Source organism: Streptomyces sp. NPDC031670 (assembly GCF_055580545.1).
This window is the reverse complement of sequence record NZ_JBVILC010000001.1, coordinates 56,113-112,887: the sequence shown is the minus strand read 5'-3', so window position 1 is coordinate 112,887 and position 56,775 is coordinate 56,113. Positions and strand designations below refer to the sequence as shown.

The window sequence follows — 56,775 nt, the reverse complement described above, 5'->3', positions numbered from 1 at the left end:
GGCACGCCCAACTGCTCCAGGCCGTCGCCCTGCTGGGTGCGAGCATCGAGCAGATCGCGCTGGAGCTGAGGCTGCTCCAGCGCACCGAGGTCCGGGAGGTGGAGGAGCAGCGCACCTCCGCGTACCAGGGCTCCAGCGCCATGCCGCACAAGCGGAACCCGACCACCAGCGAGCGGCTGAACGGTCTGGCCCGGCTGCTGCGCGGATACGCGGCCACCGCCCTGGAGAACGTGGCGCTGTGGCACGAGCGCGATCTGGCGCACCAGTCGGTGGAACGGGTGATCCTCCCCGACGCGCTGGCGGTCGGCCACTTCCAGGCCACCATGGCGACCCGGCTCGTCCATGACCTCAAGGTCTTCCCGGACCGGATGCGGGCGGGCATCGACCGCACCGACGGGCTGGTGTACAGCTCCGCCGTCCTCGCCGACCTGCTGGCCGACGGGGTCGAGCGGGAGAAGGCCTACCGCGCCGTCCAGGCCGCCGCGAACCGTACGATCGCCACCGGCGAGCACTTCGGGGACACGCTGCGCCAGGAGGGCATGGACATCGGCCAGCTGCGTCCTGAGCGTTTCCTCGTCAACCACGGCGTGATTCTCGATCGATTGGAGCAACTTCGTGACCTGGAAGATTGAGCGTGTGGAGGGTGCGGACCTGGACCTGGAGGAGGTCCTTGAGGTCTACCGCTCCTCCGGGCTCGGTGAGCGCCGTCCGATCGAGGACGTGGAGCGGTTCGCCGCCATGGTGCGCAACGCCAATCTCGTGGTCGTGGCGCGCGCGGAGGGCAGGCTCATCGGCATCGCGCGCAGCATCTCCGACTTCAGCTACGCCACCTACCTCTCGGACATCGCGGTGAGCGGCGACTACCAGCGCTCGGGCATCGGCCGGGCGCTGATCGACGCCACCCGGCAGGAAGCCCCGCGGGCGAAGGTGATCCTGCTGTCGGCGCCGGCGGCCGTGGAGTACTACCCGCACATCGGGTTCACGCAGCACAACTCCGCCTGGGTCCTCAACCCGTAGGAAACAGGCGGCAGTACAGACGAAAGGCCCCCGCACCGGCCGAGCCGGACCGCGGGGGCCTTTCGTGTGTGCCGGGTGTACTCAGGTGTGCGAGGGCGGTGTTGCACACCCTGGATATTCCGGCGGATCACTGGTAAAGAAACGGGGCCTCCGGGGCAATCACATCGCCCCGGAGGCCCCGGCCGTAAACCCGTCTCACCCGCGGTGGCCTTTCACGGACACCGCCCGGAAACAATTCCCCGGATATATGACGGTTGTTCAACTTGTTTTTCCTGAGGTGCGGGCGGAGCGAAAGGCGGAAATTACCCGTTGCCCAGCTTGAAACCGACCCCGCGCACGGTAATGATCCAACCGCTGTCGCCGAGCTTCCCGCGTAGACTGCTGACATGGGTGTCGACAGTGCGACGCGACCATGAATCACCCCATACCTGCTGAAGCAGGCGCTTGCGCGGAATGACCGTGTCCGGATGCGAGGCGAGCAGGCAGAGCAGATCGAATTCCTTGCGGGTCAGACCCACCTCACGGCCGTCCAGGCTCACCTCGCGGGAGCTCACGTCAATGCGCAACCGCCCGTGCAAGATCTCTCTGGCAACGGGCGGCTGGAACCTCGCTCGACGCATGACGGCTTCGATCCGTGCCATTAATTCCCGGAAGCCGTAGGGCTTGACCACATAGTCGTCCGCGCCGGCCTGGAGGCCGAGGACGCAGTCGAGCTCGGAGCCGCGGGCCGTCACGATGATGACCGGGATGCCGCTGACCGAGCGGATGGCCCGGCAGACCTCCAGGCCGTCGAGGTCCGGGAGCTCCAGGTCCAGCAGGACGAGGTCGACGTCCTCGTACGCCTGCAGGGCGGTGCTCCCGCTCTTCACGCCGATGGCTTCATGGCCGTGCCTGCGCAGCCTGCACACCAGGGACTCCGCGCCGTCGACGTCGCTGTCGACCACGAGGATCCGCCGGCCCCGGGAGAGGCCCGCCACCCTGCGTACCGCTTCCGACACGCCCTCTTCGATCAGGTGTGGTCCCCCTGGACCACGCTGGACAGGTATATGAGGCTCCAGCACTGCCTCTGCCGAACTCTGAGTCATGCCTCCCCCGCGAGTCATGTCCCTCCCCCATCTGAGTGAGTCCACTATGAGATCCGATCCGGATCTCACCGACGAACAACGACGAACCTACAGACCGCTGCTACGGAATTCAAAGAGGTTCGAGCAAATAACAAATAAACTGTGTCGGTTATTGAGCGAGACCGGACAGGGCGCCCTCTTCGTTTCTCTACGTGATCACGACGGGGAGCCCTCGTCAACCAGTCCTCGCCATGCGGGAGCGGAACACTGGTAGGTCCGTTGATTCAACCAAGGGTAACGCGCCGCGACTCGCATAATCCGGCCATCTTGGCGCACCTCTATCGTTGACGCAGCCATGACATGATGTTTGCCACAACGGCCTGGAGGTTTACGGAATTGGGGTGGGTCTGCTGACAAGAAGTTAACTAACAGGTGTCCAAGTGGCGTCACGGCTGCCGGTGGCTTGAATAGGCCGGTACTGCGCCTCAGCCGGGCGCGTCCCGCGCCTCCCAGCGCTCCCTGTGATCGGGCTGTAGCTTGCAGTACGCCAACACCTGCATGACGAAGACCCCCATTCACCGCACAGAATGGTCGCCGGGGAGAGTGTGTGTCAAGTAAAGTCCGACGCCCTGAACAGCGGCGCGCCCCGGGTGGGGCCGCCCTCGTCCGGACGGCCCCACCCGGGGCGCTGGGTACCGCTCGCTACGCGGAATGCGCTTCTACGGACCATATTTGACGGTCCGTCAGGCATGTGTTCAGGCGAGCACCGGGCCGCCGGCCCGCCAGGTGCGCGGGCCGTCGAAGCCCGTCGCCCGGTCGGTGCGGCGCCAGCTCGCCGAGCGGCGCTGCCTCGGGATCATCACCCGGGCCGCCTCGGCCCGCGCCTCCATCGCGGAGAAGTGCGCGAAGAACAGCGCGGCCAGCGCCGCCAGTTCCTCCGGATCCGGATTACCGCGCTCCACTCTCAGCAGCTCACGGCAGTGCTCCAGGGTCATCCCGGCGGTCTCGGCGGTGCTCCCGGCGGCCTCGGCACTCTCGGCGGGCTCGGTGATCTGGGTCATCTCGCTCATGTCGGTCCCTTTGTCTACGGAAGTCGGGCCTACTGGGGCGGGTTGCCGTGCTTGCGGCGCGGCAGTTCGGCGTCCTTGGCGATCAGCATCGCGACCGAACGGCACAGCACCGAGCGGGTCTCGCGCGGGTCGATGACGTCGTCGACCAGACCGCGCTCCGCCGCGAAGTAGGGGTGCACCAGCTCGTTCTTGTACTCCTCGATCTTCTGCGCGCGCATCGCGTCGGGGTCCTCGGCCGCGGCGATCTCCCGGCGGAAGACCACGTTCGCCGCGCCCTCGGCGCCCATCACCGCGATCTCGTTGGTCGGCCAGGCGAACGCCAGGTCCGCGCCGATCGAGCGCGAGTCCATCACGATGTAGGCACCGCCGTACGCCTTGCGCAGCACCACCGAGATCCGGGGCACGGTCGCGTTGCAGTACGCGTAGAGCAGCTTCGCGCCGCGCCGGATGATGCCGTCGTGCTCCTGGTCCACGCCCGGCAGGAAGCCGGGGACGTCGACCAGGGTGATCAGCGGGATGCTGAAGGAGTCGCAGAACTGGACGAAACGCGCGCCCTTCTCGCTCGCCTTGATGTCCAGGACGCCCGCCATCGCGGAGGGCTGGTTGGCGACGATACCGACGACATGGCCGTCGAGCCGGGCCAGCGCGACGACCAGGTTCGGCGCCCAGTTGGCGTGGATCTCCATGTACTCGCCCTCGTCGACGAGCTCCTCGATCACCGAGCGCACGTCGTAGGAGCGGTTGCCGTCGGCCGGCACCAGGTCGAGCAGGGCCGTGCCCTCGCGGTCCACCGGGTCCGAGGTCTGGGCCAGCGGCGGCATCTCCCGGTTGTTGGACGGCAGCAGCGACAGCAGATAGCGGACCTCGGCGAGGCAGGTCTCCTCGTCGTCGTAGGCGAAGTGCGCCACGCCCGAGACCCCGGCGTGCACGTCGGCGCCGCCGAGCCCGTTCTGGCTGATCTCCTCGCCGGTCACCGCCTGCACCACGTCCGGGCCGGTGATGAACATCTGCGAGGTCTCCCGGACCATGAAGACGAAGTCCGTCAGGGCCGGCGAGTACGCGGCGCCGCCCGCGCACGGGCCCAGCATCACGGAGATCTGCGGGATCACCCCGCTGGCCCTGGTGTTGCGCTGGAAGATGCCGCCGTACCCGGCCAGCGCCGAGACGCCCTCCTGGATACGGGCGCCGGCACCGTCGTTCAGGGACACCAGCGGCGCCCCGGCCGCGATGGCCATGTCCATCAGTTTGTGGATCTTGGAGGCGTGGGCCTCGCCCAGCGCGCCGCCGAAGATACGGAAGTCGTGCGCGTAGACGAAGACGGTACGGCCCTCGACCGTGCCCCAGCCGGTGATGACACCGTCCGTGTACGGCTTCTTGGCCTCCAGGCCGAAGCCGGTCGCCCGGTGCCTGCGCAACTGCTCGACCTCGGTGAAGCTGCCCTTGTCCAGGAGGAGTTCGATCCGCTCGCGCGCGGTCAGCTTGCCCTTGGCGTGCTGCGCCTCGGTCGCCCTGTCGCTGGGGCCGCGGACGGCCTGCTCCTTGCGCTCGCTGAGCTCGTCCAGCCGGTCGGTGACCTCGGCAGAGGACGGTGTGGTCGGCGTGGTCGACATAATGTGGTGTTCCCCCTGTAGGTTGCGGATCCTTGGTGCGGAATCGACTGCCTTCACGGTCACGTCGGGTGGTGGCGCAGTGCCGCCGCGGCGGCGTATCCGGGCTGCACGGGCACGTTGCGCACCGTCCAGCCGTGCGGGCGGTCCGGGGCGTTGCGGTCGCCCAGGTAGTCCGCCGCGGGTGAGCGGGTGAGTCCGGTGCCCAGGCCCTTGAGATAGGCCTCCTTACGGGTCCACAGCCGGGCGAACGCCACGGTTCGCTCGGCCGCGGGGAGCGCGCGCAGCTCCTCGCGCTCCTGCGGGTGCAGCCGGGGCAGCACCATCTCGACGGCCTCGGGCGACGGGACGCGCTGGACGTCCACGCCCACCGGGGCCGCGGCGACCCCGATGGCGATCAGGCCGTGGCTGTGCGAGAGGTTGAAGTGGAGCGGCAGCGGCGGGTCGATCAGCCGCGGCTTGCCGTACGGGTCCTCGCCCCGGCCCAGCACGATCCGGCCGGGCTCCAGACCGGTGTACGCGGCGAGCAGGCCGCGCAGGGTGGCGTGCGCGGTGACGTACTGGATCCGGTCGCGCGCCGACACATAGGACGCGGCGCGTGCCTCCTCCATCGCGTCCAGCGCCTTCATCAGCGGGCACAGCGACGCCACCTCCTCGGCGGGCGGACGGAAGACCAGCAGGTGCAGCCGTCCCGCCGAAGGGGCCGCCCGCAGCGGCGTACGGGTCGCGTTCACCGGCCCACCGCCTCGTGGACGGGGCCGCCGTGTCCGTCGCCCCCGGACGTCTCCAGGGGGGCGACGGGCTCGACGCGGCCGGCGCGGCGGTCGTACACCAGCGCGGTGAGCGCCGCCGCCAGCGAGACCAGGCCGCCCACGTAGAAACCGGAGCGGGCTCCCAGGTGCTCGGCGAGCCAGCCGATCAGCAGCGAGCCGAGGGGGGTGGAGCCCTGGAGGATCAGGGTGTACAGCGCCATCACCCGGCCCCGGTAGCGCGGGTCGCTGCCGAGCTGGACGCGGTGGTTGACGGCCTGGACGAAGAAGATGGTGGCGCCCCCGGTGAGCGAGAGCAGCACGATCGCCGCGGCGAAGTCCGGCGCCCAGCCCGCCACCGTCTCCAGGACCGCGAAGACCAGTGCCGCGCCCACCACCAGACGGCTGGAGGGGCGGCTGCGGCGCGCGGTGGTGGCGAAGGCGGCGATCAGCGAGCCCGCCGCGAACCCGGTGGTGAGCAGCCCGAAGGAGGCCGCGTCGGCGTGGAAGACGGTCTTGGCGTACAGCGGCAGGGTGAGCTGGAAGTTGAGCCCGAAGAGGGAGATCACCCCGACGAGGAGGAGCGGCAGCTTCAGGTCCGGGCGCCCGGCGACGTAACGGAGCCCGTCGACCACCCGGGGCCGGGTGTCCGGCCGGGTGCCGAGCAGGAGCTCGCCGGGCCGCATCATCCGCAGCCCGACGACCGTCGCCAGATAGCTGACGGAGTTGAACAGCATCACCCAGCCCGTGCCGAAGCCGGTGATGAGCAGCCCCGCGAGGGCGGGTCCGACCACCCGGGCGGTGTTGAAGTACGCGGCGCTCAACGCCGAGGCGTTGGGCAGCAGTTCGGGACCGACCAGTTCGCTGACGAACGCCATCCGGGTCGGCACCTCGACGGCGTTGACGACGCCCAGGCCCAGCGCGCAGAGCCAGATGTGCCACAGCTGGACGGCGTCCGCGAACGCCAGCACCGCCAGGACCAGCGCGAGCACGCCGGAGGCCAGGTTGGCGCAAGTCAGCAGGAGCCGCTTGTCGTAGCGGTCGGCGAGGCGCCCGCCGTACAGGGTGAGCAGCAGCAGCGGGGTGAACTGGAGCGCGGTGACGACGCCGAGGGCGGTGCCGGAGTTGTCGGCCAGGCCCAGGACGATCCAGTCCTGGGCCACGACCATCATCCAGGTGCCGGCGACGGAGACGACCTGCCCGGCCGCGAAGAGCCGGAAGTTCCGTACCGCCAGGGAGCGGAAGGGATGGGCGAAGGTGCTGGTCATAGGCTCGGATGCTCAGGCATCGCGTCCCGCCCTGGTGATGCAGTCCTCCAGGAACGCGAGCGTGCGCAGGTGGTAGGAGCGGGCCGCCCAGCCGAGGCTGATGTTGTGGCCGGCGTCCGGCTGGCGGTCGACGACGATGCGGGGTGCGGAGGTGAGCTGGGCGGCGAGGTCGGCGAGGTCCTGTTCGCCGTGGAGCCACCAGCCCTCGTGCTCGGCGAAGGTGAGCCGGACGGGGATGCGGACGCGTGGCGCCAGGGCCGCGAACAGCTCGGGCCAGCGCGGCAGTTCGCCCGCCTCGCGCTCCGGCATCGGCGCCACCAGGGCGCCGCTGCTGCGGAAGGTGTCCGGCGGGTACAGCCGCAGCGGCCCCCAGTGCCGGGCGATGTGCTTGAGGCCCTTGCGGATCACGCCCGGGGTGACGGCGTAGCGGTGGCCGCAGCCGGAGATGTCGAGGCCGAGGAGGCCGTCGCCGGTGCAGTGGGCGGCGGCCGAGAGCGCCAGCTTGCCGCCGAAGGAGTGGGCGACGAGCAGGATGCCCGCGCCGGTCGGGTACTCGGCGGTGAAGTGGTCGATCCCGGCGCGCAGCACGTCGGTCTGCTCGGCGACGGTGAGGCCGTCGGGCAGTTGGGCGGCGGAGTGCCCGTAGCCGGGCCGGTCGACGGCCAGGACCGTGTAGCCGAGCCGGGCGCCGAGGGTGAGCAGCGACAGCTCGGGGTGGGCCTGGCCGTCGAAGTACCCGGCGTTCATGCCGCCGCCGTGGACGGCGACGACGGTGGCGCGGGGAGGGCCTTCCGGCTCGCACAGCAACGCGGACAGGGTGACACCGCCCGCGTCCAGGGTGATCCTGCGAACGCCCTGGGAGACGGCGCCCGGTGCGAGCGTGCTTTCCATCAATGCCCCCGTTTGCGTTGACTGTTGACCGGTCCCGGCTCAGGGACCGGGTGGCTGGGCGTCAGGCCGCGGCCGGGCCGAACCACCGGTTCAGCGCGTCCCCGAGCTCCTCGGCCGAGTTCCCGGCCCAGGCGACGTATCCATCGGGCCGTACGAGCACGGCGCCCGCGCCCGCCAGCGGATCGGTTCCGCCGTCCACCGGCTTGGCCGAGGCGGTGACGACGTCGACCCGGCCCGGCCGGTGCGCCGCCGCCTCGCGGAGCGACGCGTCGTCCGCGAGGTCGAGCAGCACCCCGTGCGCCCGGTGCAGCAGCGCCGTGGTGCTGGTCTCGCCGTCCGCCAGGACCAGCGTGCGCGGCGGGATGCGCCGCCCCACCAGCGGGTGCCCGTCGCCCAGTTCGTACCGGATGTCCAGACCGCTGACGATGCCCGCCAGGTGCCGCTTGACGTCGTCGTACTGGATCAGCTCGCCGAACAGCTGCCGCAGCGGGTCCGCCTCGGGGCCGCCGAGGAAGACCATCCCCTGCGCGCGGGTGTTCATCAGCAGCCGCGCCCCCACGGGGTGGCGCTCGCCGTGGTAGGTGTCGAGCAGCCCCCCCGGCGCGGTCCCGGCGATCTCCGCCGCGAGCTTCCAGCCGAGGTTGGCCGCGTCCTGGACGCCGGTGCTCAGACCCTGGCCGCCGGCCGGGAGGTGGATGTGGGCGGCGTCGCCGACCAGCAGGACCCGGCCGCGCCGGTACTCGGAGGCCTGGCGGGTGGCGTCGCTGAAGAAGCTGACCCACTCGGCGCCGCCGTGCGAGATGTCCTCACCGGTGATCGACTGCCAGGCCGCGGCGACCTCCTCGAAGGAGACCGACTCGCCGCTGGCCCGCGCGGGCGCGTTGTCGGGGCAGACGATGATCCGGTCCACGCCCGGGGCGAGCGGGGCCGCCATCACCATGCCGTTGTTCAGCCGCTCCCCGAGGAAGCGCGGACGCAGCTCGCAGCCGGTGACATCGGCGAGGAACATCGCCCGGGTCGCGGAGGTGCCCGGGAAGTCGAACCCGGCGGCCTCGCGGACCACGCTACGCCCGCCGTCGGCGCCCACCAGGTAGGAGGCGCGCAGCTTGCGTACGGCGTTGGGCGTCTGGACGGTGATCTCGACGTCGTCGCCGTCCAGGAAGCCGTCGGTCAGCTCCAGGAACTCCCACCCGCGCCGGATGTCGACGCCCAGCTCCCGCGCCCACTCCTCCAGGACCGCCTCGGTCCTGTACTGCGGGATGCCACGCGCCCCGAAGTGCCCGCCCTCCAGGACGGTGTAGTCGAACTGCACACCGCCGAAGTGCCCCATGGGGCTGATCTCCAGCGTCTCGCCCTGGCCGAACCGGGGCAGCAGCCCGCGCTGGTCGAAGATCTCCATGGCGCGGGCCGTGAAGCCGAGGCCCCGGGACTGCCCGGTCGGCTTCGCCAGCCGTTCGACGACGACGACCCGGGCCCCGCCCAGGCGCAGCTCGCCGGCGAGCATGAGACCGGTCGGACCCGCGCCGACGATGATGACATCGGTGTCCACGGCTGTCCCCTCCATAGTGTTCCCTTTCCTGGACGTGCCCGGTGGTTCCCTGTCCTGCGGTGGAGTCGTGCGGTCGTACACGGGGGCGGGGGTGGTACGGGGAGCGTCAGCGCGAGGGGCCGAACCAGCGCTCCAGGGCCTCCCGCAGCCCGGTGCCACCGGTCTCCGGCCCGCCCGCCCAGGCCACGTGGCCGTCGGGGCGCACCAGGACGGCGCCCACGCCCTGGAGGGCGCCGTCCTTCTCCGGCGCGGCCGGCAGCACGGTGACCCGGTCGGCCCAGCCGGAGGTGTCCGGCAGCGCCGCACCGCCGCCGGACAGATCGAGGAGCACACCGCGTGCGGTGCGCAGCGACTGGGCCGTGTTCACCGGGCCCTCGCCGGTGGTCAGGGCCGTGTCCGGCAGCCGGGCGCCGAGCAGCGGGTGCCCGGGGCCGCCGACGTCGTAGCGGATGTCGAGGCCGCTGATCATCCCGGCGAGGTGCGCCCGGACGTCGTCGTGGGTGAGGAGTTCGGTGAGGACCGAGCGCAGCGGCTCGACCTCGGGGCCGCCGAGCAGCAGCATCGCCTGCGCCCTGATGTTGGACAGGACGCGCCGGCCGACCTCGTGGCGTTCGGTGTGGTACGTGTCGAGCAGATCCTCGGGGGCGCTGCCACTGAGGTGCAGCGCCAGCTTCCAGCCCAGGTTGAAGGCGTCCTGGAGGCCCAGGTTGAGGGCCTGGCCGCCGATGGGCATCTGGCGGTGGGCCGCGTCCCCGGCGAACAGGATCCTGCCGTGACGGTAACGGGTGAGCTGGCGGTTGGCGTCGCCGAACGAGTTCGCCCACAGCGGGGTTCCGCCGCTGATGTCCTCGCCGGTGACACGCTTCCAGACCGCCGCGATCTCGCCGAACTCCGGGTCCGAGGTGCGCGGTTCGGCGTGGGAGCCGAACTCGTGCACCATCACCCGGGTCACCCCGTCCCGGGTCGCCGCGATGGCGAGTCCGGCCGGGAGCCGCTCGAAGCGGCGGTTGGGGATGGCGACGCCGGCGACGTCCGCGCGCAGCAGCTCGCGGCCGGCGTCGTTGCCGGGGAACTCGGCCCCGGTGAGGCGGCGCACGGTGGAGTCCTCGCCGTCGCACCCGACGAGGAAGCCACCGCGCACCACGACCGTGCCCTCGGGGCCGGCCGCGGTCGCCTCCACGAACCCGCCCCGGTCGTGGACCTCGCGCAGCTCGTGGCCGCGCCGCAGGTCCACGCCCAGCGAGAGCGCCCACTCCTGGAGCAGGACCTCGGTCCGGGTCTGGGGCATCTTCCACTGCCCGGGGAAGGGGCTGGGCAGGGTGAGGTCCATCGGGATGCCGCCGAAGTGGCCGCGCGGCTCGTTCGGCGGCGTCCCGAAGACGTCGAGCAGGCCGCGGCTGTCGAGGAGCTCCATGGTGCGGGCGTGCAGCGTGGAGGCCCTCGACTCCGTGGTGGGAGCGGCCCGCTGTTCCAGGACGACCACCTCGGCGCCGCCGAGGCGCAGCTCGCCGGCGAGCAGCAGCCCGACGGGGCCGGCGCCGACGACGATGACCTGGGTGTCGAGGCGGTCCGTGGTGGTCATCTCCGGTTCAGCCCTTCGACTCGGCGTACGTCTTGGCGTGGTTGAGCGTGGCCGTGCTGTTGGTGGACAGCGCGGTGTGCACGTACTCACGGGCGTCCGCGACGGTGGCCTCGGGGCCGAGGATCTTCGCGATGTTGTCCGTATTGAGCGTGACGGTGTGCTGCGAGGAGGCGGCCGTGCCCTCGGGGGTCTCCTCGAACGTCCAGATCCCGGTGTGCAGGGTCATCAGCGCGGGCAGCGTGACCTGCTTGTACGCGATCTTGTAGTTCGGGAAGGTCACCCGGTACGACTTGGTGGTGTGCACCGAGCCGTCCTTGGCGCGGGTGTCCATCTCCAGGGTCTGGAGCCCGGGGGTGTCCTCGGTCAGCCGGACCACGGCCACGTGCGGCAGCCGCTCGGACCACCGGTCGGCCTCGTTGATGAAGTCGAACAGGTCCTTGGGCGAGCCCTGGACGATGACGGTGTCGGTGAACGAGAACGTCACCTCCTCGGTCGCGTGGGCCAGTTCGACGTTCTGCTTGAGCGCGGCCAGCTCCGAGCGGCTGTTCTTGTCGACGGCCTCGTCGATCCAGGCCAGGCCCTCGGGGTCGTCGTCGATGGCCCGGTAGTCGTGGAGCAGCCGGACCCGCGAGGAGTTCTCCCCCAGGGTCTCGATGATCCAGGTGCCGCCCATCGCCGCGACCGGAGGCGTGGTGACCTCCTGGCGGAAGGTGATCCGCAGGGCCTCGGGGTCCAGCTCGCGGTGCGAGGTCCAGTTCTTGGCCTCGCCGTTGGCGGTGGCCCAGATCCGGATGCGCTCGTGGTTGCCGTTCTCGCCGACCTGGTCCACGTAGATGGTGGGCGGGAAGATCCGCGGCCAGTTCGTCACCTCCGCCAGCAGCCGGTACACCGCGGCGGCGGGGGCGTCGATGGTGATCTCGTGCTCGACCTCACGGGTCGTCATAACCGCTCCTCGTTCGGGTGCTTGGCCGGGTCAGAAGTTGCCGAGACCGCCGCAGACGTTGAGCGCCTGCGCGGTGATGGAGGCGGCGGTGTCGGAGGCGAGGTAGCCGACCAGGCCCGCGACCTCGTCCGGGGTGGAGTAGCGGCCGAGCGGGATCTTGGCCTGGAACTTCTCCAGGATCGCGTCCTCGGAGGTGGAGTAGGCGGCGGCGTAGCCCTGGCGCACGCGCTGGGCCATGGGCGTCTCGACGTAGCCCGGGCAGACGGCGTTGACCGTGATGCCGGTGGGCGCGAGCTCGTTGCCGAGCGCCTTGGTGAAGCCGACCACGCCGTGCTTGGAGGCGGAGTACGGGGCGCCGAGCACGACGCCCTGCTTGCCGGCGGTGGAGGCGATGTTGATGATCCGGCCGCGGTCCTTGTGGCGCATGCCGCCGGTGTTCAGGACCTCCCGGGTCATCCGGAAGACGCTGTTCAGGTTGGTGTCGATGACGGCGTCCCACAGCTCGTCCTCGATGTCGGCGGTCACCCCGCCACCCGAGCGGCCGGCGTTGTTGACCAGCACGTCGACGGTGCCGAAGCGGTCGACGGCCGACTGCACGAAGGCCTTGACGCTCTCGGCGTCGGTGACGTCCAGCGCCGAGCCGTCGGCCTCGAAGCCCTCGCCCTGGAGCTGCTTGACGGTCTCGGCGACGTTGTCGGCGTTGCGCGCGCCGATGAAGACGCGGTGCCCCTGGGAGGCGAGCAGCCGGGCCACGGAGAGCCCGATGCCGCTCGTGGCACCCGACACCAGTGCGACCCGTGCGGTGTTCTCGGTCATGTCGTTCTTCCTTGTCAGTGGCTCAGACGGCGGACGCGGAGGAGAGCTGGGCGTTGACGACCTCGATGAGGGCGCGCGGGGTGGTGGCGTCGGTCAGCGCGTCGTCGTCCAGCGATATGCCGTACTCACGCTCGATCCGGCCGCCCGTCTCCAGCAGGGCGAGCGACTCGTATCCCAGGACCTCGAACTCGGTGTCCAGGATGTCGCCGTCCAGGTCGACGCCCTCGTCGGCGCCCGCTGCCTCAAGGAGGATGCGCTTGAGGTCGTCGAGGGTGAACGTGGTGGCCATGGGTTTTCCCTTTCCTAGGTGTACGGCGTTGCCAGGTGTCTGTGGCGGTACCGCGCCCCCCTGGGGCGCGGGACACTGCGCGACCAGCCACAGACGGTCCGCAGTCGGATGACCACGCTTCCCGGGGGCGCTACGCCCGGACGACCACGGCGGAGTTGAAGCCCCCGTAACCACGGGCCAGGACCAGCGCGGTGCGCACCTCGGCGGTGCGCGGCTCCCCCAGCACCAGGTCCAGGTCGTACTCGGCGGCGGGGTCGATGTGCACGGTCGGCGGGATCAGACCGTCCTGGATGGCGAGGAACGCGGCGGCCAGGTCCAGCGGTGCCGCGCCCGAGTAGAGCCGTCCGGTCATCGTCTTGGGCGCGGTGACCGCGACCCCCCGGCTGCCGAAGACCGCGTTGATCGCCTCGGCCTCCTGGCGGTCGAGCTCGGGGACGGCGGCGGCGTCGGCGAAGACCACGTCCACGTCCCCCGGGGCGACCCCCGCGTCGGCCAGGGCGAGTTCGATGGCCTTGCGCAGCCCCGGCGGACGGCCGGAGCCGGCCTTGGGGTCGATGGTCGAGCCGTAGCCCGCGACCTCGCCGTAGATCCGGGCACCGCGGGCGCGGGCCGCCTCGGCGTCCTCCATGATGAGGATCGCGCCGCCCTCACCGGCCACGAACCCGGCGGCCTCGCGGTCGAAGGGCAGATAGGCGCGGTTCGGCTCCTCGCTGGTGGAGAGCCGGTCGCTGGCCAGCTGCGCCACCCAGCCCCACGGGCAGACCGAGGCGTCGACGGCGCCGGAGACGATCAGCGCGGTGCCCTTGCGGATCTGGCGGCGGGCCTGCGCCACGGCGTCGAGACCGCCGGCCTGGTCGCTGACGACCACACCGCTGGGGCCCTTCATCCCGTTGCGGATGGAGATCTGGCCGCTGTTGACGGCGTAGAACCAGGCGAAGGACTGGTACGCCGAGACGTACTGGCTGCCCTTGGACCACAGGGCCTGGAGCTCGCCCTGACCGAACTCGAAGCCGCCGGCCGCGCTCGCGGTCACCACACCCATGTCGAACTCGGGCAGTTCGGCGGGGGTGATGCCCGCGTCGGCGAGCGCCCAGTCGGTCGCGACCAGCGCGAGCCGGGTGACCCGGTCGGTCTGCGGCAGCAGCCGGCTCGGCAGCAGGTCCTCGGCGACGAAGCCGGGGACCTCGCCGGCCAGCTTGGCCGGGTAGGACGACGGGTCGAAGCGGGTGATGCGGCCGATGCCGCTCTTGCCACCGACGGTCGCCGCCCAGTAGTCCTGGATGCCGAGCCCGTTGGGGGACGCCACCCCCAGGCCGGTGACCACCACGGACGACGTCATGCGAGGTTCCTCTCGGGACGGGCGAGCACCACGGCGCTCTGGAATCCACCGAAGCCGCTGCCGACCGAGAGCACCGCGTCGGTGCGCTGGTCGCGGGCCGTGAGCGGGACGTAGTCCAGGTCGCACTCCGGGTCGGGCGTGTGCAGGTTCGCCGTGGGAGGTACGACGTTGTACTCCATGGCGAGCGCCGAGGCGGCGATCTCGATCGAGCCGATCGCGCCCAGCGAGTGGCCCACCATCGACTTGATGGAGCTCATCGGGATCCGGTAGGCGTGGTCCCCGAGGCTGCGCTTGACGGCCGCCGTCTCGTGGCGGTCGTTCTGCTTGGTGCCGGAGCCGTGGGCGTTGACGTAGTCGATCTGGTCGCCGTTCATCCGCGCCTCGTCGAGCGCCACGCGGATCGCCTCGGCCATTTCCGCGCCGTCGGGGCGCAGTCCGGTCATGTGGTACGCGTTGGAGCGCGTGGCGTAGCCCGCGATCTCCGCGTAGATGTGGGCGCCGCGCCGCTGGGCGCTCTCCAGCTCCTCCAGGACGAAGAAGGCGGTGCCCTCGCCCAGGACGAAGCCGTTGCGCGAGTTGTCGAAGGGGCGCGAGGCCGTCTCCGGCTCGTCGTGGCGGTTGGTCGTCGCCTTGATCGCGTCGAAGCACGCCATGGTGATCGGCGAGATCGGCGCGTCCGAGGAACCGGCGATCATGACGTCGGCGGAGCCCTCGCGGATCAGCTCGACGGCGTAGCCGACCGAGTCGATGCCCGAGGTGCAGCCGGTGGAGACCACGGTGCTGGGGCCCTCGGCGCCGACCGCCCAGGCCACCTCGGCCGCGAAGGAGCTCGGCACCAGGTGGTTGTAGAGGTGCGGTACGGCGTACTCGTGGTCCACCAGGTCGAGCCGGCCGCCGTCGCTGACGACCCGGTACTCCTCGTCGAGGCCCATGGTCGCGCCGACCGCGCTGCCGACGGTGACACCGACCCGGTAGGGGTCGAGGCCGGCCAGCTCCAGACCGCTGTCGGCGACCGCGCCGCGCGAGGCGACGACGGCGAACTGCCCGGCGCGGTCCATGCGCCGGACCTCCTGCGGGCTCAGACCGTGCTCGTACGGATCGAAGTCGATCTCGGCCGCCACCCGGGAGCGGAACGGCGTGGGGTCGAAGAAGGTGATCCCACGCGTCGCCGTGCGGCCCTCGCTGAGGAGGCTCCAGAAGTTCTTGGTGCCGATTCCACCCGGGGCGAGCACCTCCATCCCCGTGATGACGACCCTGCGAGGCGTTGTCACGCGCCCGCCTCCCAGTTGTAGAAGCGCGCGGCCATGGCGTCGGCGGGCGAGCGCCAGGTGGCCGGGTCGTACGCCTGGATGAACGGCTTGAGGTCCTCGCTGATCCCGATGAACCGCGGGTCGTTCTTCGCGGCCTCGATCAGCTGACCGCCGTTGTCCGCGTCGAAGTCCTGGAGGTGGAAGTAGAGGCCCCGGTAGGAGAACAGCTGGCGGCGCCGCGTTCCCATCCGGTGCGGCATGTCCGTCGCGTCGAACTCGGCGAACAGCTTGGCGACGTCGGTGCTCGAACCGGGTTCCATGCGGGCGACGATCAGCGTGCTGTGCATACGTTTTCGCTCCTCAGCGGTTGCGGTTGATCCGGCACTGGCCCGGCTCCCTGCGCGTACGACGTCGGACGCGCCCGGATCGGAGGGCCATGAACGGGAGTTGAGCGAGAGGATCAGCGGTGGCGAACCACGCCCCGGATCATGTATTCAAGGGTCTTCTGATCCCGCTCGCCGTTCAAGGCGCCCCGGTTCAGGTCTACGTCCGGTTCGGTCAGGTTCCGCAAATACACCGCAGCCATGTCAGAGAACACGCAACGAAGAGCAGCGATGCGGTGCGTAATTGTCACGTCGGCGTCAGGTGCCGTCAGGTCGCGGACCGGAGCGTCTTGCCTGGAAAACGGGGCCGGAAATGCCGGAACGCCCGGCTCCAGAAAGGGAGCCGGGCGTTTCGTGAGGTGCGGTGGCGCTTTTTCGTGCCGGGTGTTACTGGCCGGCGGCGCGGGTGTGGACGACCCGGTAGGTGTTGGAGTCCACCGACGTCAGGAGCGAACCGGTGCGGCGCTCGGCGTCCTGGCGGGCGGCGGGCTTGTCGTCCTGCGCGACGGCCTGGTAGGCGTCGAACGCCTCCTTGCTCTCCCACTGCGAGTAGGAGACCACGAAGGAGCCCTCGAGACCGCGGGCGGCGATGCCCTTGAGGACCGTGTGGGAGACGTAGCCGGGAACGTCGGCGAGGAACTTCATCGACGGGCCGAGCGCGTCCACCAGGGCGTCCTGGTTCTTCTCCTCGACGCCGAAGACCGCGATCACGGTGTAGTCGGTGCGCTCCGGGGAGATCTCGACGTCCCCGCCCGACTTGGTCTGGGAGTAGGCGATCTCGTTCTGGAGCAGCCGGATCGAGGTGGTCAGCTCGCCGAAGAGCGGGAGGGTGCGGTGCTTGAACTCCTCGCCGTCGTAGCGGTCCTCCAGGTCGGCACGGCTGCGCCACTGGATGAAGTTGGCCGTGCCCGGCTTGTCCACACCGGCGTGCACGGTGGAGGACATCCAGCCCGGGTAGGCCGCCGAGTCGACGATCTCGCGCATCGCGCCGAGCAGACCCTCCTGCTTCTCCGGGGCGTCCGTGGAGAAGAGGTTGAGGACGGTGAGGTTCTTGTCATCGCTGGAGATCTTGGGCATGTTCTTCGCTTCCTTCGAGGTACGGGTATGAGAGAACGGGGCTTCGGACCCTGCTCAGTTGGGCCGGCCGAACCATCGGTTGAGGGCTTCGACGAGCCCCTCCGTGCGCGAAGCGGAGGGGGAGACCCAGGCGACGTAGCCGTCGGGGCGCACCAGGAAGGCGTCCAGACCGGCGTCGCAGTCGTGCTGCTCGGCGGTGACCGTGGTGACACGGTCGGCCCAGCCCGCGGCGAGCGACCGCAGGTGGGAGTCGTCGGTGAGGTCGAACAGGACGGCCCGGCCGGCCGCCAGCAGTTCGAAGTTGGTGGTCTTCTCGCCGTTGACCACCAGTTCCTCGTCCTTGAGACGGCGGCCGAGGAGCGGATGGTCGCCCTCGCCCACGTCGTGGCGGATGTCGAGTCCGGTGACCATCCCGATCAGCGTCTTCTGGACGTCCTCGAACTCGGTGAGCTCGGTGAAGACGTCGAGCAGCGGGGTGATCTCGTCGCCGCCCAGGTAGAGGATCCGCTGGGCGAGGGTGTTGGTGAGCACCCGGGCGCCGACCGGGTGGCGCTCGGAGTGGTACGTGTCGAGCAGGCCCTCGGGGGCCTGGCCCTTGATCTCCAGGGCGAGCTTCCAACCGAGGTTCACCGCGTCCTGCACGCCGGCGCTCATTCCCTGGGCGCCGATCGGCAGATGGATGTGCGCGGCGTCGCCGGCCAGGAAGACCCGGCCCTTGCGGTACTCGGCGGCCTGGCGGCTCACATCGGTGGTGGTGGAGACCCAGTGCACCGTGGCGCCGCTGATGTCCTCGCCGGACAGGCGCTTGAACGCCTCGGCCACCTCGTCGAAGGTGATCGGGTCCGGGCTCTTGCGGAGCGGCTCGCTCCGGTCGAAGTAGACGATCCGGCAGCGCTCCGGGCCGAGCGGCAGCACCATGACCATGCCGCCGGGCACCCGCTCACCGCTGAAGCGCGGGCGCAGCGGCACCCCGCTGATGTCGGCGAACCGGAGCTCGATGGCCGGGTCGGTGCCGGGGAAGTCGATGCCCGCGAGCTTGCGCACCGCGCTGCGGGCGCCGTCCGCGCCCACCAGGTAACGGCCGCGCAGCGTGGCCGGGCCCCCGGGGGTGGTGACCTCCACGGTGACCCCGTCGGCGCCGTCCTTCAGGCCGGTGACCTCGACCCCGCGGCGGACCTCGGCGCCCAGCTGCCCGGCCCAGCCGGCCAGCACGCCCTCGGTACGCGACTGGGGGATGCCCCGGGCCCCGTAGGAGCCGCCCTCGACAAGCCGGTAATCGATGGACACTCCGCCGAAATGACCGACCGGAATGACGTCCACACCACCGAATCGCTCCAGCAGTCCGCGCTGGCCGAATTCCTCGATGGTCCGGGCGGAGAATCCCAGCGCACGCGACTGCTGTATCGGCTCGGCAAGGCGATCGACGACAATCACGGACACGCCGTTCAGGCGCAGTTCGCCTGCGAGCATGAGTCCTGTGGGGCCGGCTCCCGCGATAATTACGTCCGCGTCAAAGTTATCCATCTACCCTCTTCCGACTGGCGTTTCTCCAGTATCCCGAGGGCCCCGGTGAGCGTAAATAGCTGCTAGTACAGGCCTTTGACAAGTACGTCAACTCCGCTACAAGGAGTCTTGGTCAGAGGCCTGTTCCGGCGTCATCCTCAACCATGACCTCAAGCCAATCCACCGCCGATGTCGCGGGACTGCTCGACCGCTACCTGATCAATCTGGACGACGACAAGCTCGACGACGCCTGGGCCCGGGGGCTGTTCACCGAGGACGCCGTCGTCGAGTTCCCGATGAGCCGGCACGAGGGGATCGCCGGCCTCGCCGAGTACCACAGCACCGCTCTGGCGGCCTTCGCCCGCACCCAGCACATCAACTCGCCCGCCCTGGTCGAGATCCACGGCGACCGGGCCTCCCTGCGCGCCAACATCGTCTCCACCCATGTGCACCACCCCTCCGACCATCCGGAGGACGCCGAGCGCGACCCGATATTCGCCAACGGAAGCCTGGTGAGCGCCGAGGCCCGGCGCACTCCGGACGGCTGGCGCCTGAGCCTGCTGTCGCTGCGCATGATCTGGGTGACCGGCACCCCGCCCCGCAAGGGCTGAGCCCCGCCGAACGAGAGCGCGGCGGACGGGGAGGACACTCCCCGTACCGCCGCGCTCTCCCGCGTTCTCTAGACGTTCAGGCTCATCACCCGGTCGACGCGGATCTCGACCACCACCCGGCCCGGCGGGTTGGGCGGGCCCGAGCGGTAGCGCCGGGTGTAGCGGCGCGCGCCCTCGGTGACCCGCGCGGGCTCGTCGCGGACCTCGGCCGTGCCCTCCAGCGTGACCCAACTGAACCCGGCGACCTGGCAGATGGCGACCCGGGAGCCCGGCGCCGCGATCAGGTTGCGGGCCTTGCGGGAGGTGGACACCGTCATCACCCGGGCGAGCCCCGCCTCCGCGTCCCAGGTGAACCGCACGGGTGCCACGTGCGGGGACCCGTCGGGCCGGATGGTGGTCAGTACGCCGATGTGCGGCTCCGTCAGGAATGCCTCCACCGACGCCGACACCTCCGGCGCACTCGTACGCCCCAGGGGCAACGACATCGTGTTCGTCCTTCCGTCTCACGGCAGCTACCAGGCCATTGTCAACACCCGGGGGCGCCCTGTGGAACCGACTGGGCAACTGCGAACCGCATACCCCAACTGGCGTGAAGTCGGGGCTGGTTCAGTGGGTGGAGGCAGTGCATAGTAGAGTCAAACGGAGGGAGGTTCCGTATGCCAACGTCAACGCCGGTCAGTGAGAGCGGTGGCCGCCGGCTCCGGGCTGACGCGGAGCGCAACCGGGCCCGGGTCCTGAACGCGGCGCGCGAGCTCTTCGCGGAACGCGGCGCCAACGTGTCCATGGACGAGGTGGCCCGGCACGCCGAGGTCGGCGTGGGCACGCTCTACCGCCACTTCCCCACCAAGGAAGCCATGGTGGTAGCGGCCTCCCAGCAGCGCTTCGGCGAGATCCTCACGTACTACCGCACGGTGTGCCGCGAGTCGGCCGAGCCTCTTGAGGCGCTCCAGATGCTGCTCACCCGGGTCGGCGAGGTGGAGGCGCGCGACCGGGGTTTCGCCAGCGTCATCGGCGGCACGCTCGGCTCCGAGGGCCCGCCCAGCACCATGCGCGCCGATCTGGAGGCCGAGCTCGTGGACCTGGTCGGCAAGGGGCAGGCGGCCGGCTCCATCCGCACCGACATCGCGGGCGCCGACATCCTCGCCCTGACCTGCGGCCTCACCTCGATCGTGCACCGCCGCAGCGGCGACTGGCGGCGCTACATCGACATCGTGCTCGACGGGCTGCGCTCGGACCACACCACGCCGTAGCGGCCTCCTCCCGGGGCGCGGCGCGAGCCCGTGCGCGCCCCGGGGCGGGCCGGATGTCAGAGGTGTCCTGTTGTATGGGGGCATGAACGACACGAGCACCACGGATCTGCGCACCCGGGCCGACGCCGTCCTGGCCCGCCTCGTCGGCGACCCCACGGGAGCGGCCCGGCTGCGCGAGGACCAGTGGCGTGCCATCGAGGCGCTCGTCGCCGAGGGGCGCCGGGCGCTGGTCGTCCAGCGCACCGGATGGGGAAAGTCCGCGGTGTACTTCGTGGCGACCTCGCTGCTGCGCGAGCGCGGCAGCGGCCCCACCGTGATCGTCTCCCCGCTGCTGGCGCTGATGCGCAACCAGGTGGAGGCCGCCGCGCGCGCGGGCATCCGCGCCCGCACGATCAACTCCTCGAACACCGAGGAGTGGGAGACCGTCCAGGCCGAGGTGGCCGCCGGCGAGGTCGACGTCCTGCTGGTGAGCCCGGAGCGCCTCAACAACCCGGACTTCCGCGACGAGGTGCTGCCCAAGCTCTCGGCCGCGACCGGACTGCTCGTGGTCGACGAGGCGCACTGCATCTCGGACTGGGGCCACGACTTCCGCCCGGACTACCGCAGGCTGCGCACCATGCTCGCCGAGCTCCCCCCGGGCGTCCCGGTCCTGGCGACGACGGCGACGGCCAACGCGCGCGTGACGGCCGACGTGGCGGAGCAGCTGGGGACGGGCGCGGACACCGACGCGCTGGTGCTGCGCGGCCCCCTGGACCGCGAGAGCCTGAGTCTGAACGTGCTGGCGCTGCCGGACGCGGCGCACCGGCTGGCCTGGCTCGCCGACCACCTGGACGAGCTGCCGGGCTCCGGGATCATCTACACGCTGACGGTGGCCGCCGCCGAGGAGGTCACCGCGTATCTGCACCAGTGCGGCCACCCGGTCACCTCCTACACGGGCCGCACGGAGAACGCGGACCGCCAGCAGGCCGAGGACGATCTGCTGGCCAACCGGGTCAAGGCGCTGGTCGCCACCTCCGCGCTCGGTATGGGCTTCGACAAGCCGGACCTCGGCTTCGTGGTCCATCTGGGCTCGCCCTCCTCCCCCATCGCCTACTACCAGCAGGTGGGCCGCGCGGGCCGCGGGGTGGAGCACGCGGAGGTGCTGCTGCTGCCGGGCAAGGAGGACGAGGCGATCTGGAAGTACTTCGCCTCGGTCGCCTTCCCGCCCGAGGAGCAGGTCCGGCGCACCCTGGACGTGCTGGCGCGGGCGGACCGCCCCCTGTCGCTGCCCGCCCTGGAGCCGCTGGTGGAGCTGCGGCGCACCCGCCTGGAGACGATGCTCAAGGTCCTCGACGTGGACGGCGCGGTCCACCGCGTCAAGGGCGGCTGGACCTCCACCGGCGAGTCATGGGTGTACGACGCGGAGCGGTACGCCTGGGTGGCCCGCCAGCGGGAGGCCGAGCAGCAGGCGATGCGGGACTACGCCTCGACGACGGGCTGCCGGATGGAGTTCCTGCGCCGCCAGCTCGACGACGAGGAGGCGGCCCCGTGCGGTCGCTGCGACAACTGCGCGGGCGCCCGCTTCACCGCCGGCGTCTCCGGGACGGCGCTGGAGGCGGCCAGGGGAGAGCTCACCCGCCCGGGCGTCGAGATCGAGCCCCGCAAGATGTGGCCCACCGGCCTCGCGGCGGTCGGCGTGGACCTCAAGGGCCGTATCCCCGCGGGCGAACAGGCCTTCCCGGGCCGGGCGCTGGGCCGCCTCTCCGACATCGGCTGGGGCAACCGGCTGCGCCCCATGCTCGCCCCCCAGAGCCCCGACGGACCGGTCCCGGACGACGTGGTCGACGCGGTGGTGACGGTCCTGACGGACTGGGCCAAGGGCCCCGGCGGCTGGGCCTCCGGCGGCCCCGACGCACCGCCCCGGCCCGCCGGGGTGGTCACGGTCGCCTCGCTCACCCGGCCCCGGCTCGTCGAGTCACTGGGCGCCCGGATCGCGGAGATCGGCCGGATGCCGCTCCTGGGGCGCGTGGAGTACGGGGAGGGGGCCGCCGGGTCCCGGGTTCCCGCGTCCAACAGCGCCCAGCGGGTGCGCGCCCTGCACCACGCGTTCACGGTGCCGGACGAGGTGGCCACGGCGGTGCGGGAGGCGGGCGGCCCGGTGCTGCTCGTCGACGACCGCGCGGACACCGGCTGGACGCTGGCGGTGGCGGCCCGGCTGCTGCGCCGGGCGGGCGCGCAGGGCGTGTTTCCGCTGGTCCTCGCCGTTCAGGGATGACCGCGCGAGGCCCTGGGGAGTGACCGGCGGTAAGACGGGGCAGGGATATGAGCGTCATACCCTCCGATTCCAGTCAGCGGCTCCATTTGCTCGTTGCCGCGTGCCCGCGAGCCAGCGAGAATTGGAGCCGCGCCTCATCGGTGGACCCGGCGGCCCGGGCCGTGCCGTGGCGCGCCTCACCCGACCCCTGCCCGCAGCGTGGGCGCGTATCCGGAAGGGAGAACCGTGACCTTCGGATTCGCTCCGTCCACAGCCTCGGCAGGTGCGTCGTCCCTCACCTCGGCGGCCTCCGGGAACCGCCTCGCCAGGATGCTGGAGCCCGCCGAGTGGGCCGCGGCGGGTATCCCGCTGCTGCGCAGCCCCCGCGAGGTGGTCGTCGGCCTGCACACCCGGCACGACCCGGCCCCGTCGACGGCCGTGATCGCGGTCCTGGACCACGAGGAACGGCTGGCGGCCAGCGCCTCGTTCGTGCGCCGCCCGGGCCCCGCGGACGGCTGGGAGTTCCGCAACGCGCTCCTCGCGCATCTGCGCCGGGTGATCCCGCACGACCTGCGCCGCCGGACCCCGGTGCGCACGGCCGTGCTGCTCTACTGCCGTGACGGCGACGAGCGTTGGACCGAGGAGGACGGCGCCTGGATGTGGGGCCTGCGGGACGCCTGCACCCTGCACGGGCTGCGCTGCGGCGCGTACATCACGCTGACACCTGGCGGCTGGCAGGTCCTGGGCGAGGGCCGGGGCGGCCGGCACCCCAGCTCCACCACCCGCCCGGGCTCCCTTGCGGACACCGACCCCGCGCCCCCGCCCCTGCGCAGCGGCACGGCGGAAACCCTGCGCAGGGTGGCGGCGCGCTAACGCGCTCTGAAGGGGCGCGGGGAACGGCGCGAGCGACCCACCACGACCCGCACCGGAGAACGTCTGCCCCGGGGGGGAAACCCCTCAGACCCCCGCGCCCAGCACGGAGTTGACCCGCTGCGGATCACCGCAGACGATCAGCAGCGCCCCGGCCCGCTCCCGCGCGACCGACAGCGCGGCGACAGCCGCGTCGTCCCCGCCGTTGACGGCGACGATCACCACGGGACGGCCGGCCGCACGCTCGACGGACGCGGCCGACGCGTAGAACACGTCGTCGCGGGCGTCGTGCTGCGCCCAGTACGACTCCTCGCCGAAGGACAGCTCGTGCGCCGCCCACGGGTGCGGGTCACCGGTGGTGAGGACCAGGATGTCGCCCGGCGCGCGGCCGGCGTCGAGCAGCAGGTCCACCGCCTCGTCCGCCGCGTGGAGCGCGCCCTGGGCCGGGGCGGGGATCAGCTGGATCTGCGGCCCGGCGCCCCGGCCGGGCGTGGCCTGGGGCTGGGCTGCGGCGACGGCGGCGGCACCGGAGTGCGTGCGCTGCGCGGGGGGCGTGGGCCGGGCGGAGCCGGGCACCGGACGACCGGGACGCGGCGTGACCGCGGTACGCGGACCAGGAACGGGACGGGGGGTCGGCGCGGTGCGGCCGGCGGCCGGAGTGACGCGGGGACCCTGGGCGCTCTCGTGAATCTGAGGCTCCTCGGGGATGAGAGGCATGGGTAAAGGTCTATCAAACGCCGGTGAATGGGGCACCACCGGGTGGGCACAAAAGTGCGATCGGGGCGGAGTCTCCCCGTAAAGGGCGGGGAAAGTCCAGGGATTTCAGAAGTCGAAGCCGAGCTGGCCCCCGCTTTCCAGGGCGGTGGCCGGCGCCGGGATCCGGACCTTCTTCAGGTGCCGCCAGCGCGGCATGGCGTCGAGGTACGCCCAGGACATCCGGTGGTGCGGGGTCGGCCCCAGCTCCTCCAGTGCCGTCTTGTGCGTGGGCGAGGGGTAGCCGGCGTTGTCGGCGAAGCCGAACACCTCGTACTCCCCGGCCGCTCCCCCGAGTTCGGCCATCATCGCGTCGCGGCGCACCTTGGCGATCACCGAGGCCGCCGCGACCGCGACGCAGGACTGGTCCCCCTTGATGACGGTACGGACCCGCCACGGCGCACCGAGGTAGTCGTGCTTGCCGTCGAGGATCACCGCCTCCGGGCGTACCGGGAGCGCGTCCAGCGCGCGGCCGGCGGCGAGACGGAGCGCGGCGGTCATCCCGAGCTCGTCGATCTCCTGCGGGGACGCGTGCCCGAGCGCGTACGACGTCACCCAGGACTCCAGCTCCCCCGCCAGTTCGAGCCGGCGCCTGGGGCTGATGAGCTTGGAGTCGGTCAGACCCGCGGGCGGCCGGCGCAGCCCCGTGATCGCGGCGCACACCGTGACGGGACCGGCCCACGCCCCGCGTCCGACCTCGTCGACACCGGCGATGATCTTGCATCCGGTGGTGGCGCGAAGCGAGCGCTCGACGGTGTGGGTGGGTGGTTCGTACGGCATGGCGCCAGCAAGGTTACGCCGCCCGCGCCGCCGAGAACACCCCGGCCACCTTGTACCGGCGGACCGACCGCCCGGCCGGCCCCTCCCGCACACGCGATCAGGCGTTCCCGGGCCGCAGCAGCGGCACCATCACGTGATCGATCATCTCCGCGACCGCCTCGTCGGGCCATTCGCTTCCGCGTACCTTCGCGCGGAACATCATCAGTCCGGGGATCACGTCGAAGATCACGTCCGCGCGGGCGTCCGCCCGTACGTCGCCCCGGGCGATCCCGCGCTGGACGACCTCCCCGAAGAGCCGCTGGGCGGGCTCGACCAGGCGCCGCAGGACCAGGCCGTGGAACCGGTCGGCGCTGGCGGCGTCGCACTCGTAAAGCACCGAGCGCAGCGCGAACCCCGACCGCGAGTACATCGCCCCGCGCAGCCGCAGACAGAGCTGGTAGAGGTCCTCGCGCACCGAGCCGTGGTCCTCGGCGCGGTCCAGATCGGGGAACCCGGACCGCAGGGCGTCCACCACCAGCTCCTCCTTGGAGGGCCAGCGCCGGTACACCGCAGCCTTCCCGGTCTGCGCCCCGGCGGCCACCGCCTCCATGGTCAGGGCGTTCCAGCCGACCGTGCTCAACTGCTCCAGGGCCGCGTCGAGGATCGCCCGCTCCAGGACGGGGCCCCGTCGGCGCGGCGAGGCCCGCGGCCGGGGCGGGGCCTCGTCGGCGGCTGCCCAGCGCGAAGTAGCCATCGTCTTCTCTCCGTTGGGGACGGGGTCCGCCTCCCTATGGTGGTCGCCCCTCAGCGGTTTGACCAGGAACGCCGTCCCGGGACCCCCCGTACGGGGTCCCACCCGGGCCGCCCGCCTGCCCCAACTCCCATAGTGAACGCTTGTGTTCACTCTCACGGGCTCGCTAGGGTCTCCTTAGTGAACGGTGGCGTTTCCTAGTACGTCTTGAGGGGACCCTTTATGACGTCAGATCAGATAGACGCGAAGCCCGGCACCCAACCGCACTCCCCGCACCCCCCGCGCCCCGACCGCCGCGGCGTCGCCCTCGCGGTCATCGCGATGTGCCAGCTGATGGTCGTCCTGGACGCGACGATCGTGAACATCGCCCTCCCGCACATCCAGACCTCCCTCGGCTTCTCCACCAGCGACCTGACCTGGGTGATCAACGCCTACGCGCTGACCTTCGGCGGGCTGCTGCTGCTCGGGGGCCGGGCCGGCGACCTGCTCGGGCGGCGCCGGATGTTCATCACCGGCATCCTAGTCTTCACCCTCGCCTCGCTGCTCGGCGGCTTCGCCCAGGAGCCCTGGCAACTGCTCGCCGCCCGCGCCCTCCAGGGCATCGGCGGCGCGATCGCCTCCCCCACCTCGCTCGCCCTGATCGCGACGACGTTCCCCGAAGGCCCCGAGCGCAACCGGGCGTTCGGCGTCTTCTCCGCCGTCTCCGCGGGCGGCGGCGCCATCGGCCTCATCGCGGGCGGCATGCTCACGGACTGGCTCAACTGGCGCTGGGTGCTCTTCGTCAACGTCCCCATCGGCCTGGTCATCGCGGCGCTCGCGCCCCGCTGCATCCGGGAGTCCGAGCGCCACCCCGGCACCTTCGACCTGGCCGGCGCGTTCACCTCGACCGGTGGCATGGCCGCGCTGGTCTACGGGTTCATCCGCGCCGCGAACGAGGGCTGGCGCGACGGCTTCACCCTGGCGTCCTTCGGCGCGGCCGTCGTCCTGCTGCTCGCCTTCGTCGCGGTGGAGCGGCGCTCCCCGCAGCCGATCACCCCGCTGCGGATGTTCGCCGACCGCAACCGCTCCGGTACGTACGTGATCATGCTGAGCCTCGCCGCGGCCATGTTCGGCATGTTCTTCTTCATCGTGCTCTTCGTGCAGAACGTGCTGCACTACAGCCCGGTCAAGGCCGGCATCGCGTTCTTCCCCTCGACCCTGGCCATCGTGCTCGCGGCCGGGCTCGCCACGAACCTGCTGTCGCGCCTCGGCCCCAAGCCGATCGTGGTCACCGGCTCGCTGATCACCGCGGGCGCCATGGCCTGGCTCACCCTGATCGACCCGGACAGCACCTACACCGGCGGCATCATCGGCCCGCTGCTGCTCTTCGGCTTCGGTATGGGCCTCAACTTCGTCACCCTCACCCTCACCGCGGTCTCCGGCATCGCCGACAGCGAGTCGGGAGCCGCGTCCGGCCTGCTCAACACCACCCAGCAGGTCGGCGGCGCGCTGGGCCTGTCCATCCTGACCACGGTCTTCGGCACCGCGAGCCGCGACGAGGGCAGGACGCAGCTCAAGGACTTCCTCGCGCACGGCTCGCCGGAGCAGAAGGCAGCCTTCGCCAGGACCCACCAGCTGCCCGCGCCCTGGAGCGACGAGGTGCTGGCCCACGGCATCGGCACGGCCTTCATCGCCGCCGTGGCGCTGGTGGGGCTCGCCGTGCTGGTCTCGGTCTTCGTCATCCAGGTCCGCAGAAGCGATCTGGAGGCGCTGAGCGGCAAGGCGGGCGTGCCGGCGGGCTGACGCGCCCGCCGGTCCCCGGCCCCGGCGAGGACGGGCTCAGGCCGAAGCCCTCGCCGGGACCCACTCCGGCAGTTCCTCGGTCCGCGCCAGCCACTCGGCCGGGGGCGCCCCGGCCACCGCTCCCGCGATCACCCCGCCGACGATCGCGCAGGTGGTGTCGACGTCTCCGCCCACCTGCGCGGTCGTCCAGAACGCCGTCTCGTAGTCGCCGAGCCCGCGCGCCGCCGACCACAGCGCGAACGGCACCGTGTCGTGCGCGCTGGTCCGCCGCCCGCACCCGAGCACCGCGGCGACCGTGGCCGGGTCCCCGTAGTCCAGCATGTCCCGCGCCCGCCGCAGCCCCGCGCCGACCGCGCTGCGCGGCACCAGCGCGACGACGCCGTCCAGCAGCGCCGCCGGGGTCGGCGGGCCGGCCGGGTCGGCGGCGAGCGCGGCGGCGGCGGCGACCGCCATCGAGCCCACCACGGCCTCGCGGTGCTGGTGGGTGGTGTACGAGGAGATCTCGGCCTGGTGGGTCGCCTGCTCGGGGTCGTCCGCGTACCAGGCGCCCAGCGGCGCGATCCGCATCGCGGAGCCGTTGCCCCACGAGCCCTGTCCGTTGAAGAGCGCGGCGGCCAGCTCCCGCCAGTCCCCGCCCTCCCGGATCAGCCGCAGCATCCGGTTGACGGCCGGGCCGTACCCCCGGTCGAAGTCGTGGTGCTCGGCGAAGGAGCGGGCGAGGCGGTCCTGGTCGATACGGCCGTGGGCGGCCAGGACGGCCAGGACCGAACACGCCATCTCGGTGTCGTCGGTCCACTGCCAGGGGCCCGCGGGCAGCTCGCGCCGTTTGAGCAGCGGATAGTGCGCGGGGACGAAGAACTGGGAGCCCAGGGCGTCTCCCACCGCCAGCCCGCGCAGGCTGGCCAGCGCGCGTTCGAAGCGTGAGTCGAGTGTGGAGTCAGCGGTCATCGCACACCCACTCTATCCGGTGATGCCGTACGGCTCGGGGACGCGCCACCGCTCGAACTGCCGGTCCAGCGTGTACCGCCCGTCCGGGCCCAGCAGCAGCGTCCTGGTCTCCGCGTTCCCCGGGTTGGAGAGCGACTCGAAGTCCGCCACCGTCCAGTGGAACCAGCGCATGCAGAACAGCCGCATCGTCAGTCCGTGGGTGACGAGCAGCACGTTGGGCGGGTGGTCCGGGGCCTCGAAGCTGCGGTGCAGGCTCTCCAGGAACGAGCCCACCCGGTCGTACACGTCCGCCCCCGACTCGCCCTGCGCGAAGCGGTAGAAGAAGTGCCCGTACGCGTCCCGGTAGGCCTTCTGCAGGCGGACGTCGTCGCGGTCCTGCCAGTTCCCCCAGTCCTGCTCGCGCAGTCTCGGCTCCTCCCTGATCCGCACGAGCTCCGGGTCGAGGCCGAACTCCCGGAACGTCTCGTGGGTGCGCCGGTAGGGCGAGACGTACACGCTGACGCGCTCGCGTCCGAACGTCTCCCGCAGCCGCTCCCCGGTAGCCCGGGCCTGGCGCCGCCCGGCCTCGGTGAGCCGCAGCGCGTGGTCGGGCTCGCGCTCGTACACGGTGTCATCGGCGTTCCCCTCCGACTCGCCGTGCCGGACGAGGACGATGCGACGCGGTCTTGCCATGCGTCAACCCTAGATCGCCGGTCCGCCTTGCGAGCATCCGTCCGGCCGCCATCCGGCGTATCGCTCACACCGTCCAGCTGGGGTTGAGGTCGACGACGGCCCCCGAAAGGCCGGCCACGTCCGCGGCCGTCCCCGCCCGCAGGGTGAGCCGTTCCACCCGGTCGGCCCGGTACTTGCCGTGCTCGGCCGCCGACCGCCACATGGACAGCACCAGGAACTCCTGCCCCGGGGCCTCACCGAACATCCCCCGCAGCATCCCCGGCGACCCGGCCATCGCCGGGTTCCAGATGCGCTCCTGGGCCGAGGTGAAGTGCTCCACGCGGTCGCCGTGCACCCGGCAGTGCGCCACCCGCACCACGTCCGCGTCCGTGAAGCGCGGCTCGAAGCCGGTCTTCACGTCGAAGCGGTGGTCGAACAGCTTGGCGCGCGCGTCCTTGTACGTACCGGACTGCGCGGCGGCGAGCCGGTCGTGGGCGCGCGCCATGAAGGAGTCGTAGAAGGCGCGGCTCTCCCAGAAGGTGAAGACGTGCGCCACATCGGGCCGTCCTCTGCTCCACCCGCCGCCCTGGCCCCTGAACCCCGGCTCCCCCAGCAGTCCCGCCCACTTCCGCTGCCCCCGGTCGAAGCCGGGACGGTCGACCACCGTGCAGCGAATCCACTTGACCAGCACCGCGCCATCGTACGGCTCCGGCCCCCCGCCCCGGTCCCACTCCGGCGGACCGACAGGGCCGCGCGCGCGTGGCAGCATGGTCACCGTGCGGCCCGCCAACAGGCCGTCCTGGGGAGGGGTTTGGGGATGAGCGGATTCAGCAAGGGACTCGGCAAGGTCGAGGTGGCACTGCGGTGGGACCCGAGCCCGGCCGGTACCCCGGCGCATGACCTCGATGTGATCGCGGCGGTCTACCCGGCGTCCGACCCGTACGGCAGCCCCGCCTATCTGGTGCACTTCGACAGCCGCTCCCCCGACGGCACGGTCTACATGAGTCGCGACAGCACCACCGGAATGGGCTTCGGGGACGACGAGGTACTGACGGTGGAGTTCGCCCGCCAGCCCGAGGCGCACGGCCGGATCGTGGTCGGCGTCGTCATCCAGCAGCGCCCGGACCGGCTGGTCTTCGGCGATGTGGCCAACCCGGAGGTGCACATCCGCGAGGGCTACACGGAGCTGGCGAGGGACGACTTCTCCGCCGTGGCGCACTGCACGGCCGCGACGGTCGCGGAGTTCGTCAGGTCCCCGGGCGGCGCCTGGCAGCTCCACCCGGGCGTGCGCGGTTTCGACCTGGAGCCGGACGCCTTCACCGCCGCGATGGGCGCGCGGACGGTCTGACTCCCGCCCACGCCGGGCCGCCGGGGCTGTTCCACTCCCGGACACCCCTGTGGGGACCGGCGAATCGCCGGTCCCCACAGGGCGGGGCCTACGCGGCCTCAGGAGCGCTCACACCAGGAGCGCCCGCGGTCAGCTGCAGCCGCTGGTCGAGCCGCAGCCCTCGCAGATGTAGCAGGAGCCGGCCCGCTGCATCTTGGTGCCGCAGGAGAAGCAGAGCGGCGCGTCGGCGCTGACGCCGAGCTGCATCTCGACGAGCTCCGCCGAGTTGTGCACCGCCTTCGGGGGCTCGACGATGGCCGGCTTCGGCGCGGCGACGGCCTTCAGCGTCTCCGTCTGACGGGGAGCGGACTGGGCCAGTCCCTCGACGTCCATGTCCTCGTCCTCCAGGGTCGGCTCGTACGAACCGGTCTCCAGGTGGCGCTGACGCTCCTCGGCGGAGTGGATGCCGAGGGCCGAGCGGGTCTCGAAGGGCAGGAAGTCCAGCGCCAGGCGGCGGAAGATGTAGTCGACGATCGACTGCGCCATCCGCACGTCCGGGTCGTCGGTCATACCGGCCGGCTCGAACCGCATGTTGGTGAACTTCGAGACGTAGGTCTCCAGCGGAACGCCGTACTGCAGGCCGACCGAGACGGCGATCGAGAACGCGTCCATCATGCCCGCGAGGGTCGAGCCCTGCTTGGACATCTTCAGGAAGACCTCGCCCAGCCCGTCGTCCGGGTAGGAGTTGGCGGTCATGTAGCCCTCGGCGCCACCGACCGTGAAGGAGGTGGTGATGCCGGGACGGCCCTTGGGCAGACGCTTGCGGACCGGGCGGTACTCGACGACCTTCTCGACGGCGGTACGGATGGTGTCCTCGGCCTTCGCCGTCACCTCCGCCTTCTCCGCCGACTTGGTCTTCGCGGAGAGGGGCTGGCCGACCTTGCAGTTGTCGCGGTAGATCGCGAGCGCCTTGACGCCCATCTTCCACGCCTCGAAGTAGACCTCCTCGACGTCCTCGACGGTCGCCGTCTCCGGCAGGTTGACCGTCTTGGAGAGCGCGCCCGAGATCCACGGCTGGATGGCCGCCATCATGCGGACGTGGCCCATCGCGGAGATGGAGCGCTCACCCATGGCGCAGTCGAAGACCTCGTAGTGCTCGGTCTTCAGGCCGGGGGCGTCGATCACGTTGCCGTGCTCGGCGATGTGGGCGACGATCGCCTCGATCTGCTCCGGCTGGTAGCCGAGGCGGCGCAGCGCCTGCGGCACCGTGCCGTTGACGATCTGCATCGAGCCGCCGCCGACCAGCTTCTTGAACTTGACCAGCGCGAGGTCGGGCTCCAGGCCGGTGGTGTCGCAGGACATCGCGAGACCGATGGTGCCGGTCGGGGCGATGACCGACGCCTGGGCGTTGCGGAAGCCGTTCTTCTCGCCGAGCCGGACCACGTCCTGCCAGGCCTCCGTGGCGGCGGCCCAGATCGGGGAGTCCAGGTCGTCCACGCGGACGGCCTTGGTGTTGGCGTCGGCGTGCTGCTTCATGACGCGCTGGTGCGGCTCGGCGTTGCGGGCGTAGCCGTCGTACGCGCCGACGACCGCGGCGAGCTCCGCGGAGCGCTTGTACGAGGTGCCGGTCATCAGCGAGGTGATGGCGCCGGCGAGCGCCCGGCCGCCGTCCGAGTCGTACGCGTGGCCGGTGGCCATCAGCAGGGCGCCGAGGTTGGCGTAGCCGATGCCCAGCTGGCGGAAGGCGCGGGTGTTCTCGCCGATCTTCTGGGTGGGGAAGTCGGCGAAGCAGATCGAGATGTCCATCGCGGTGATGACCAGCTCGACGACCTTGGCGAACCGCTCGACCTCGAAGGACTGGTGGCCCTGGCCGTCGTCCTTGAGGAACTTCATCAGGTTCAGCGAGGCGAGGTTGCAGGACGTGTTGTCCAGGTGCATGTACTCGCTGCACGGGTTCGAGCCGTTGATGCGGCCGGACTCCGGGCAGGTGTGCCAGTGGTTGATGGTGTCGTCGTACTGGATGCCGGGGTCGGCGCAGGCCCAGGCGGCCTCGGCCATCTTGCGGAAGAGCGACTTGGCGTCGACCTCCTCGATGACGTCACCGGTCATCCGGGCGCGCAGCCCGAACTTGCCGCCGGTCTCGACGGCCTTCATGAACTCGTCGTTCACCCGGACCGAGTTGTTGGCGTTCTGGTACTGGACGGACGTGATGTCGTCGCCGCCCAGGTCCATGTCGAAGCCCGCGTCGCGCAGCGCGCGGATCTTCTCCTCCTCCTTCACCTTGGTCTCGATGAAGTTCTCGATGTCGGGGTGGTCGACGTCGAGGATGACCATCTTGGCCGCGCGGCGGGTGGCGCCGCCCGACTTGATGGTGCCGGCGGAGGCGTCGGCGCCGCGCATGAAGGAGACCGGACCCGACGCGTTGCCGCCGGAGGAGAGGAGTTCCTTGGAGGAGCGGATACGGGAGAGGTTCAGGCCGGCGCCCGAGCCGCCCTTGAAGATCATGCCCTCTTCCTTGTACCAGTCGAGGATCGACTCCATGGAGTCGTCGACGGACAGGATGAAGCAGGCGGAGACCTGCTGGGGCTGCGGGGTGCCCACGTTGAACCACACGGGGCTGTTGAAGCTGAAGATCTGGTGCAGGAGGGCGTACGCCAGCTCGTGCTCGAAGATCTCGGCGTCCGCGGGCGAGGTGAAGTAGCCGTGGTCCTCGCCGGCCTTGCGGTACGTCTTCACGATCCGGTCGATGAGCTGCCTGAGACCGGTCTCGCGCTGCGGGGTGCCGACGGCCCCGCGGAAGTACTTGCTGGTGACGATGTTGACCGCGTTCACCGACCAGAAGTCGGGGAACTCGACGCCACGCTGCTCGAAGTTGATCGAGCCGTCGCGCCAGTTGGTCATGACGACGTCACGACGCTCCCAGGTCACCTCGTCGTACGGGTGCACGCCGGGGGTGGTGTGGATGCGCTCGATACGCAGGCCCTTGGCCGGCTTGGAGCCCTTGGTGCGGGATCCTCGTGCCGGGCCGCTCGTCGTCTCTGTCATGCCGCCTCCCATACGCGGGCGAAAACGCCCAAAAGTGCCCGAATGTTCCCGTGGCACGGTGTGTGTCTTGTGTCCCGGGCGCCGCGCAGAGCACCCGTGACAGGTCCTGGATCGCCGCCGATCGGCGGCCGGGGTCCGCCGGTCAGTCGGCGGCGGTGGCGGGCACGGGGACCGCGGGGGTCGCTCCTGCCGCGCGCGCGTCCGCGTCGTCCGCGGGAGGCCGTTGTTCGCGGAGCTCCGCGATGGCGGCCTCGAAGTCTTCGAGGGTGTCGAACGCCCGGTACACGGACGCGAAGCGCAGGTACGCGACGAGGTCGAGCTCCTGCAAGGGGCCGAGTATGGCCAGACCCACGTCATGGGTGGTCAGCTCGGCGCTGCCGGTGGCGCGCACCGCCTCCTCGACCCGCTGGCCGAGCTTGGCGAGGGCGTCCTCGGTGACCGGCCGTCCCTGGCACGCCTTGCGGACGCCGGAGATGACCTTGGTGCGCGAGAAGGGTTCGGTGACGCCCGACCGCTTGATGACCATCAGCGAGGCCGTCTCCACCGTCGTGAAGCGACGGGAGCAGTCGGGGCACTGGCGGCGCCGGCGGATCGACGTGCCGTCGTCGGTGGTCCGACTGTCGACGACACGGCTGTCGGGGTGCCTGCAGAAGGGGCAGTGCATGGATCCCAACCCTCCTTCACAGCACGACTGAATAGCCTCGTCAGGCCTGAACAGGCCCCGTCGAAGCAGGCACCAGCATAGGCGATGGGCGCGGCCAGAAGGACCAACGACCACAACTTCTGGGTGGCGGGGGCAATCCAACCACTAGATCTGGGGTTTCACCGACAACCGTCCACTACCGCGTGTCGCGGATCGGTCGCGCAGGGAACAGCGTCCGGGCGTCCGGTTCCGGCCCGTGTCCGCGCGGGCCCGCAGGGCGACGGACGACCGGCGGAGCACCGGGGCAGCACCGGCGGCGGTCCGCCGGGACACCCCCGCCGCGGACCTCGCCCCGGGCGCGCCCGACCGCGTTTTCGGGCGACCGGATGGCAGACTGGGGCCCCGCGGAGCGCGGTACCGGCCCTCGCGTCACGGTCGTACGCACGCACGGTCCGGCGATGCGTCCGGTCGTCCGGAGGGCTGCCGCGCGGCGCGCCCCCAGGGGTATCGGCGTCGGTGGTGAAGGGTACCGTAATCGCCCGAAATGCCTGCGGTCCCGGGGTTCGACCGGGCCCCGGCGACTGGCGCCGCATACACCCGGCCTTATCGTCACGTCACGCGTTCTGCGATTTTTCACTCGAACGTGTGTTTGGCGCAACCTTTCGAAAGCTACTACCGTTGTCCAGCTAGGGAGACCATTTCGAGAGGGGCCGACGTGACCACCACCGCAGACAGTGCCACCATCACTGCCCAGGACCGCTCCCAGACCCGACTTGAGCCGGTGCATGCCATGAATGACGCAGTCACGAACCAGGAGGGCGGCGATCCCGCGCGGTCCACGCGCTCGCTGCCCGGGCGGCCTCCGGGCATCAGGGCGGACAGCTCCGGTCTCACCGACCGGCAGCGGCGGGTCATCGAGGTCATCCGCGACTCCGTCCAGCGCCGGGGGTACCCGCCGTCGATGCGGGAGATCGGTCAGGCGGTGGGTCTCTCCAGCACGTCCTCGGTCGCCCACCAGCTCATGGCCCTGGAGCGCAAGGGCTTCCTCCGCCGCGACCCCCACCGCCCCCGGGCGTACGAGGTGCGCGGCTCGGACCAGCCCAGCAGCCAGCAGACCGACACCACCGGCAAGCCCGCGGCCTCCTATGTGCCGCTGGTCGGCCGGATCGCCGCCGGTGGCCCCATCCTCGCCGAGGAGTCGGTCGAGGACGTCTTCCCCCTCCCCCGCCAGCTGGTCGGCGACGGCGAGCTCTTCGTCCTGAAGGTCGTCGGTGACTCGATGATCGAGGCCGCGATCTGTGACGGCGACTGGGTCACCGTGCGCCGCCAGCCGGTCGCGGAGAACGGCGACATCGTCGCCGCGATGCTGGACGGCGAAGCCACCGTGAAGCGGTTCAAGCGCGAGGACAACCACATCTGGCTCCTCCCGCACAACGCCGCGTACCAGCCCATCCCCGGCGACGAGGCGACCATCCTCGGCAAGGTGGTGGCAGTGCTGCGGCGGGTCTGACCGACCCGTCGGCAAGGACCGGCCCCGGGACCCACTGCGCCGGTCCCGGGGCCCTGCCGTGCCCCGGCGCGGCGTCCAGGGGTGGGGGGAACGGCGCGACCAGCCACAGACGACCCGCAGCCGAGGAACTACTTCCCCTCCCCCTTCGCCACCGCGTCGATCGCGGCGAGCGAGCGCCGCACCTGGTTGCGGTCCGTGGTGTACCAGAAGTCGGGCAGCGAAGCCCGCAGATAGCTTCCGTAGCGCGCGTTCGCCAGCCTCGGGTCGAGCACCGCGACCACGCCCCGGTCGCCCGTCGCCCGGACCAGCCGGCCCGCGCCCTGGGCCATCAGCAGCGCGGCATGGGTGGCCGCGACCGCCATGAAGCCGTTGCCGCCGTTCTGCTCCACCGCCTTCTGACGGGCGCTCATCAGCGGATCGTCGGGCCGGGGGAACGGGATTCGGTCCATGACCACCAGCTGGCAGCTCGCACCCGGCACGTCCACGCCCTGCCACAGCGACAGCGTGCCGAACAGACAGGTCTCCGGGTCACCCGCGAACGTCTTGATCAGCTCGCCCAGGGTGTCCTCGCCCTGGAGCAGGACCGGCTTGTCCAGCCGCCCGCGCAGCTCCTCGGCGGCGGCCTGGGCGCCCCGCATCGACGAGAAGAGGCCCAGGGTGCGGCCCCCGGCCGCCTCGACCAGCTCCGCCAGCTCGTCCATCATGTCGCCGCGCGAGCCCTCCCGGCCCGGGGTGGCCAGATGGCGGGCGACATAGAGGATGCCCTGCTTGGGATAGTCGAAGGGCGAGCCCACGTCGATGCCCTTCCACTGCGGCACGTCCTCGCCCTCGGTGCCCTCCGGCGCCAGGCCCAGCGAGGCTCCCACCCCGTTGAAGTCGCCGCCGAGCTTGAGCGTCGCCGAGGTGAGCACCACCGAGCGGTCCGCGAAGAGCTTCTCCCGCAGCAGCCCCGAGACGGAGAGCGGGGCGACCCGCAGCGAGGCGCCACTGTGCCGGTACGCGGCGCCGCCGCGGGGCTCGTGCCGCTCGTACCAGACCACGTCGTACTCGGAGCCGTTGGAGATCCGCTCCGCCACCGCGTGGACGCTCTCCACCGCCGCGAGGGCCTGCTTGCGCACCGCGTCCTCGTCCTGGACGGACTTGTCGCGGGTGGAGCCGAGCGCCGAGATCACCGTACGAGCGGCGTCGCGCAGCGCCATCAGCGCGTACCCCAGGTCCTCCGGGATCTCCTCAAGGCGGCCGGGCAGCGCGAGCTCCATCAGCCGCTCGAAGCCCTCGGCGGCGCTCTGGAGCTGGTCGGCGGCCTTCTCGTTGACGAGCTTGGCGGCCCGCCGCACCGCCCGGTTGACCTGCCCCGGGGTGAGCTCGCCCGTGGCGACGCCGGTGACGCGGGAGACCAGCTCGTGCGCCTCGTCGACGATCAGCACCTCGTGCTGCGGGAGCACCGGGGCGCCCTCGATCGCGTCGATCGCGAGCAGGGCGTGGTTGGTGACCACCACGTCCGACAGCTTGGCGCGCTCGCGGGCCATCTCCGCGAAGCACTCCGCCCCGTACGCGCACTTCGAGGCGCCCAGGCACTCGCGCGAGGAGACGGACACCTGGCCCCAGGCCCGGTCCGAGACTCCCGGCGTCAGATCGTCCCGGTCGCCGGTCTCCGTCTCGTCCGCCCAGTCCCGCATCCGCAGCAGGTCCTGCCCGAGCTTGCTGGTGGGCGCGGCGGCCTCGAACTGGTCGAAGAGCCCGTCCTCCTCCTCCTGCGGCACGCCCTCGTGGAGGCGGTGCAGGCAGAGGTAGTTCGAGCGGCCCTTGAGCATGGCGAACTCCGGGCGGCGCCGCAGCTGCGGATGCAGCGCGTCGACCGTACGCGGAAGATCACGCTCCACGAGCTGCCGCTGGAGCGCCAGGGTCGCCGTGGCCACCACGACGCGCTCGCCGTGCGCCAGCGCCGGCACCAGATAGCCCAGGGACTTTCCGGTGCCGGTGCCGGCCTGGACGAGCAGGTGGGAACCGCTGTCGATGGCGTCGGCGACGGCTGTGGCCATGGTGACCTGGCCGGGGCGCTCCAGGCCGCCGACGGCGGCGACGGCGGCGTGCAGGAGCTCGGGGAGAGATGGCTTCGTCATAGCCCGACCACCCTACGGGGCACCACTGACAATCCGATCACGCCGGCGGTGCGAGCGGGTTCGGGACGGTGCCCGCGACAGCCGCGTGCGGGCGCTCGGGGCGGTCCCGGTAGCCGTCGAGGTGCAGCCGGTTCCGGTTGAGGCAGAGCCGCTCGATCCTGGGCGTGAGCAGGTCGAACATCTCGTAGCGCTCCTTGAGCTCGGGGAACCTGGCCTGGTGGCGCAGGATCTCGTCACGCACCAGCGCCCAGAAGTCGCCCTCGGCGACGCCCAGGTGCTCCCGGCACAGCGGCGCGAGATGGCGGAAGACTCCGACGAAGAGGCCGGAGTGGATGAACTGGGTGAGGAAGGAGGGCGGCTCGGTGAGCAGGACGGCGCGTACGTCGTCGGGCATGGAGTCGTGCTCGGGCAGCGGTTCCGCGCTGACGTTGACGTCGTCCACGAAGTCCTTGATCGCCAGACGGACGGGCACGTCGTGCTGGTCGAAGACGACGATCGCGTTCTCGCCGTGCGGCGAGAAGACCGTCCCGTAGCGGTAGAGGAACCGCAGCAGCGGCGGCAGCATCGCACCGAACAGCCGGCGCAGCCAGACCCCGGGGGCGAGCCCCGAGCGGGCGACGAGCTCGGCGGTGAAGGCGCGTCCGCGCGGATCGGTGTGGAGCAGCGAGGCGAGCGTACGCGCGCGTTCACCGCCCGCCAGCCGGCTCTGCAGCGGCTCGCGCCAGATCGCTCCGAGCAGCTCCTTGTACTGGTACGGAACCTCGGCGAGGTGGTCGTACAGCGGGTGCTCGACCGCCACGGAGGCCACCTCTCCGAGCAGGATCACCCCGCATTCGTCGCGCAGGAACGGATCGGCGTCGCACAGGGCCTGCATCCAGGCCGTGACGGCGGGCGCGGCGAGCGTGCGCTCGGTCGGCAGTCCCCGCCAGACCAGCGTGTTCAGGATGGACAGCGGCAGCTTCACCGTGTGCCGCTCGGGACGCGTGGTGTTGAGGAAGGTCCGGATGGACTGCTGGGGCAGCCGGAGGTCGGTGTCGCCCGGCAGCGGGACGATCGCGCCGTCCGCGACGGCCGGGGCGAACAGCGGCAGGACCACCTCGTCCCACTGCCAGGGGTGGACGGGCAGATAGAGGTAGTCCTCGGGGGCGAGTCCACGGGCGCGCAGCGCGGCGGCGTAGCCCGCGCGGACCTCCGGGTCGAGCTCCCGGGCGTAGAGCCGGTCGGGCGTGGCGAGGGCGGCGACGCCCCGGTAGCGGGCGAGGTCGGTGCGGACGGCGATCCAGGGCAGCGGGGCGGCCCTGCGGGCCTCGGGGGCCCAGCGGGCGGCGTCGGCGGCCGAGAACCCGACCCGGCCCTTGTTCAGGACGAGCCAGGGATGCCCGGTCTGGTGGCCCTCCAGCTCCGCGTACCCGAGCTCCGCGAGGCGGGCGGCGGACAGCGCGGTGTGGTCGAGGCGGGTGTCGGCGGCGAGGGTGGCCGTGAGCTCGCCGACGAGGTGGCCGAAGGTGGCGCCGTCGAGTCCGAGCGTGCGGCGGGCCCGGGTGAGGAAGGCGAGCGGGTCGGTGAAGGGCCGTCCGCCGTGGGTGACGGAGTCGGCGTCGACGAGCCAGTCGTCGTACGCGCCGCGCCGGGCGCGGAAGGTGAGGGCGGAGCCGTCGTCCAGCGCCTGCGTGTACGTGCCGTGTTCCCGCCGGGGCCCGCCCGGCTCCCCGGGGCCGTCCTTTGGGCCGTGGTCCTCGCCGCCGCTCTCGCGCCGCGCGACCGGCTCGATGATCCCTTCGTACGCGAAGGCGCCGAGCATCTTGGCGAGCAGTCGGCGGGCCGCGCGGTCCCAGGCCTCGCGGTTCAGCTCGGGCGGGACGAGCAGTTCCTCCCGTTCTTCGGAATCATCGGGGACAAGCGGGTTCGGCAAGGCGACTCCTCGGGGTGGAACCGGTTCGGTTCGAGCGGTGTATGCAGGGCAGCGGGTGGTTCGCGGCACGCCGCGGGGGGTGCTCGGCGGCGGCTCGCGGCGGGTTCACAGCAGGTTCCTCAGCGCGCGGTCGCGGACCATGAGCGCGGCCCGCTTGTCGGGAAGGTCGACCTCCGCGGCGTACCGGAAGCCCGCGCTCAGAAAGGCGGAGACGGAGGGGGTGTTGCGCAGATCGGGCTCGGCGACCACCCGGGGACAGAGCGGCCGGTTGTCGAGGACGAGATCGGCGACGGCCCGCAGCAGCGCGGTCCCGACCCCGCGCCCGCGGTCCGCGACACCACCGATGAGGAGGTGGATGCCGGTGTCGTGCGGACGCGCCGGGTAGTACCGGGCGAGCGGGTCGAGATCGGCCCGGTAGATCTCCCAGTAGCTCATCGGAACGCCGTCGAGCAGCCCGAGACACGGCACGCTCCGCCCGTCGCCGTCGAGTTGGGGCCGCAGATGGGCCGCCGTGACCGAGTCGGGCCCCGCGAGCTCCCAGAAGGCGGCCACGGCGGGGTCGTTCATCCAGGCGCTCAGAAGCGGGAGGTCACGCTCGACGCGTACCGGGACGAGGTGGAGGAGGCCGACGGGGGTGGTGGTCGGCCCCCACTCCCCCGGGCAGTCGAGCAGACCGTCCCCGTGGGGGTGGGGGGCGAAGGGCGAGAGGAGGGGGGATCTGAAGGGGGGCGGGACGGCGGGAGCGGGGACGGCCGGATTCGCGGGGCCGGCCGGCGGGGCGCCGGGGGCCGGTGTGGCGGGGGCCGGTGTGGCGGAGGCCCAGGGGCCGGGTCCCGGGACGCCCTGCTCGGAGCCCCCGCCCACGTCGGCCCCCCAGCCGTCCCCGTCCAGGCGGTCACGGTCCAGGCGGTCACCGTCCATAAGGTCACGGCCCAGGCAGTCACCGGTCAGGGCGTCGGCGGTCACCGCGTCCATGGGCTCCGCCTCAGCCGCCTCGGCTTCGAGGCCCCTCACCCCGGGTGCGCCTCCCGTGCCACCCCCCGCACTCCCCCCGCCGCCTCCCGCCTCCGCCCTGGACTCCCCGAACAGCGCGACGAGTTCATAGGGCAGTCGCATGTCCAGGGTGTCCTCACCGCCGGACTGGGGGGTGGGACCGGCTCCGGCGTCGGTGCTCGCATCGGTGGGAGGCACGGCGACGCTCCTCTCTCGTCAGTCAGCTGTTCGTGGGGATGAGGTTCCGCTGCGGTGGAGGGGGTTGGCGATGGTGACGTAGACCGACTGGGTGTCGACCGGGCCGACTAGTTCGTCGAGGCCGTGCAGCCGGGTCATGAGGTTGGCCTTGCAGCGCAGGGCCGGGCTGTCCAGCAGTTGCGCGGGCAGCGGTGAGCCGAGCGCGGTGGCCTTGGCCAGGAACTGGCGCAGGGCGGCGAGGAGCACCCGCTCGTCGGCCAGGCGCTGGGCGCCGAACGCCCCGACGAGGCCGAGGACGTTGTTGATGCCGAGGTAGTAGGCGAAGCGCTCGTCGGTGACGGCGTCGGAGACGAAGGTGTCGCTGGTGGCGCCGACCCCGGGCAGCCGGCGTTCGAGGGCGTCCCGGAAGGACTCGCGGAAGTAGTAGCCCTGGTTGTCGCGGTAGCGCCCGCCCACCGGCCAGCCGTCGGGGTCCAGCAGGACGAGCGTGTTCTGCTGGTGGGCCTCCAGCGCGATCCCGGCCGTGGCGTCCAGCCAGAGCACGGGGCGGACGACCTGGTCGAGGTAGCGCAGGAACCACTCGGCGGCCACGGCCGGGACCGGCCGGCCGGTACGGGCGGCGAGCCCGGCCACGATGTTCGCGAGCCGTGAGTGCATCGCGGTCCCGGGGCGGCCGGGCAGCGGGCGCGGCGCGGTCAGGGCCGCGATGCAGACGGCGTCGTCGCCGGGGCCGAACGGGTTGTGCCGGATCATCACGTCGAGCCCGGGCACCGGCGGGCCGTCCGGCGCGTCGACCGCCAGCCAGGCCGGGTCGCGGACGATGTCGAACCCGGGGTGGGCCGCCTGCCACTGCTCGGCGAGGCCGGAGCACAGCAGCCGGTGGACCTCCACGCCCCGGTGGAGCTCCTTGCGGAGGTTCTCCCGGCGGGAGTTGGTGATGCGCAGCCCGAGGGAGAGCTTGAGCATGGTGTCGGCGCCGGGCCGGTGCACCGTACGTACGGAGGAGGTGGGGTACCAGGGTTCGCCGTACGGGCCGAGGTCGCGCAGGAGCCCGGCGTCGATCAGTTCGGCGACGTCCGGCCGGTGGGTGAGCTCACGGGCCTGCCAGGGGTGCAGGGGCAGTGCCACGGCGTTCGCCGGGACGGGGAGGCCGGTGCGGAAACGGGCGGTGAGCTCCTCGGCGGTGACGGGACGGCCGTTGTCCGTCCACGCCGAGTCGGAGGCGAGCACGGTACGGTCGACGGCCATCCAGTGGAGCGGGAAGGAGCCGTACAACTCGGGTGAGTAGCGCCGCACTTCGGCCTCGGAGAGACCCTCGCGGCTCTTCGGGGTGGGGTGCAGGGGGTGGCCGAGGAGGAGGGACTGCTCGGCGGAGAGGAAGAGGTCGGCCTCGTCGGCGGGCCCGGGGCGGTCGCGGCGTTCGGCGATGAACTGGGCGGTGCGCCGCACCGAGTCGGCAACGCGGCCCACCAGGTCGGCGCCCTCGCCGCGGCCGGACTCGCGGTTGATCAGGGCCGCGACGGTGACGGCGTCGACGGCCGGGGCGCCGTGCGGCGCGCCCTCCAGCTCCGGCATGCCGAAGCGGTGCCAGCCGGTGGCCGACCAGTACCGGACGGGGACGAGCAGGGCGGTGCCGCTGGCGCCCAGCGGGATGCGCAGCAGGGGCCCTTCGGGTGCGGCGAGGCCGTTCTCCCGTACCCAGCAGCGGAGCAGGTTCTCGACGGCCGCGGCCTCGGCGGCGGCGTACGGGTCCGGGTCGTCGAGCGGCTCCCGGTCGGGGTGCTCCCGCCCCGGGGCCCCCTGGGGGTCCCGCTCGGCCGGGCCGTCGTCGCAAAGCCGTTCGCCGTGGATCCCCGCCTTCTGGCGCGGCACCGTCTCTGCCACGAGAGGGCCGCGGGGGACGGTGGGGCGGCCGGGGCCGTCGGGCGCGTGGGGCGCGGGGGTGCGGTTCACGGTGGGCTTCCTTGGGTGGGGGACCGGGGGTCAGCGGGACGGCCCGGTGTGGTTGCGGTGACGGGCCGCGCGCTCCGCGGCGGCGAGGGCGTCGGCCAGCCGGTCGAGGACGGCGACCGCCTGTTCGTCGGTGAGGGTGAGGGGGGGCAGCAGGCGTACGACGCTGGAGTGCCGGCCGCCGAGTTCGACGATGAGGCCGCGGCGCAGGCACTCCCGCCGAACCGCGGTGGCCAGCTCGGGCGCGGCGGTCGCGGTGCCGGTGCGGGGGTCCTCCTGCTCGGGGTCGACGAGCTCCACGCCGATCATCAGGCCCCGGCCGCGGACGTCGCCGATGCTGCGGTGGTCGGCGGCCAGGCCCTGGAGCCGGGCGAGCATCCGGGCGCCGAGCAGGGCCGCGCGTTCGGCGAGCCGGTTCTCCCGGACGTAGGCGAGGGTCGCGGTGCCCGCGGCCATGGCGAGCTGGTTGCCGCGGAAGGTGCCCGCGTGGGCGCCGGGCTCCCAGACGTCGAGGTCGTCGCGGTAGACGATCACGGCGAGCGGCAGGGAGCCGCCGATGGCCTTGGACAGCACCATCACATCGGGGACGATCCCGCTGTGCTCGACGGCCCAGAAGGCGCCGGTGCGCCCGACGCCGGTCTGCACCTCGTCGGCGATGAGCGGGATGGAGCGGGCGGCGGTGATCTCCCTCATCCGGCGCATCCAGGAGTCGGGCGCCGGGTTCACACCGCCCTCCCCCTGCACCGGCTCGACGATCATCGCGGCCGGGGCGGGCACCCCGCCCTTGGGGTCGTCGAGCAGGCTCTCGGTCCAGCGGGCGGCGAGTTCGGCGCCGCGCTCGCCGCCCACGCCGTACGGACAGCGGTAGTCGAGCGGGTAGGGCAGCCGGGTGACCCGGGCGGTGGAGGCGCCGCCCGAGGCGTCGAGGGCGCCGGCCGTCATGCCGTGGTACGCCCCGGTGAAGGCGAGCAGTCCGCCGCGGCCGGTCGCGGTGCGGACCAGCTTCAGCGCGGCCTCGACCGCGTCGGTGCCGGCCGGGCTGCAGAACTGGATCCGCGCGCGGTCGGCCAGCGCGCCCGGCAGGCTGGTGAACAGCTCGGTGGTGAAGGCGTCCTTGATGGGGGTGGCCAGGTCGAGCGCGTGCAGCGGGGCACCGGAGTCGAGGACCTTGCGGACGGCTTCGAGCACGACCGGGTGGTTGTGGCCGAGGGCCAGGGTGCCCGCGCCCGCCAGGCAGTCGAGGTAGCGCCGCCCGTCGGCCCCTTCGATGGTCAGCCCGCGGGCCCGCACGGGCACGATCGGCATCGAGCGGGCGTACGTCCGCGCGGCCGACTCCCGCAGGGACTGCCGCCGCAGGATGCCCTCGTGGGCGGGCGGGGTCCGCGGCGGTGTGGTCGGAAGCTCGGCCGGGGGTACCGGCGCGGATTCGGTCACGGCCACGAGTTCTGGTCCTCCCACGGTGGGCTCTGCGCTGTGCGTGCCAGCCGTGCCGGGAGCCTGTGACGGTTCCGTGGCACGTCCGTTGCCCGGTGCGAACGGCGGGGCTGAAGGCTGGCGCGGTGTCCCCCGTACGTACCAACGACGCGGGGGGCCGGGGATCACGGGCAATGGCGAAGATCCTTGCGAACCGGAACCGCGGCCCTGCCGCACACCGTCCCAACCGGCACCGGCATAGTGGGGGCCGCGCTTCGGCCGGTGCTTTTCGGCCGGGGCGGGGTGGACCGAAGGCTTTCAGCGGGCCGGCGGTCCGCTCCCGTGGCAACAGGCGGTGGAGCGGAGGTCGCTGCACCGCGCATCAGCAGTCTCAGTACCGAAGTCCCAGGGGGATCAAGAACATGCGACCGACACGTCCGAACTCCGCGGCACGTGGTGGGAGGGGCGCGCACCGCCGCACCTCCCCGGTGCTGGCCGCGCTCGGCCTCACGGCCGCTCTCGCCCTGACCGCCACCGCGTGCGGTCCGGGCGGCGACGACAAGGCCGACGGCAAGCCGACCGCTTCGGCGACGAGCGGCGACGACGGCCTCCAGATCCCGGACGACATCAAGGACCGGCTCAAGAAGCACGGCATCGACCCGGACAAGTGGAAGAACGGCGAGTGGAAGAACTGGGACAAGTCCAAGTGGCTCCGTGAGGCCAGGGACTTCGTCAACCCGATCATCCAGGACCTGTGGGACCCGGACCGGATGCGCAAGGCCGAGAAGCCCCCGCAGAAGCCCGTCCCCAACGACATCTCGGGCGACAAGGGCGTGACGGACCCGACCCCGAAGCCGGTCAGGGCGCGCGCCCAGAAGGCTCCGTACCACGAGAGCCTGCCGGAGCTCGGCAAGCTCTTCTTCGACGGTCCCGAGGGCTCGATGGTCTGCTCCGCGACCGTCGTGAAGGACCCGGCGCACCCCGGCAAGTCCAACATGGTCTGGACGGCGGGCCACTGCGTCCACGCGGGCGCCAAGGGCGGCTGGTACCGCAACATCGCCTTCGTCCCCTCGTACAACAACGCCGATATGCCGCTCGCGCAGTTGCGCAAGGCGACCCGGCAGCAGATAGCGCCGTACGGCGTGTTCTGGGCGGACTGGGCGCAGACCTCGCAGCAGTGGATCCAGGGCGGCGGCCCGACCGGCGGCCAGGGCGCGCCGTACGACTTCGCGGTGCTCCACGTCACCCCGGAGAAGGGCAAGGGCGGCAAGTCCCTGGAGGAGACCGTGGGCGCGGCCCTGCCGGTGGACTTCAACGCCCCGGCCGTGCCGAAGATCGCGAGCATGACGGCGAACGGCTACCCGGCCGCCCCGCCGTACGACGGCCAGAAGCTGTACCAGTGCAAGGACAGGCCGGGCCGTCTCTCGCTCGACGCCGGCGCCCCGACGATGTACCGCCTGGGCTGCACCATGACCGGCGGCTCCTCCGGCGGCGGCTGGATCGCGGCGGGCGCCGACGGCAAGCCCGCGCTGGTCTCCAACACCTCCATCGGCCCGGTGACGGCCGGCTGGCTGGCGGGTCCGCGGCTGGGCCCCGAGGCCAAGGGCGTGTACGACTCGGTCAGCACCAAGTACGCGGGCCGCTAGGCTCTCCGGGTCCGGGAGCTCTCCACGAGAGCTCCCGGACCTGTGTGCGAGTCCCCCACGTGCTACCGGCATAGTGGGGGCTGCGGAACGGCGGTTCCGGAAGACCCCGTTCCTCCATATGACATGCCCATGGCGGCACGCTGATCCGGCGTGCCGCCGGGCGTGCGCCGCAGAACAAAGTACGAGCAATCTCAGGGGGAATCGTTTCCATGCGATCCATACGTCCGCTGCTGGCCTCCACGGGCCTCGCGGCGGCACTCGCGCTGACGGCCACCGCGTGCGGCCCCGGCGACGACGGCGCGGACAGCAAGCCGTCCGCGTCGAGCACCGCCCCGGGCAGGGACGGCCAGGGACTTCCCGACGACGTCGCCGGCGCCCTCAAGAAGCACGGTGTCGACCTCGACAAGTGGAAGAACGGCGAGTGGAAGAACTGGGACAAGTCCACCTGGCTCCGTGAGGCCAGGGACTTCGCCAACCCGGTCATCGCCGGACTGTGGAAGCCCGAGCGGATGAAGTCCGCCAAGGACCCGCAGAAGACCATGGCCGCCGGTGACGTCAACGGCGACCCCGGCATCAGCGACCCGGAGCCCCGGCCGGTCAAGGCCAAGGCCGAGAGCCTGCCGTACCACAACTACGCCGCCCCGGTCGGCAAGGTCTTCTTCGACTCCCCCAAGGGCTCCATGGTGTGCTCGGGCACCGTCGTGAAGGACCCCGCCCACCCCGGCAAGTCCAACCTCGTCTGGACCGCCGGCCACTGCGTCCACTCGGGCGCCCAGGGCGGCTGGTACCGCAACATCGCCTTCGTCCCGGCCTACAACGACCAGGGCAAGTCGGCCGCGCAGCTGCGCACCGCCGACTCGCAGGAGATCGCCCCCTACGGCGCCTACTGGGCCGACTGGGCCTCCACCTCCGGTGAGTGGATCAACGGTGGCGGTCCCACCGGCGGCACCGGCGCCCCGTACGACTACGCCGTGCTGCATGTGAAGCCGGAGCGCGGCACCAAGTCGCTCGAGGAGACCGTCGGCAACGCGCTGACCGTCAACTTCTCGACGCCCGCCGCGCACTCCGTCTCCGCGATGGGCGCCTGGGGCTATCCGGCGGCGCCGCCGTACGACGGCCTGCAGATGTTCAAGTGCGTCGACCGCCCCGGCCGGCTCTCGATCGCCCCCGGTACGCCCGCGATGTACCGCATCGGCTGCACCATGACCGGCGGCTCCTCGGGCGGCGGCTGGTTCATCACCGGCAGCAGCGGCAAGGCGGAGCTGGTCTCCAACACCTCGATCGGCCCGGTCACCTCGGGCTGGCTGGCCGGACCGCAGCTGGGCCCCGGCGCCCAGCAGATCTTCACGCAGATGAGCCAGAAGTACGGCGGCCGGTAGGACCGACCGCTGACGCCTGACAGCTTTTGACGACCAAGGCCCGCCCCCTCGTACGGAGGGGGCGGGCCTTGGTTCGTCCGTGCGCGCGGACCGGTCGCTGCCCGGCCCGCGCGCGCGGTCAGTGCTTGGCCGGAACGAACGGAGCGAGCTCCGCCGCCAGCACCTCGTGCACCCGCGCCTTGAGCAGCGTGCCCTCCGGGGTGTGCTCCTCGGAGATGACCTCGCCCTCGGCGTGCGCCCGCGAGATCAGCTGTCCCTGCGTGTACGGCACGAGGGCCTCGATCTCGACCTCCGGGCGCGGCAGTTCGGCGTCGATGATGCCGAGCAGCTGCTCGATGCCCATGCCCGTACGCGCGGAGACCGCGATGGAGTGCTTCTCGATCCGCAGCAGGCGCTGGAGGACCAGCGGGTCGGCCGCGTCCGCCTTGTTGATCACCACGATCTCGGGCACGTCGACCGCGCCCACGTCGCGGATGACCTCGCGCACGGCGGCCAGCTGCTCCTCCGGGGCCGGGTGCGAGCCGTCCACCACGTGCAGGATCAGATCGGAGTCGCCGACCTCCTCCATGGTGGAGCGGAACGCCTCGACCAGGTGGTGCGGGAGGTGCCGGACGAACCCGACGGTGTCGGCCAGGGTGTAGAGCCGCCCGCTGGGCGTCTCGGCCCGGCGCACGGTCGGGTCGAGGGTGGCGAACAGCGAGTTCTCCACCAGTACGCCCGCGCCCGTGAGACGGTTGAGCAGCGAGGACTTGCCGGCGTTGGTGTATCCCGCGATCGCGACCGAGGGGACCTTGTTGCGACGGCGCTCCTGGCGCTTGATCTCGCGGCCGGTCTTCATCTCCGCGATCTCCCGGCGCATCTTCGCCATCTTCTCGCGAATGCGGCGCCGGTCCGTCTCGATCTTGGTCTCACCGGGACCACGGGTGGCCATGCCGCCGCCGGACGAACCGGAACCGCCACCACCCATCTGACGGGACAGCGACTGGCCCCAGCCGCGCAGCCTGGGCAGCATGTACTGCATCTGGGCCAGCGAGACCTGCGCCTTGCCCTCACGGGACTTGGCGTGCTGGGCGAAGATGTCGAGGATCAGGGCGGTCCGGTCGACCACCTTCACCTTGACGACGTCTTCCAGATGGATCAGCTGGCCGGGGCTGAGCTCACCGTCGCAGACGACGGTGTCGGCGCCGGACTCCAGGACGATGTCCCGCAGCTCCTGCGCCTTGCCGGAGCCGATGTAGGTGGCCGGGTCGGGCTTGTCGCGGCGCTGGTAGACGCCGTCGAGCACCATGGCGCCCGCCGTCTCGGCGAGGGCCGCGAGCTCCGCCAGCGAGTTCTCCGCGTCCTTGAGCGTCCCCGTGGTCCAGACGCCCACCAGCACGACGCGCTCCAGGCGCAGCTGGCGGTACTCGACCTCGGTGACGTCCTCCAGCTCGGTGGAGAGGCCCGCCACGCGCCGCAGGGCGGCGCGCTCGGAGCGGTCGAGCTGCTCGCCGTCCCGCTCGCCGTCGATCTCGTGGCTCCAGGCGACGTCCTCTTCCATCAGGGCATCGGCCCGAAGGCTCTCGGTGCGGTTCTTCTCCGCGAAGCTCTGCTCGTCCTGGGAAGGGGATGAAGAGGAGGTCATTGGATCCTTACGTCGTTGGAGTTGCGCTTATGCCGGTCACAACGCGTAGTGGACCCGAAAGATTCCCGAACGGAATCCGGCCCCGGCAGCGGTACCGACCCGACGATGGTCCCACGGTGCCGCCCGGGCCGTCACGCGGGTTTTCCGGGGCCCGCGGGGGTCCCGCCCTACGGCCGGGGTACGGGTACGCGCCCCGTGACCGGCGCGGCGGCCTGCCAGTCCGGGTGGCCGGGCATGGGCGGCGTCTTCGCCCCGTACAGCCAGCCCCGGAGGAACGGCGCGAGATCGCGTCCGGCGACCTGGGATGCGAGGTCGACGAAGTCGGCGGTGCTGGCCGTGCCGTCCCGGTGCTCGCTCACCCAGCGTCGCTCCAGCTCGCCGAAGCTCGCCACCCCGATCTCCTGCCGCAGCGCGTACAGCACCAGCGCGCTCCCGTCGTAGACCACCGGCCGGAAGATGCTGATCTTCTGCCCGGGGGCCGGCGGCTTGGGGGCGGCGGGCGGCCCGCCCGCGGCGCGCCAGCTGTCGGAGCGGCGGTAGGCCTCGCGCATCCGCGTCTCCATCGACCGCTTGCCGTACTCCTCGGCGTACCGCGCCTCGTACCAGGTGGCGTGCCCCTCGTTGAGCCAGAGGTCGGACCACGCGCGCGGGGAGACGCTGTCGCCGAACCAGTGGTGCGCCAGCTCGTGGACCATCACCGAGTCCACGTACCACTCCGGGAACCCGGGACGTACGAACAGCGAGCGCTCGAAGAGCGACAGGGTCTGGGTCTCCAGCTCGAACCCGGTGTCGGCGCCGGCGATGAGGACGCCGTACGTCTCGAAGGGGTACGGCCCGACCTGCTTCTCCATCCAGGTGATCTCGGCGGGGGTCTTCCTCAGCCAGCGCGCCAGCCGCTGCCGGTCGGCGGCCGGGACGACATCGCGCAGAGGCAGCCCGTGCGGCCCCTCCTGGCGCACCACCGCCGAGCGCCCGATGGACACCTGGGCGAGCTCGGTCGCCATCGGGTGTTCGGTGCGGTACGTGGAGACGGTCCGGGCCGCCGCCCGCGTCCGGCCGGTCTCCAGCCCGTTGGCGACGACCGTGTACTCCGCGGGGGCGTCCACCCGGAAGGTGAACATCGCCTTGTCGGAGGGATGGTCGTTGCACGGGAAGACGCGATGGGCGGCGTCGGCCTGGTTGGCCATGACGAGACCGTCGGTGGTGCGCACCCAGCCGCCGTCCTGGCCCGCGCCCGGGTCGCTGGTGTGCCGGACGGTGATCCGCAGCTCCTCTCCCGGGTACACCGGGCGGGGCGGAGTGATCACCAGGTCCTCGTCGGCGGTCGCGAACCCGGCCTCCTGGCCGTTGACCTCGACGCCGTGGACGGTGCCGCGCGCGAAGTCGAGGTTGATGTGCTCCAGCCACCCGGTGACGCGCGCGTCGATGGTGGTCACGGCCTCCAGGGGCTTGCTGTTGTCGCCCTGATAGGTGAATCCGATGTCGTACGCGAGGACGTCGTACCCCGGGTTGCCCAGACCCGGGAAGAGCGGGTCGCCGATTCCGGCCGGGGCCGGCGGCGGCGGGGCGGCGGCCAGGACACAGGCGGCTGCGGTGGCCAGCAGAGCGGCACGCACACGGCGTGAGGAGAGCAGCATGCCCTACCGCTACCAGTCCGCCGCGCGAGGACGGGGCCGACGCGCACCACCTCCACCCGAACGAGCGTCGGGCCGTCGACTCAGCCCGCCGCGGCCGGGTGCTGCGCGCGGCTCACGTCGTACACCCCGGGTACATCGCGCATCACGCGCATGAGGCCGGGCAGTTCGGCGGCGTCGGACAACTGGAGGGTGTAGGTGTGCCGCACCCGCTGTTCGCTGGGGGGTTCGACGGTGGCGGAGACGATCGCGACGCCCGCGGTGGCGATTGCCTCGGTGAGGTCGGCGAGCAGCCGGGGCCGGCCGAAGGCCTCGGCGACCAGCGTGACCCGGCAGGCGGCGCTGTCGCCCCAGCGCACCCCGACCCTGGCCCGCCCCAGCGCCGTCATCCGGGCGACCGCCGGGCACTCCTCGCGGTGCACGGTCACGGCGCCGCCGCGCACCGCGAAGCCGGTGACCGCGTCCGGCGGCACCGGCGTACAGCACCCCGCGAGCCGTACCGTCGCGCCCGGCAGGTCGGTGACGGCGTTGGCGGCGCTGCGCCGGTCGGTGGTGACGGAGACCTGCGGGCGGGGTGCGGCGGCCGGGACCTTGACCCCTTCGGGGTGGGCGGCGAGCCAGCCGGTGATGGCGATCCGCGCGGCCGGGGTCCTGGCGTGGTCGAGCCAGTCCGGGGAGGGCCCGGAGGCGGCGTCCTGGGCGAGCAGCAGCTGCACGGTGTCGCCGTCGCTCAGGACGGTGCTGAGCGTCGCCAGACGGCCGTTGACGCGCGCGCCGATGCAGCCGTGGGCGTCCTCGCCGTACTGGGCGTAGGCGGCGTCCACACAGCTCGCCCCGGCCGGCAGGGGGAGGGTGCGGCCGTCGGCGCCGAAGACGGTGATCTCGCGGTCCTGTGCGAGCTCCTCGCGCAGGGAGGACCAGAAGGTGTCGGGGTCCGGTGCGTTCTGCTGCCAGTCCAGGAGGCGGGAGAGCCAGCCGGGGCGGGTGGGGTCCTCGCGTTCGTCGGCCGCCGGGTCGGCGCCGTCACCGGGCCCGCCCCCGGCGTACGGATTGCCCAGCGCGACGACGCCGGCCTCGGCCACCTTGTGCATCTGGTGGGTGCGGATGAGGACCTCGGCGACCGCGCCGTCGGTGCTCGCCACCGCCGTGTGCAGCGACTGGTACAGGTTGAACTTGGGGGCGGCGATGAAGTCCTTGAACTCGGAGATCACCGGCGTGAAGCAGGTGTGCAGCTCGCCGAGGACCGCGTAGCAGTCGGCGTCCTCGGAGACCAGGACGAGCAGCCGGCCGAGGTCGGTGCCGCGCAGCTCCCCGCGTTTGAGCTGGACACGGTGGACGGAGACGAAGTGCCGTGGCCTGATCATGACTTCGGCGCTGATGCCCGCCTCGCGCAGGACGGCCCGCACCCCGTCCGCGATGGTGGTCAGCGGGTCCTCGGTGCCGGAGTGGGCCGCGATCAGCGCCCGGGTGTGCTCGTACTCCTCGGGGTGGAGGATGGCGAAGACCAGGTCCTCCAGTTCGGTCTTGAGGGCCTGTACGCCCAGCCGTTCGGCCAGCGGGATCAGCACGTCACGGGTGACTTTCGCGATCCTGGCCTGCTTCTCCGGGCGCATCACGCCCAGGGTGCGCATGTTGTGCAGCCGGTCCGCGAGTTTGATCGACATGACGCGTACGTCGTTGCCGGTGGCGACGAGCATCTTGCGGAACGTCTCGGGTTCGGCCGCCGCCCCGTAGTCGACCTTCTCCAGTTTGGTGACGCCGTCGACCAGATAGCTGACCTCCTCGCCGAACTCCGCCCGTACCTGATCGAGCGTCACCTCGGTGTCCTCGACGGTGTCGTGGAGCAGCGAGGCGGTCAACGTGGTGGTCTCGGCGCCGAGTTCGGCGAGGATGAGGGTGACGGCCAGCGGATGCGTGATGTAGGGCTCGCCGCTCTTGCGGAACTGGCCGCGATGGGACGTTTCCGCCAGCACGTACGCGCGTCGGAGCACCGCCAGGTCGGCGTCGGGGTGGTGGGCCCGGTGCGCCTCGGCGACGTGCCCGATGGCGTCGGGCAGCCGGTCGCGGGATGTGGGGCCCAGCACGGCGGCCCGGCCCAGCCTGCGGAGGTCGATCCTGGGGAGGCCGCGTCGGCGGCTCTGCGCGTCAGGATTCGTGGCCTCTGCACTCATGGGGGCACCTCCGGCGGCATCGACCGGCGGTGGAAAGGCAGGCGTGCCCTCCGGGCCGGTGCTTGATGCTACCGACCCCACCACGTGGCGCAGTCCGCCTCTCGCCCAGCGTGAACCGGATCACCCATTCGAGCGAAGGTTCAGGCCAGGGCCGTTTCAACCGTCGCGAGGAGCGCCGGGTCGATCACGCCCTCGGCGACGATGACGGCGGGGCCGGTCATCTCGATCCGGCCGTCGGGGAACTCCGTGATGACCAGGGTCCCGCCCGGGAGGTCCACCCGGTACGTCACGGGGGCGCCGGTGACGGCCGGGTCGACGCCGTCCCTGCGCGCCGCCGCGACGGCCACGGCGCACGCGCCCGTGCCGCACGAGCGGGTCTCGCCGGAGCCGCGCTCGTACACCCGCATCGCCACATGGCGCGGGCCCCGGTCGACGACGAACTCGATGTTCACACCCTCCGGGTAGACGGCCTCCGGGCTGTACGCCGGGACCGAGCGCAGTTCGCCCGCGTGGGTCAGGTCCTCGACGAAGGCGACCGCGTGCGGATTGCCCATGTTGACGTTGCGGGTGGGCCAGCTGCGGCCGTCCACCGCCACGGTGACGCTCTCCTGCGGCAGCCGTGCGCGGCCCATGGAGACCGTGATGTCGCCGCCCTTGGCGATGTGGGCCCTCTTGACCCCTCCCCGGGTGGCGATGGCCAGGTCGCCCCGCTCGACGAGCCCGGCACGCCGGAGGTACCCGGCGAAGACCCGCACACCGTTGCCGCACATCTCGGCGATCGAGCCGTCCGCGTTGCGGTAGTCCATGAACCACTCGGCCTCGCCCGCCATGGCCTTCGCCTCGGGGTGGGCGGCGCTGCGCACGACGTGGAGCAGCCCGTCGCCGCCGATGCCGGCCCGGCGGTCGCACAGGCGCGCGACGGTGGCGGCGGGCAGGTCGACTGCGTTGTCCGGGTCCGGAAGGATCACGAAGTCGTTCTCGGTCCCGTGGCCCTTGAGGAAGGTGAGCGGCGCGGTGGTGTTCACGCGGTCAATCGTACGGGTGCCCACGGACAGCGGGCCGGGGCGCCGGGACGAGGGGCCGGGAGCGGGGACGGTGGCGGTCAGCGCAGCCGGGCGACGCGCCCGACGGCCAGCGCCACCACCACGGCCAGACCCGCCACGTACAGCCCGATGACGCGCCAGTCGGGGCGCTCGCCGGAGCCGCGCGCGGGCAGCCCCGGCCAGGTGTGGCCGACCCGGCGGGCGGCCATCATGCCCCAGCCGGCGGCGCAGCAGCTGATGAGGAGTCCGAGCATCGCCACGACCGGGCCGCCGTCGCCGAACTCGAAGGCGAGCGGGAAGGCGAACATCAGCGAGCCGACGGCCGCGAGCATCACGATGGGTGCGAGCTGCCAGATCCGCAGCCTGCGCTGCGGGCGGATCTCGACCTCGACCTCGCCGCCCTCGGCGAGCATGCCGTCGTCCTGCGGTCCGTCGGGGGTGAGCCCGACGGCTCCGGGGACGGTCGGGCCCAGGGCGCCGACGCTCAGCTCCGCGGGGCTCGGCTCCGGGGCGTCGCCGAGGGCGGGCTCCCGTCCGGCGTCGCTCACGTCCGGCCCTTCCGACACTGCCGTCACTTCCGAAGGACCCGGTCGCGCGGACTCGTCCCGCGTTCCGTGCTCTCTGTCGCGAGGGCCGGCCTCCATCGCCACGCGCCCTCCCAACTCGGACTCCACTGGTCGATCGAGGTCGATGATGGCACGCGCGCGGGTGCCTCAATGACCGGCGGTGCGTCCCGATGCCATCACGTGATCAGGCTGTAACAACCCGTTCGACCGACCACCACTATCCCTTACCTGACATCGACTTCAGGCATTCTGTACTGGTCGTCGCCTGTCGTCATTTGTCGTCGTCGGCCGTCCTCGGACGGCCCACAGACGGCCCGGGCTCGTGGGCCGTCTGCCGTTGATCAGCGCGGGAAGACTAGGAGGTCAGGGGCGGCCGTCTGGTCCGTGAATCCGTGATCGGCCGGACGCGTCGGACGCTGGGCGAGCCAGCCCGAGACACGCGGGCCACCGTTGACCGCTCCCCCTTCCAACACGGTGCGGACGTGATCGAATCCCTGTCGAAGGTAGTACTGCTGTAGTCCCTCGTTCGTGGTCCAGGCATCGAGCCGGAGCCACTTCGCGGACGCGCGGTACGCCCGGTCCCCTGCCCAATCGAGCAACCGGCCGCCGACGTTCTGCCCGGCGTGCGTGCGAGCCACGGTGAGCTTGTTGATGAACATCGACGGCTCGCTCAGCTCGTCGGCCGTCCAGAGGCCCGCCTCTGCTTCCGGCGTGAGTGTGATCGTCGCAGCCGTGGCGTCTCCGTCACGGACCATGAACACGGTCCCGCTCTCGATGGCGGCCAGGAGGCGGTCGGCCGGGTAGGGACGGCTCCACTGGTCGCTGCCGAGCTCCCTCAGCCAAGCCGCCGCCTCCTCTCGGAAGGCGAGCAGCTTGGACAGGTCGCCCGGCTGGGCGGGGGTGATTATCACTGGGGCTCGTTCTCGCTTCGGGCGGACAGGTCACCGATCTCGTAGTTCATCCGGTTCAGGTCTCCCCGGAAGGTCGTGATGGTGCATCGGATCGGGCGCTTGTCCGAGTAGCCGGTACGCGTCCACAGGAGCACTGGCACCCCCGCTCCTATCTCCAGGAGCCGGGCCTCTTCCGGCGTCGGCATGCGGGTAGCGATCTCGTCGAAGTACCCGATCTGCTCGATGCCGAGACTCGCGAGATAGCGGGTTGTTCCCTCCGCGATGTCTCCCGGCTCGGTCAGGCGCGGCCCCTTGGTCACGAGCCACTCCGGATAGTGGGTGGCCTGTGTGGACCACGGCACGTCGTCCACGAACCGGTGGCAGAACCGAAGCACCGCCGTGTCACCGACGCCGACCTTAAGCCGTTCGGCCACGTATTCCGGCGCCGTGGTGACCTCTACGCGGAACGTCTGATGCGGCCGACGCCCGGCGGCTGTCACGTCCGTGCTGTACGCGTCGCCGTTCTGCGGGAGATCCAGGTTCTCGAAGCGGGACGCGTTCAGCACGAAGACTTCGTGCGACCGCACCTCATAGCCCAGCCCCTGACTGGATGAGATCAAACCCTCTGTGACCAGCAGGTTCAACCCCGACCTCACCGTGTTACGGGACGCGTCGAACCGGGCGGACAGCTCACTCTCTGATGGCAGCCGCGCCCCCGGGGCGTACGTGCCGTTGTCGATCTCGCGGCGGAGCGCATCGGCCACCTGACGGTACTTCGGCTGCTTACTCATGCCCTCATCATGACGCACTCGCGCAACTTGTTGGTACATGTGGACCCCGATCCCTTGACGACTCACCCTCCGTGGGTGCAGCATCACTGCATCAGCTTGTACCAACAAGTTGAGCAAGCGGTGTAATCCCGCTTAGTGCACTACCTGCACGACCAGGGGCCCGGGACAGAGCGGGCCGAGGGTCCCGGCACCTTGTCAGCCGGAGGGTTCGAGACCGAAAGGTCACGTCTCCATACACCTTCGCCGGGTCGGCGGCTCAACCATCGGCCCGTAAGGAGACATCCGCATCACATCTGATCTTCCGCAGCGCTTCGCGTGTTGCGGCCGGTTGCCTCCTCCGCCCGTCCGGCCCGCGTGGTCGTACGGGCGGGGCTGAGGGGAGCCGGACCATCCGATCCGAGAACCGTGGGAGAACTCATGCCGACGTACCACTTCGCTGCGGAAGAGCTCGCCGACACCCTGTCCCCCGGGGAGGTCACGAGTGCTCGCGGCACGCTGAGCGCGCCGTCGCCGGAGGCCGCCAGGCAGGCGGTCGAGCGCAGCTTGCGCTCCAGGGGCTACGAGCCCACCGGAACCATCACGGTCACCCCGAAGTAGCCCAGCCTGCCCCACCCACCTCAACGGCGCGCGGCCCCGGAGTTGCACCTCCGGGGCCGCCTTGAGCCGTGACTACCTGCTAGGGAGAGAGACGACTCATGAACCACATTGCCACAGTTCAGGACGCTGTCACGGCGTTCGCGGACTGGATCGAGCCCACGGATGCGGAGCTGGACGCGATCGAGCGCGAGATGCCCGTGATCCTCGCGGACGTCGACCTGCTGGACGCGCAGATCACGACCCTGGACCGCACACCGAACGAGCTGGACGCCCGCCGTATCCGCCGCGCCCGGCGCCGGGCGCTGGCCGCGCGGG

50 protein-coding genes (2 of these 50 cut by a window edge) are annotated in these 56,775 nt (G+C 71.7%); 13 read left to right on the top strand and 37 right to left on the bottom strand.

Features of this window, described 5'->3' with window-relative positions:
* Both purB and ACZ5ID_RS00510 read left to right on the top strand, forming a co-directional pair.
* Positions 1-632, top strand: the 3' end of a protein-coding gene (gene purB / locus ACZ5ID_RS00515) for an adenylosuccinate lyase (RefSeq protein WP_468892065.1). It extends 655 nt beyond the left edge of the window; 632 of the gene's 1,287 nt are visible here — the last part of the coding sequence; its start codon lies beyond the left edge, outside the window; the stop codon is at positions 630-632.
* A complete protein-coding gene (locus ACZ5ID_RS00510) occupies positions 616-1,017 on the top strand; it encodes a GNAT family N-acetyltransferase (protein WP_406550839.1) in 402 nt (133 codons plus the stop codon). Before purB ends, ACZ5ID_RS00510 begins: the two co-directional genes overlap by 17 nt.
* Before the next feature lie 302 nt (positions 1,018-1,319).
* Here ACZ5ID_RS00510 and ACZ5ID_RS00505 read toward each other — a convergent pair whose 3' ends face one another.
* The 16 genes from ACZ5ID_RS00505 to ACZ5ID_RS00430 form a co-directional block, all read right to left on the bottom strand.
* Positions 1,320-2,102 carry a response regulator transcription factor gene (locus ACZ5ID_RS00505; protein WP_406550840.1) on the bottom strand — a complete coding sequence of 261 codons (783 nt, stop codon included), beginning with the start codon at positions 2,100-2,102 and terminating at the stop codon, positions 1,320-1,322.
* A gap of 734 nt (positions 2,103-2,836) precedes the next feature.
* The gene (locus ACZ5ID_RS00500; protein WP_468892063.1) at positions 2,837-3,151 is read right to left on the bottom strand and encodes an acyl-CoA carboxylase epsilon subunit; all 315 of its coding nucleotides are present in this window, start codon (positions 3,149-3,151) and stop codon (positions 2,837-2,839) included.
* 29 nt (positions 3,152-3,180) lie between these two features.
* On the bottom strand, positions 3,181-4,761 hold the full coding sequence (locus ACZ5ID_RS00495) for an acyl-CoA carboxylase subunit beta (protein WP_468892061.1): 1,581 nt from the start codon (positions 4,759-4,761) through the stop codon (positions 3,181-3,183).
* Between the two features lie 59 nt (positions 4,762-4,820).
* On the bottom strand, positions 4,821-5,492 hold the full coding sequence (locus ACZ5ID_RS00490) for a 4'-phosphopantetheinyl transferase family protein (RefSeq protein WP_468892060.1): 672 nt from the start codon (positions 5,490-5,492) through the stop codon (positions 4,821-4,823).
* Positions 5,489-6,775 carry an MFS transporter gene (locus ACZ5ID_RS00485; RefSeq protein WP_468892059.1) on the bottom strand — a complete coding sequence of 429 codons (1,287 nt, stop codon included), beginning with the start codon at positions 6,773-6,775 and terminating at the stop codon, positions 5,489-5,491. The genes ACZ5ID_RS00490 and ACZ5ID_RS00485 overlap by 4 nt, the downstream gene beginning before the upstream one ends.
* 12 nt (positions 6,776-6,787) lie before the next feature.
* Positions 6,788-7,666, bottom strand: a complete 879-nt coding sequence (locus ACZ5ID_RS00480; protein ID WP_468892058.1) for an alpha/beta hydrolase — start codon at positions 7,664-7,666, stop codon at positions 6,788-6,790.
* Positions 7,667-7,727: 61 nt separating this feature from the next.
* Positions 7,728-9,215: an FAD-dependent monooxygenase gene (locus ACZ5ID_RS00475; RefSeq protein WP_468892056.1), complete on the bottom strand. Its 1,488-nt coding sequence runs from the start codon at positions 9,213-9,215 to the stop codon at positions 7,728-7,730.
* A gap of 106 nt (positions 9,216-9,321) precedes the next feature.
* The gene (locus ACZ5ID_RS00470; protein ID WP_468892054.1) at positions 9,322-10,797 is read right to left on the bottom strand and encodes an FAD-dependent monooxygenase; all 1,476 of its coding nucleotides are present in this window, start codon (positions 10,795-10,797) and stop codon (positions 9,322-9,324) included.
* A 7-nt stretch (positions 10,798-10,804) separates the two neighbouring features.
* Positions 10,805-11,740 (bottom strand): aromatase/cyclase, encoded by a 936-nt coding sequence (locus tag ACZ5ID_RS00465; protein WP_358832639.1) that lies wholly within the window; start codon positions 11,738-11,740, stop codon positions 10,805-10,807.
* Between the two features lie 30 nt (positions 11,741-11,770).
* The gene (fabG, locus tag ACZ5ID_RS00460; RefSeq protein WP_406550849.1) at positions 11,771-12,556 is read right to left on the bottom strand and encodes a 3-oxoacyl-ACP reductase FabG; all 786 of its coding nucleotides are present in this window, start codon (positions 12,554-12,556) and stop codon (positions 11,771-11,773) included.
* Positions 12,557-12,578: 22 nt separating this feature from the next.
* Positions 12,579-12,845 (bottom strand): acyl carrier protein, encoded by a 267-nt coding sequence (locus tag ACZ5ID_RS00455; RefSeq protein ID WP_468892051.1) that lies wholly within the window; start codon positions 12,843-12,845, stop codon positions 12,579-12,581.
* A 130-nt stretch (positions 12,846-12,975) separates the two neighbouring features.
* On the bottom strand, positions 12,976-14,184 hold the full coding sequence (locus ACZ5ID_RS00450; RefSeq protein ID WP_468892049.1) for a ketosynthase chain-length factor: 1,209 nt from the start codon (positions 14,182-14,184) through the stop codon (positions 12,976-12,978).
* Positions 14,181-15,455 (bottom strand): beta-ketoacyl-[acyl-carrier-protein] synthase family protein, encoded by a 1,275-nt coding sequence (locus ACZ5ID_RS00445; RefSeq protein ID WP_468892048.1) that lies wholly within the window; start codon positions 15,453-15,455, stop codon positions 14,181-14,183. Before ACZ5ID_RS00445 ends, ACZ5ID_RS00450 begins: the two co-directional genes overlap by 4 nt.
* Positions 15,452-15,781 carry a TcmI family type II polyketide cyclase gene (locus tag ACZ5ID_RS00440; protein WP_468892046.1) on the bottom strand — a complete coding sequence of 110 codons (330 nt, stop codon included), beginning with the start codon at positions 15,779-15,781 and terminating at the stop codon, positions 15,452-15,454. Before ACZ5ID_RS00440 ends, ACZ5ID_RS00445 begins: the two co-directional genes overlap by 4 nt.
* Before the next feature lie 423 nt (positions 15,782-16,204).
* The gene (locus tag ACZ5ID_RS00435) at positions 16,205-16,894 is read right to left on the bottom strand and encodes an antibiotic biosynthesis monooxygenase family protein (protein ID WP_468892044.1); all 690 of its coding nucleotides are present in this window, start codon (positions 16,892-16,894) and stop codon (positions 16,205-16,207) included.
* A gap of 54 nt (positions 16,895-16,948) precedes the next feature.
* Positions 16,949-18,418: an FAD-dependent monooxygenase gene (locus ACZ5ID_RS00430; protein ID WP_468892042.1), complete on the bottom strand. Its 1,470-nt coding sequence runs from the start codon at positions 18,416-18,418 to the stop codon at positions 16,949-16,951.
* 143 nt (positions 18,419-18,561) lie between these two features.
* On the opposite strand from ACZ5ID_RS00430, the gene ACZ5ID_RS00425 reads away from it, so the two are divergent.
* Positions 18,562-19,008 (top strand): nuclear transport factor 2 family protein, encoded by a 447-nt coding sequence (locus ACZ5ID_RS00425; protein ID WP_468892040.1) that lies wholly within the window; start codon positions 18,562-18,564, stop codon positions 19,006-19,008.
* 68 nt (positions 19,009-19,076) lie between these two features.
* Here the strand turns inward: ACZ5ID_RS00425 and ACZ5ID_RS00420 are convergent, their stop codons facing one another.
* A complete protein-coding gene (locus ACZ5ID_RS00420; protein ID WP_406550855.1) occupies positions 19,077-19,493 on the bottom strand; it encodes a pyridoxamine 5'-phosphate oxidase family protein in 417 nt (138 codons plus the stop codon).
* A 171-nt stretch (positions 19,494-19,664) separates the two neighbouring features.
* On the opposite strand from ACZ5ID_RS00420, the gene ACZ5ID_RS00415 reads away from it, so the two are divergent.
* From ACZ5ID_RS00415 to ACZ5ID_RS00405, 3 genes are all read left to right on the top strand, one after another.
* The gene (locus tag ACZ5ID_RS00415; RefSeq protein WP_468892038.1) at positions 19,665-20,258 is read left to right on the top strand and encodes a TetR/AcrR family transcriptional regulator; all 594 of its coding nucleotides are present in this window, start codon (positions 19,665-19,667) and stop codon (positions 20,256-20,258) included.
* An 82-nt stretch (positions 20,259-20,340) separates the two neighbouring features.
* The gene (locus ACZ5ID_RS00410) at positions 20,341-22,512 is read left to right on the top strand and encodes a RecQ family ATP-dependent DNA helicase (protein ID WP_468892036.1); all 2,172 of its coding nucleotides are present in this window, start codon (positions 20,341-20,343) and stop codon (positions 22,510-22,512) included.
* Positions 22,513-22,737: 225 nt separating this feature from the next.
* Positions 22,738-23,364 (top strand): hypothetical protein, encoded by a 627-nt coding sequence (locus ACZ5ID_RS00405; protein ID WP_468892034.1) that lies wholly within the window; start codon positions 22,738-22,740, stop codon positions 23,362-23,364.
* A gap of 84 nt (positions 23,365-23,448) precedes the next feature.
* Here the strand turns inward: ACZ5ID_RS00405 and ACZ5ID_RS00400 are convergent, their stop codons facing one another.
* The 3 genes from ACZ5ID_RS00400 to ACZ5ID_RS00390 form a co-directional block, all read right to left on the bottom strand.
* On the bottom strand, positions 23,449-24,078 hold the full coding sequence (locus tag ACZ5ID_RS00400; RefSeq protein WP_468892032.1) for a hypothetical protein: 630 nt from the start codon (positions 24,076-24,078) through the stop codon (positions 23,449-23,451).
* Positions 24,079-24,183: 105 nt separating this feature from the next.
* A complete protein-coding gene (locus ACZ5ID_RS00395) occupies positions 24,184-24,894 on the bottom strand; it encodes a ribonuclease HII (RefSeq protein ID WP_468892031.1) in 711 nt (236 codons plus the stop codon).
* Between the two features lie 97 nt (positions 24,895-24,991).
* Positions 24,992-25,627 carry a TetR/AcrR family transcriptional regulator gene (locus ACZ5ID_RS00390; RefSeq protein ID WP_468892029.1) on the bottom strand — a complete coding sequence of 212 codons (636 nt, stop codon included), beginning with the start codon at positions 25,625-25,627 and terminating at the stop codon, positions 24,992-24,994.
* A 219-nt stretch (positions 25,628-25,846) separates the two neighbouring features.
* On the opposite strand from ACZ5ID_RS00390, the gene ACZ5ID_RS00385 reads away from it, so the two are divergent.
* A complete protein-coding gene (locus ACZ5ID_RS00385; protein WP_468892027.1) occupies positions 25,847-27,406 on the top strand; it encodes an MFS transporter in 1,560 nt (519 codons plus the stop codon).
* A 36-nt stretch (positions 27,407-27,442) separates the two neighbouring features.
* Here the strand turns inward: ACZ5ID_RS00385 and ACZ5ID_RS00380 are convergent, their stop codons facing one another.
* The 3 genes from ACZ5ID_RS00380 to ACZ5ID_RS00370 form a co-directional block, all read right to left on the bottom strand.
* Positions 27,443-28,354, bottom strand: coding sequence for an ADP-ribosylglycohydrolase family protein (locus ACZ5ID_RS00380; RefSeq protein ID WP_468892025.1), 912 nt, complete (start codon positions 28,352-28,354; stop codon positions 27,443-27,445).
* A 12-nt stretch (positions 28,355-28,366) separates the two neighbouring features.
* Positions 28,367-29,026, bottom strand: a complete 660-nt coding sequence (locus ACZ5ID_RS00375; protein WP_358837747.1) for a histidine phosphatase family protein — start codon at positions 29,024-29,026, stop codon at positions 28,367-28,369.
* A gap of 64 nt (positions 29,027-29,090) precedes the next feature.
* Positions 29,091-29,696 carry a YdbC family protein gene (locus tag ACZ5ID_RS00370; protein ID WP_468892023.1) on the bottom strand — a complete coding sequence of 202 codons (606 nt, stop codon included), beginning with the start codon at positions 29,694-29,696 and terminating at the stop codon, positions 29,091-29,093.
* A gap of 126 nt (positions 29,697-29,822) precedes the next feature.
* Between ACZ5ID_RS00370 and ACZ5ID_RS00365 the strand changes: the two genes are divergently transcribed.
* Entirely contained in the window at positions 29,823-30,353 is a 531-nt protein-coding gene (locus tag ACZ5ID_RS00365) for a TerD family protein (RefSeq protein ID WP_468892021.1), read from the top strand.
* A 129-nt stretch (positions 30,354-30,482) separates the two neighbouring features.
* Here ACZ5ID_RS00365 and ACZ5ID_RS00360 read toward each other — a convergent pair whose 3' ends face one another.
* Together ACZ5ID_RS00360 and nrdR are read right to left on the bottom strand one after the other, a co-directional pair.
* Positions 30,483-33,377 carry a vitamin B12-dependent ribonucleotide reductase gene (locus ACZ5ID_RS00360; RefSeq protein WP_468892019.1) on the bottom strand — a complete coding sequence of 965 codons (2,895 nt, stop codon included), beginning with the start codon at positions 33,375-33,377 and terminating at the stop codon, positions 30,483-30,485.
* Between the two features lie 142 nt (positions 33,378-33,519).
* Entirely contained in the window at positions 33,520-34,041 is a 522-nt protein-coding gene (gene nrdR, locus ACZ5ID_RS00355; protein WP_468892017.1) for a transcriptional regulator NrdR, read from the bottom strand.
* Positions 34,042-34,735: 694 nt separating this feature from the next.
* Here nrdR and lexA point away from each other — a divergent pair.
* Entirely contained in the window at positions 34,736-35,530 is a 795-nt protein-coding gene (gene lexA, locus ACZ5ID_RS00350) for a transcriptional repressor LexA (RefSeq protein ID WP_406554318.1), read from the top strand.
* A gap of 128 nt (positions 35,531-35,658) precedes the next feature.
* On the opposite strand, the gene ACZ5ID_RS00345 is transcribed toward lexA, so the two are convergent.
* The 5 genes from ACZ5ID_RS00345 to ACZ5ID_RS00325 all read right to left on the bottom strand — a co-directional run bounded on the left by ACZ5ID_RS00345 (position 35,659) and on the right by ACZ5ID_RS00325 (position 44,146).
* Complete coding sequence (locus ACZ5ID_RS00345) at positions 35,659-37,653, bottom strand: ATP-dependent DNA helicase (protein ID WP_468892015.1); 1,995 nt, start codon at positions 37,651-37,653, stop codon at positions 35,659-35,661.
* 37 nt (positions 37,654-37,690) lie between these two features.
* Complete coding sequence (locus ACZ5ID_RS00340) at positions 37,691-39,565, bottom strand: IucA/IucC family protein (RefSeq protein WP_468892013.1); 1,875 nt, start codon at positions 39,563-39,565, stop codon at positions 37,691-37,693.
* A 105-nt stretch (positions 39,566-39,670) separates the two neighbouring features.
* Positions 39,671-40,486, bottom strand: coding sequence for a GNAT family N-acetyltransferase (locus ACZ5ID_RS00335; protein WP_468893124.1), 816 nt, complete (start codon positions 40,484-40,486; stop codon positions 39,671-39,673).
* Positions 40,487-40,774: 288 nt separating this feature from the next.
* Entirely contained in the window at positions 40,775-42,709 is a 1,935-nt protein-coding gene (locus ACZ5ID_RS00330; protein WP_468892011.1) for an IucA/IucC family protein, read from the bottom strand.
* A gap of 30 nt (positions 42,710-42,739) precedes the next feature.
* On the bottom strand, positions 42,740-44,146 hold the full coding sequence (locus ACZ5ID_RS00325; RefSeq protein ID WP_468892009.1) for a diaminobutyrate--2-oxoglutarate transaminase family protein: 1,407 nt from the start codon (positions 44,144-44,146) through the stop codon (positions 42,740-42,742).
* Between the two features lie 395 nt (positions 44,147-44,541).
* On the opposite strand from ACZ5ID_RS00325, the gene ACZ5ID_RS00320 reads away from it, so the two are divergent.
* Together ACZ5ID_RS00320 and ACZ5ID_RS00315 are read left to right on the top strand one after the other, a co-directional pair.
* Entirely contained in the window at positions 44,542-45,765 is a 1,224-nt protein-coding gene (locus tag ACZ5ID_RS00320; protein ID WP_468892007.1) for a trypsin-like serine peptidase, read from the top strand.
* 209 nt (positions 45,766-45,974) lie between these two features.
* Entirely contained in the window at positions 45,975-47,144 is a 1,170-nt protein-coding gene (locus tag ACZ5ID_RS00315; protein ID WP_468892006.1) for a trypsin-like serine peptidase, read from the top strand.
* Between the two features lie 118 nt (positions 47,145-47,262).
* Here the strand turns inward: ACZ5ID_RS00315 and hflX are convergent, their stop codons facing one another.
* The 7 genes from hflX to ACZ5ID_RS00280 form a co-directional block, all read right to left on the bottom strand.
* On the bottom strand, positions 47,263-48,768 hold the full coding sequence (gene hflX, locus ACZ5ID_RS00310; protein WP_468892004.1) for a GTPase HflX: 1,506 nt from the start codon (positions 48,766-48,768) through the stop codon (positions 47,263-47,265).
* Positions 48,769-48,935: 167 nt separating this feature from the next.
* On the bottom strand, positions 48,936-50,405 hold the full coding sequence (locus tag ACZ5ID_RS00305) for a M1 family metallopeptidase (RefSeq protein WP_468892002.1): 1,470 nt from the start codon (positions 50,403-50,405) through the stop codon (positions 48,936-48,938).
* Between the two features lie 80 nt (positions 50,406-50,485).
* Entirely contained in the window at positions 50,486-52,573 is a 2,088-nt protein-coding gene (locus ACZ5ID_RS00300; protein WP_468892000.1) for a RelA/SpoT family protein, read from the bottom strand.
* 140 nt (positions 52,574-52,713) lie between these two features.
* The gene (gene dapF / locus ACZ5ID_RS00295) at positions 52,714-53,598 is read right to left on the bottom strand and encodes a diaminopimelate epimerase (protein WP_468891998.1); all 885 of its coding nucleotides are present in this window, start codon (positions 53,596-53,598) and stop codon (positions 52,714-52,716) included.
* A 77-nt stretch (positions 53,599-53,675) separates the two neighbouring features.
* Entirely contained in the window at positions 53,676-54,260 is a 585-nt protein-coding gene (locus ACZ5ID_RS00290; protein WP_468893122.1) for a hypothetical protein, read from the bottom strand.
* A 263-nt stretch (positions 54,261-54,523) separates the two neighbouring features.
* On the bottom strand, positions 54,524-55,093 hold the full coding sequence (locus ACZ5ID_RS00285; protein WP_468891996.1) for a GNAT family N-acetyltransferase: 570 nt from the start codon (positions 55,091-55,093) through the stop codon (positions 54,524-54,526).
* Positions 55,090-55,863, bottom strand: a complete 774-nt coding sequence (locus ACZ5ID_RS00280) for a GntR family transcriptional regulator (RefSeq protein ID WP_468891994.1) — start codon at positions 55,861-55,863, stop codon at positions 55,090-55,092. Before ACZ5ID_RS00280 ends, ACZ5ID_RS00285 begins: the two co-directional genes overlap by 4 nt.
* A 417-nt stretch (positions 55,864-56,280) precedes the next feature.
* On the opposite strand from ACZ5ID_RS00280, the gene ACZ5ID_RS00275 reads away from it, so the two are divergent.
* Positions 56,281-56,460, top strand: coding sequence for a hypothetical protein (locus ACZ5ID_RS00275; RefSeq protein ID WP_468891992.1), 180 nt, complete (start codon positions 56,281-56,283; stop codon positions 56,458-56,460).
* A gap of 98 nt (positions 56,461-56,558) precedes the next feature.
* A protein-coding gene (locus ACZ5ID_RS00270) for a DUF6284 family protein (RefSeq protein WP_468891991.1) crosses the window boundary here: on the top strand, positions 56,559-56,775 show its 5' portion. Its footprint extends 53 nt past the window's final position; only the first 217 of its 270 coding nucleotides appear in the window; the start codon lies at positions 56,559-56,561; the stop codon falls past the right edge of the window.

Bases quoted from the DNA above. Each gene is read 5' to 3' on its own strand.
- ACZ5ID_RS00385 (WP_468892027.1), top strand. From the start codon at position 25,847: ATGACGTCAGATCAGATAGACGCGAAGCCCGGCACCCAACCGCACTCC.
- ACZ5ID_RS00470 (WP_468892054.1), bottom strand. From the start codon at position 10,797: ATGACCACCACGGACCGCCTCGACACCCAGGTCATCGTCGTCGGCGCC.
- ACZ5ID_RS00440 (WP_468892046.1), bottom strand. From the start codon at position 15,781: ATGCACAGCACGCTGATCGTCGCCCGCATGGAACCCGGTTCGAGCACC.
- ACZ5ID_RS00380 (WP_468892025.1), bottom strand. From the start codon at position 28,354: ATGACCGCTGACTCCACACTCGACTCACGCTTCGAACGCGCGCTGGCC.
- ACZ5ID_RS00390 (WP_468892029.1), bottom strand. From the start codon at position 25,627: ATGGCTACTTCGCGCTGGGCAGCCGCCGACGAGGCCCCGCCCCGGCCG.
- ACZ5ID_RS00455 (WP_468892051.1), bottom strand. From the start codon at position 12,845: ATGGCCACCACGTTCACCCTCGACGACCTCAAGCGCATCCTCCTTGAG.
- ACZ5ID_RS00500 (WP_468892063.1), bottom strand. From the start codon at position 3,151: ATGAGCGAGATGACCCAGATCACCGAGCCCGCCGAGAGTGCCGAGGCC.
- ACZ5ID_RS00395 (WP_468892031.1), bottom strand. From the start codon at position 24,894: ATGCCGTACGAACCACCCACCCACACCGTCGAGCGCTCGCTTCGCGCC.
- ACZ5ID_RS00495 (WP_468892061.1), bottom strand. From the start codon at position 4,761: ATGTCGACCACGCCGACCACACCGTCCTCTGCCGAGGTCACCGACCGG.
- fabG (WP_406550849.1), bottom strand. From the start codon at position 12,556: ATGACCGAGAACACCGCACGGGTCGCACTGGTGTCGGGTGCCACGAGC.
- ACZ5ID_RS00305 (WP_468892002.1), bottom strand. From the start codon at position 50,405: ATGCTGCTCTCCTCACGCCGTGTGCGTGCCGCTCTGCTGGCCACCGCA.
- ACZ5ID_RS00345 (WP_468892015.1), bottom strand. From the start codon at position 37,653: ATGACGAAGCCATCTCTCCCCGAGCTCCTGCACGCCGCCGTCGCCGCC.
- hflX (WP_468892004.1), bottom strand. From the start codon at position 48,768: ATGACCTCCTCTTCATCCCCTTCCCAGGACGAGCAGAGCTTCGCGGAG.
- ACZ5ID_RS00375 (WP_358837747.1), bottom strand. From the start codon at position 29,026: ATGGCAAGACCGCGTCGCATCGTCCTCGTCCGGCACGGCGAGTCGGAG.
- ACZ5ID_RS00410 (WP_468892036.1), top strand. From the start codon at position 20,341: ATGAACGACACGAGCACCACGGATCTGCGCACCCGGGCCGACGCCGTC.
- ACZ5ID_RS00480 (WP_468892058.1), bottom strand. From the start codon at position 7,666: ATGGAAAGCACGCTCGCACCGGGCGCCGTCTCCCAGGGCGTTCGCAGG.
- ACZ5ID_RS00430 (WP_468892042.1), bottom strand. From the start codon at position 18,418: ATGGATAACTTTGACGCGGACGTAATTATCGCGGGAGCCGGCCCCACA.
- ACZ5ID_RS00505 (WP_406550840.1), bottom strand. From the start codon at position 2,102: ATGACTCAGAGTTCGGCAGAGGCAGTGCTGGAGCCTCATATACCTGTC.
- ACZ5ID_RS00485 (WP_468892059.1), bottom strand. From the start codon at position 6,775: ATGACCAGCACCTTCGCCCATCCCTTCCGCTCCCTGGCGGTACGGAAC.
- ACZ5ID_RS00280 (WP_468891994.1), bottom strand. From the start codon at position 55,863: ATGAGTAAGCAGCCGAAGTACCGTCAGGTGGCCGATGCGCTCCGCCGC.
- ACZ5ID_RS00320 (WP_468892007.1), top strand. From the start codon at position 44,542: ATGCGACCGACACGTCCGAACTCCGCGGCACGTGGTGGGAGGGGCGCG.
- ACZ5ID_RS00290 (WP_468893122.1), bottom strand. From the start codon at position 54,260: ATGGAGGCCGGCCCTCGCGACAGAGAGCACGGAACGCGGGACGAGTCC.
- ACZ5ID_RS00425 (WP_468892040.1), top strand. From the start codon at position 18,562: ATGACCTCAAGCCAATCCACCGCCGATGTCGCGGGACTGCTCGACCGC.
- ACZ5ID_RS00315 (WP_468892006.1), top strand. From the start codon at position 45,975: ATGCGATCCATACGTCCGCTGCTGGCCTCCACGGGCCTCGCGGCGGCA.
- ACZ5ID_RS00365 (WP_468892021.1), top strand. From the start codon at position 29,823: ATGAGCGGATTCAGCAAGGGACTCGGCAAGGTCGAGGTGGCACTGCGG.
- ACZ5ID_RS00400 (WP_468892032.1), bottom strand. From the start codon at position 24,078: ATGCCTCTCATCCCCGAGGAGCCTCAGATTCACGAGAGCGCCCAGGGT.
- ACZ5ID_RS00360 (WP_468892019.1), bottom strand. From the start codon at position 33,377: ATGACAGAGACGACGAGCGGCCCGGCACGAGGATCCCGCACCAAGGGC.
- ACZ5ID_RS00435 (WP_468892044.1), bottom strand. From the start codon at position 16,894: ATGCCCAAGATCTCCAGCGATGACAAGAACCTCACCGTCCTCAACCTC.
- ACZ5ID_RS00415 (WP_468892038.1), top strand. From the start codon at position 19,665: ATGCCAACGTCAACGCCGGTCAGTGAGAGCGGTGGCCGCCGGCTCCGG.
- ACZ5ID_RS00300 (WP_468892000.1), bottom strand. From the start codon at position 52,573: ATGAGTGCAGAGGCCACGAATCCTGACGCGCAGAGCCGCCGACGCGGC.
- ACZ5ID_RS00420 (WP_406550855.1), bottom strand. From the start codon at position 19,493: ATGTCGTTGCCCCTGGGGCGTACGAGTGCGCCGGAGGTGTCGGCGTCG.
- ACZ5ID_RS00465 (WP_358832639.1), bottom strand. From the start codon at position 11,740: ATGACGACCCGTGAGGTCGAGCACGAGATCACCATCGACGCCCCCGCC.
- ACZ5ID_RS00450 (WP_468892049.1), bottom strand. From the start codon at position 14,184: ATGACGTCGTCCGTGGTGGTCACCGGCCTGGGGGTGGCGTCCCCCAAC.
- nrdR (WP_468892017.1), bottom strand. From the start codon at position 34,041: ATGCACTGCCCCTTCTGCAGGCACCCCGACAGCCGTGTCGTCGACAGT.
- ACZ5ID_RS00275 (WP_468891992.1), top strand. From the start codon at position 56,281: ATGCCGACGTACCACTTCGCTGCGGAAGAGCTCGCCGACACCCTGTCC.
- ACZ5ID_RS00335 (WP_468893124.1), bottom strand. From the start codon at position 40,486: ATGGACGGTGACCGCCTGGACCGTGACCGCCTGGACGGGGACGGCTGG.